Here is a 57,671-nt window from a genome sequence, read left to right as displayed (position 1 = left end):
TCTGGGACAGCCTTATAGGCGTCCTCGAGATCCTGTCGCAGGTTCACGACGCGTTCGCTGTGACGACCCCGCCCGAGCACGGAACGGTTTCCGTTCATCCCGACCAAGGCCTGGCGTTCGACTCGCTGTTCTCGAGCCGCGGAGCGCTCGACAACGTGAGTCCACGGGACGCCATCCGATGCGCCCACCAGTGGAGCACAAAGATCCGACCCGGCCGCTCCGATCCAATTCACTTGATCGGTCTGAAGGCCTTGTTGAAGGCCACGGCAATAGCCCTGAGCGAACAATCAAGACAACACGTGCGCACGACTGCCAACGACAAGCTGCTGTCCGAAGCGACGGACATCGCCGCTGCCTTCGTCAGCGGTATCATCGACGACGTCGTCTTCAGGCGTATGGAAGTTGTCGAACTCGACGAATCTGATTTCTGCGACTGGCTTGTTGCAAACGGTGCTGACAGGAGCACTGCGAACAGTTCTCCGTTGGTGAACGCGCTGTATGACTTGATGTTTCAATATTACGAGGGGAGGACCGAACGTCCCAGTTATGGCGCCGGAACAGCTGCACAAGTCATTCTCCGGATATTGGGGACCTATAAGGGCGAGGCGGTCTGGAAACCCAACGCGGGCCTTGGCGAGGTCTTTGTCGCGCCGCTTTACGAAGTGCTCAAGGCACGCGGCGTTCGCTTCGTGTTCTTTCACAAGCTGGAGGAGATCGAGCTGACGGAAGATCGCTCGGCAGTGGCGCGGCTGCGCTTTTCCCGTCAGGCCGATCTGCCGGAAGAAGGCTTCGAGCCAACATTCGCCTACGAGGGATTGACCTGCTGGCCGGAAACGCCCGCGATCCAGCGCGGGGTCGGCTCACCGGACAGCAACCTCGAATCTCGGTGGTGCGATGCGCGGGTCAAGCCCGATCTCGTGCTCAACCACGGCTCGGATTTTAGTGACGTGATTCTCGCAATCCCGCCCGGAGCATTCAGGCCTCTTGGCGGAGATCCGGGGCCCTGCGCGGAGCTTGTCCGCGCAAGTCCCAGATTCCGTGCGATGGCCGAAAATGTCGGCCTCGTTCCTAGCCTGTCCGCGCAAGTGTGGAGCAAAAAGTTACTTCCGGATCTTACGGGACCGATACCGGCGACGGCGATGGTCTCGGGACCGCCCGCCCTACAGATTTGGGCCGACATGTCACAGACCCTGGAATGCGAGCCCAAAGGACCAAATACGCCAAAATCTCTCTACTATTTCTGTAACGTATTCGGCTCACGTCCCTCCAGCGACACAGAAACCGCTGGTCACGCATCGAAAGCCGCTCGAGCTCTCGCGATCGATTGGTTCGAGAAATATACGCCTGCATTCTGGCCAAAAGCCACGAGCGCCAACGGACGCGATTTCGATTGGGATACGTTTGAGGACCCGCGCAACCAGAAGGGCCCCGACCGCCTCGATGCCCAGGTGGTCAAGGCGAATGTCGATCCCGTCGCCTGCTGTTCTGGCTCGGCCGCCTGTTCAACGGGATGGCGGCTCAAGACCGACGCATCCGGCTTCCGGCACCTGTATCTTGCGGGCGCCTGGATAGATACTGGATTCAACACCGAGTGCATCGAAGCGGCCGTCATGTCGGGCAAGCAAGCGTCCCGCGCCATCTGCGGTTCGCCAGCGATCGTCGAGGGCGAGCACTTCATGCGCCCGGGCAAATCCACCGGTTTCGGTGATTTTAATCTCGCGCGAAAGGCTCTAGCGCTTTTCGCGGTCGCGCGATCGTAGAGGCGGCGCCGATGCAGCGGGCTCACGGGAGATCAAAGATCGCGATACTCGGCGGCGGCATAGGTTCTCTTGCAGCTGCCTTCGATCTGACCGAGGTGGATCCGCACGGCAACCTCTATGACATCACGATCTATCAGGTGGGCTGGCGTCTGGGCGGCAAGGGCGCGGTCGGGTGGACATGCGAACGTTTCCCCACCCCGACGTTTGAAGATCAGCAGGTTCAGCTCGAGCACGGCCTTCACGTCTGGGCCGGCTTTTACGACAATGCGTTCGATCTGTTGCAGCGTTGTTACGCCGCCCACGATAGGCCCCCCTATCATTCATATCTCGACGCTTTCACGCCGGTGAATAGCTGCTGGGTGATGGACGACGAGACCGGCGCCTGGGAGAAGTGGGAGCTCGACGTCCCCCCGAACCGGCAGATTCCCGGCATCAGTCGCCTGCCGCCCTCGAGCCCGGTCCTCTGGAGCCGCCTGCTGAGCTTCGTCACCAAGGGTTCGCAAAACAATGCGCTGCGGGCTTATGTTGGGAATGTGCGCGGGCAAATTCAACTGGCGCAAAGTGCGCAGAACATCGAATTTGCACGGACGGCGAGACAGATCGCCGATGGGCTCTCCGACTACCCGATGGGCATTGGCCCTGGGCAACGCGCCCGGCTTCGCGAACTCGTCGACTTCGCGATGGATAATCTTCACGAAGAATATTTCGACAGCAAGCTGATCAACGCCGGACTCGGGCTGACCGACGACATGCGGCGCCTGGCGATCATGGTCAACATTGGGCTGGCGTTGCTACTTGGCATGCTGAGCTCCAAGGTGCTCGTGAAAGGCTTCGACAGTATCGACCGATGGGAATGGTCGCAGTGGATGTCGGGCTACGGCGCCTGGGACATGAGCCTCCAGTCGGGCCTGGTGCGAGGGTTCTACGATTACGTCTTCGGCTTTGACGGTGACCGGCGTCGCGCGGTGGCCGCCGGCACCTCGACCAGGGCGTTCCTGCATCTCCTCTGCGCTTACAAAGGTTCGCTCTTCTATAAGTTAAACGTGACGATGGGCGAGTTTCTTTTCGCGCCCCTCTACGAGGTTCTTGTGAAGAGGGGCGTCAAGTTTCAATTTTTCAGCCGTGTCGACAAGCTTCATCTGTCTCAGGACAAGAAGACCATCGAACAAATTGATATCGGTCTACAGGCACGCTTGAGCGATACGAGCGAGCCGTATTACCCCCTGATCACGACGCCCGACGGGAAAATGAAGACGTGGCCGGATCGTCCCGACTATGATCGATTGGACCATGGCGATCAGATTTATGCAAAGCTGCTGCAAGACAAGCAGGATCTGGAGTCTCCCTGGAACAGTTGGGGCATCGTCGACACTATCGCCCTGAGACGGGACAACGGCGACTTTGACAAAGTAATTCTTGGCATTGGTTTAGGCGCACTAAAATCTATTTGTTCCGAGCTTTGCGACGAGCCGACTTTGGCGTGGGGCGAAATGATCGCCAACGTCCGCACTTGCCCGACACTCGCGACCCAGCTTTGGGTCAACAAGCCGGCGACTTACTACGGCTGGCCGCCAAAAAATACGATTGTTACGTCTTTCGCGGAGCCGCTCAATACCTGGGGCGACAATTCGCAACTGATCGATCAGGAATCGTGGCCCTCTCACTCCAAACCCGCAAGCCTCGCCTATCTCGTCGGCAATCTACTACCCGACGACCAATTTCCGCCGCCGGGCAAACCGGACAATTTCCCGGTCATCCAGCTTCAACGTGCCAACGTGCAGGTTGATAAATGGCTGCAAGACGAGCTTCCTTTGCTGTGGCCAGGGTATCAACAGACGGATCTGGCGCGTCCACCTTATGTCCGGGCGAACGTGAACCCCTCCGATCGCTACGTGCAGTCGGTTCCTGGAAGCGTGGAGAGCCGGCTCCGTCCCGACGGCTCCGGCGTCAACAATCTTTATCTTGCAGGCGACTGGGTTCGCGTTGGACTCAACGCGGGGTGCATCGAACAAGCTGTTCTTGGGGGCCGCGCAGCGGCCCGAGCAATAACGGGAGTTGACATGAATAGTTCGTATGACGGCGATCGGAATTGGAACGACGACGCACCCTTGTCTCCAGCGCTAGCGGCACTGTTGAGCAATTTGCCGGATCTGACCCGACTTGCGCTGGGCGGCGTCGGAAGAGTCGAGGCCCGCTGTATCGTCGATTACGTGCAGGCGACATTCATTGACCAAATGTTGCCGCCGGGCCTGACGCTTAATCTGCCAAAGGAAAAACTTGAAAAAATAACGTTGCCGATCTGTCTCGCATTCTCCGAGCAACGAAACGTCAGACCCGGTTTTGTACCTTTTGGCGGCATCAACTACATGGAATTCGCAGTGATATTTCATAATATATATAGTTGCGATACGAACGATGACTATAATGGTCCATTCGTGTACATGCCGCGGATACTCTTGAATTCGTTTCCGCCGGCGGCGATCGGGGCGAAGGCATACGGGTTCAACAAGCGCGTGGCACGAATTAGTCGTGTAGGCGATTCTTTCAACATTCAGAACGACGAGGGCGTAATTTCCGCGCGCTTCGAAGAGGCGTCCTTGCTTGGCAAAATTGGCGATTTTCGCGAGCTCGCGATTGTTAGGCAGATATTAGACCAGCCAGTCATCAGCGAGACTTCGGAAGGCGGTTGGATAAGCTCTTACCTCGACTATCATCTGGATCAGGCGAGCTTCCAGTCTCTCAAGGGAAAATGCTCCATCAAGCAAGGTGGCTTAAGTAAGACAATAGACTTCGTTGGTGTTCCAGGCCCGGAGAATTCCGAAGTCGAGAAAGGGGAAATCGCAAATCGGCCGCTCGGGTTCCGCATGGTGACCAATTGGGATCTTACTCTCCCGATGCGTGTCGGCGAGCACGAGGGATTGCTTCCGACCCCCAAACGGATGCACGCCGCTGCGATCACAAACAGATTGATGGCCCGTCTGCGCGGTCTCCGCTAGCTTCCTGCTACGCGGCATTGCAGTGGTGCTGCCGGGGCTGGGCGGCCCTTAGTACATCCACACTGCATACAAGATCACCGCAATTAACAGGGCGACCCAGCCAAGTGAGAGGCGATAGAGCCAAGTGTCGCGTTCCATGGATCGCGAGCATGCACATTCAGGCGCACTTGCAACTTACATGCGTTAACGACCGATTTAGCAGGGGAAGAGAAACCGCCAAGACAAGCCCTACGGTGGCCAAGCCAAGAAGGATCACAACGCTTATAACTTCTTTCGCCCATAAGGATGCCCTCTCGCTTGCGAAGCTTATCGCAGGCCAATGCCGAAGCAACCGGAGACGCGCTCAAAAATACCCCCGCCATACGGCGGGGAGTGAGGGAGGAAAGATAGCGGCCTTGTGGGTTCTTTCTGTCGCTGCCGCGCATGACCTAAGTCAAGAGCAATGGATCACCCCAGATGCGCTAGCTATTCTTGTTATCGTTTCCGAGTGCTCCAATCATCGAACGGCTTGATGTTTCTTCGTGAAAATATTTCGTTTTTTCTTCCGTCAATAGCCGCAGAAGCATCTGTCGTTGCACGTCTGAAATTCGCGCATCGGCAAGTAATTTCCTGCATGCGATCAGATTTTCGTAGCGAATGGATGCTGCGAGCGATCCCATGACGTTTTCCCTGCTCGTCTTTTGGAGAAAGTAGACAGTAGCTCGGTTTCGACGGACGGCGAATTGTCCCAATGGACACTGTACTCTTAGGCCGCGCGCCTGTGCCTCGCGTCGCAATTGATCCAGATCAACGTTCCGATTTTTTTCAAGTCGAGCGCAACTGGCAGCGGAGCGCGGGTAGCGTCGAAGGCCTGCAACTCTATCTTAAGTACAACGCGCCGATTGTCCCTTGGGACAATTATCGGGCTATTGAAGTTGTGATTTGCTCGTGTCGTGCGCCGTCGATTTTCTGCCCACCCCCAAACCGTCGGCGGATCCCCTCGCACGTCCCCGGCGTTCCCCCACGCCGGGGGCACCCTGCGGTGATCGGATGGATGTCGAGAACGAGCGTGATCGAGGCTTGGAGGTAGGCCGCCGTTGGGCACAGCGTGCTTGCGCGCACGAACTTGCGAGTATCGCAACAGCGTCGTTTGACGATCTAAACAAAATTCTCCCGCCGGACGTATCGGATCATTTTGTCGGTGGCTTTCGTGAAGCTGTACTGCATGTCTGGCGTGGCGGGTAACCTGTTAACGGCTCTGCCATGAAGAACCTGCCACCATGGCCGACTTGCCCGCGATGCAGACGACCGTTGACGCCAATGAGCGATCCTCGACCGTTGTTTAGATGTACGTTCTGCGGCGAACCGCCTTCACACGTGGGTGGAATACTGCGACCGCTCCAAGAGGAACGCGAGAAGGACTAAGGCGCTAGCGGCTGGCGGAGAGAGTGGGATTCGAACCCACGGTACGGTTTCCCGCACACACGCTTTCCAAGCGTGCGCCTTAAGCCACTCGGCCATCTCTCCGAAGAGGCACTCTCTTGAAGGCGCGCGCGGACTTTTGCAAGTGACCCGAGCATCTGCCGGAGTCATTTTCACAACATACTGAAATTACTTGATAATTTTTGGCCGAGATAATTCCGCCGCCACCGTCCTGAACCCGGAAGCCCTGACATCCGACTCCTGTATGGTGCTGACTTAAGTGAAACGGGCGAGGACACCATGACGATGCGCCAGGCGACGATGATTCTCACCATCCTGGCCGCGGCCGGATATGCGACGAGCGCACAGGCCCAGCACTGCCACCGCGAGGGCGTGGATGTGACCTGTGACGACGGTCATCGCGGGGTGTGGTCGGGCGACGCGATCATCTGGGCCGACGGCACGCGGTCGCGCCTCGCATCAGCTCACCCGAGCGTTGTCATCGGCAACAAATCCTCGGTCACGGTCGGACCCGGCGTCTTTGTCGGTCAGGGCAAAGGCATGGTCCCGCTCGAGGACCCCAGCAAGGCGCGCTGCGTCACTCTGGACGACGTGACTTATTGCAACTGAACGAAGTCCTGCGAGCTTCGCAGGGCACCTAGATCTTCGGCGAGAAAAATCCCAGCGATCATCCGCTGACCGAACGGAGCGGCCATATGAACGGCGGCCTCGACACCGGCCGCGACGCAGCCTCCCGGTCGACCCGCGCCTTTTGCAACGCCTCGACGAAGCCGGTGAACCATTGCTGGATCGAACCGCCCTTAAGCTTCGCCATCATCGCCTCCCAGCGCATCCGCCGTTCGATCAAAGGCATCGACAGCGCCGTTGCGATCGTGCGCGCCATGCCGTCGATATCGTGCGGGTTGACCAGAAGCGCGGTGTCGAGCTCGTTGGCCGCGCCGGCAAACTTCGACAGCACCAGCACACCGGGATCGGCGGGGTTTTGGGCCGCGACATATTCCTTCGCCACCAGGTTCATGCCGTCGTGCAACGGCGTGACGACGCCGACCTGGGCCGTGCGATAAAGACCAGCCAGCACGGTCTGGCTAAAACCCTTGTTGAGATAGCGGATCGGCGTCCAGTCGACTTCGCCATGAAGGCCGTTGACCTCGCTGACCAGTCGGGCGAGCTCGTTTTGCAGATTGCCATAGGCTTCGATCCCGCCGCGCGAAGGCGTCGCGATCTGCAACAGCGACACCGTGCGTGCCAACGAGGGATGCAACGTCCACATCCTGTCGAACGCCTTGATGCGGTTGACGAGCCCTTTGGAATAGTCGAGCCGGTCGACGCCGATGGCGAGCTTCTCGCCGTTCAGGCTGCGGCGCAGCCGCGACACGTCGGGATGCGAAATGGCCTTGGTGGCCTGCCGGGTGAATTTCTCCACATCGATGCCAATCGGAAAAACGGCAATACGGGTCGTTCCGTGCTGCGACGTCACAACGCCATCGTTGACGCTAAGGCCAAGCGTCGACGCCAGATATCTCGCGAAATTTTCGCAATCGTCGTCGGTCTGGAAGCCGATCAGATCATAGGCCAGCATGGCTTCCACCAGCTCGCGGTGATGGGGAACGCCTTCGATCACATCGCGCGGGGCCCAGGGCGTATGCAGGAAGAAGCCGACCGGCTGATCGACGCCGAGGTCGCGCAGTTCCGCGCCGAGCGCGAGGAAATGATAGTCCTGAATCCAGAATACGGTGTCAGGTTTCCGGAACCGCAGCAGCGCTCGCGCCATGAAGGCGTTGACTTCCCGATAGGAAAGATAATCGCCTTGCGAGACCCGGATCAGATCGGCGCGTGAATGCAGCGCCGGCCACAACGCCGAATTGGCGAAGCCTTCATAGTATCCGCCGTAATGCGCCGCCGGCAGATCCAGCATCGCAAGTGCGCCTGCGCCAAGCGCCTCGATTTCGGCGAAAGGCTCTTTCTGCACACCATCGCGCACGCGGCCGCTGGAACCGACCCAGATCGCGCCCGATTTTTCGACAATTGGAAGCAACGCGGCGGCAAGGCCTCCGGTAATCGGTTCATTGGCGTTTCCGCGCGTAATGCGGTTTGAAACGACGACGAGGCTCACCGGGTTCCCCTCCTGATGGTTCGCTCGCGTATTAACAGCCGTTCATCAATATGGTTCCTGGTCAATTTTCCTATGAATTGAAACCGAATTCAGGCGATGCCACGTCGGGAATGCGTGCCTTCACGGCCAAGATTCGTTCAACCGCTACGAAACCGCGCGAACAAAAAATGACTCACGATCACGACACCGCCAAAGCTTTGTCATCAATGAGGCGCTTCAGCCACGCGCGAACATCGCGCGGCTCCTCGAAATAGCCGGCGACGCCAGTCGCGTGACGGCCCACTGAAAAGGCGAGGCCGCCCAGATCCGGCATGATCGCGAAGACGGATTCATCTGTCACATCGTCGCCGATGAAAATCGGGCGGCGGCCACGGAACGGCTCGTGCGTCATCAGTTCGCGCACGCCGGTCGCCTTGTCGAAACCCGCTTGCTTGATTTCGCAGACGCATTTGCCGGGCAGCACCTCGATCGGCGCATTCGGCAAATCCGCGCGGATCAGCGACACGGCTTCATAGATCGCTCTCTCGGCGTGCGGCGCCAGGCGGTAGTGCAGCGCGAGCGAATAGCCCTTGTCTTCCAGAAGAATGCCCGGACTCAACCGCGCGATGGCGGCGAGGCGGCGCTTCAATTCCGGATCCATCGGCGGCGCATGCGTGGCGACTGCCTCGCCATCGGTCGAAAGTCGCATTTCCGCGCCGTGTCCACCGACACCGGGGAAACGATCCGGCGCAAAGATCAGGTCGATGTCGTTGAGCGAGCGTCCGCTGACAAGGGCGAGCGCGCCCTTTGTGCGGTCGTGCAGCGCATGCAGCGTCGCGGCCAAACCCGGCGGCACCCACACTTCGCGCGGTGTCCGCGCCAGATCAAGCAGCGTGCCGTCGATGTCTAGCAGGAAGGCACAACCGTCGAGACACTTCACGAGCTTTTCCGTCATCAGATCGAGCGAGGCGCCTTCCACGGGCCACATCTCCTGCCGCTCAGGCAGCACGCGATCAGCCAAATCGTCGCTCATGCCAAGCCTTTATTTATGTCGCCTTTATTCATTTCGTCACTCCACAGATACCGTCACTCCACAGATGCGAGCGGTTGCGCGACCGATTCCAGCGAGCGCCGCTCAGCCGCGACCGCATAGCGCCAGCCGACGGCGGCGGCGACCAGCATCAGCGCAGCGCCAAGCAGATAACCGCTAAAGACGCTGCTACGCGAGCCGGTATCGATCAGCGCACCAAATAAAATGGGACCGGCGACACCGCCAATTCCGGTTCCGACCGCATAGAACACGGCGATCGCCAGCGCACGGACCTCCAGTGGAAAATTCTCGCTGACCGTAAGATATGCCGCGCTTGCCGCCGGAGAAGCGCAGAAGAAGATGACCATCCATGCAATCGTCTGCGTTGTTGCGCTCAATGCGCCGATCTGGAACAGATAGCCGGAAAGCGCCAGCAGGATACCGGAGACGCCGTAAGTGAACACGATCATCGGACGGCGTCCCAGCGTGTCGAACAACCGCCCGAGAACAAGCGGCCCCAGAAAATTGCCGGCCGCGAAAGGCAGGATATACCAGCCCACGTCGCCGGCCGGTATCCCATAGAAATCGGTCAGGACCAGCGCGAAGGTGAAGAAGATCGCGTTGTAGAAGAACGCCTGCGCGATCATCAGCACCAAACCGACCAGCGAGCGTTCGCGATAAACCTTGAACAGAGTGTGCGCGACTTCCCTAAGCGGCGTGTGATCGCGCATACGTATTCGCAACGTCGGCCATGTGTGCGGCGCATCCCGCCTCGTGACCGAGCGCTCGATGTCACGCATGATCGCATCGGCCTGATCGGGACGGCCGTGAATGATCAGCCATCGCGGGCTTTCCGGAATCCATATCCGCATCACGAACACGACAAGCCCGAGGCAGGCACCGGTGAGATAAGCGAGCCGCCAGCCCAGATCGACAGCGATCACGTTCGGATCGAGCAGCACGATTGCGCTCACCGCGCCAAGCGCAGCTCCAATCCAGAAGCTTCCGTTGATGACGAGGTCGGTCCAGCCGCGATAGCGCGCCGGCACCAGCTCCTGAATGGTGGAATTGATAGCGGTGTACTCGCCGCCGATGCCGGCTCCGGTCAGGAACCGAAACAGCGCATAGCTCGCAACGCTCCACGACAACGCGGTCGCAGCGGTCGCAGCGAGATAAAGCGCGAGCGTAATGAAGAACAGCTTCTTGCGGCCGATGCGATCGGTTAGCCAACCGAAACCGAACGCACCAAGCACGGCGCCGGCGAGGTAACAGCTATTTGCAAAACCGACCTCGAAGTTCGAGAAGCGCAGCACAGGGCTTTCCTTGAGCGCGCCGGACAGCGCGCCCGCCAGCGTGACTTCAAGCCCGTCGAGCACCCAGGTAATCCCGAGCGCCAGCACGACACGGGTGTGAAATCCGCTCCAGCGCAAAGCATCGAGCCGGAAAGGAATGCTCGTTTCGACGACGCGGGAATCGTCAGGTCGCACAGGTTCGGTCGCAGCGTTCAAATCGCTCTGCCGTCGCTGCAAACCCATGAGCTGACCAATCAGGAATTGGCGGGGAAAAAGGCCATCGGCCAGGCTATTAACGCCGATCCGGGAGCCGGAGTTCCCTCAGCTGAACGGAGGAACGCGGCGGCTTTGCGCCCGTTGGCGCAGAAAGGTTGGAGAATTTCGATATGGCGAACGCACGCAAATCGGCGAGGTCCCGCCGCGCCGGCCGCAGGACCAGGCCTGAACGGAAAGTCGGCCGAAAGAGCGCGGGCAAAAAATCATCATCAAGGCGGTGGTCGCAACGTGTCACAGAGAAAAGCGACGCGCTCGACCTCAAGCGCGGCGTCTTCAAGCAACGCGACCCAAAACGGATCGCCTCTTCGCTCAAGCGGTCGGCCGAACGCAGTTCGCGCCGCAAGGCCGGCGCCTATCGCTCCGCACTCTCGATGCTGACCTTCTACCTCAACCGCGCGGGAAAGACCTTGCCCAAAACGCAAAGGGCGCGCCTGAACCAGGCCAAGGTCGAACTGAAACGGCAATTCGGCAGAGAATAAGCGGCGGCGCGCGTCACGCCACAACCATCATCGTGCCGGAGCGCTTTAGGCGGCGCGGATATTGGCCATGAAGCGATCGAGCTCTTCGCGCAGCCGCGTGCTTTCGGAAGACAACGAACGCGCTGCTTCCAGAACGTTGGCCGACGCCGAGCCGGTTTCAGCCGCGCCGCGGTTGACCTCCGTGATGTTCACGGCAGCCTCGCTGGTTCCTTCGGCCACGTTCTGCACGCTGCGCGCAATTTCCTGCGTGGCAGAACTTTGCTCCTGGACGGCGGACGCAATCGTCGAGGCAATGTTCGATATCTGCCCGATCGTGCCGCCGATTTCCTTGATCGCGGCGACCGATTCCTGGGTGGCGCCCTGCATGCCGGCAATGTGGGTCGATATCTCGTCGGTCGCTTTCGCCGTCTGGCTCGCCAGCGACTTGACTTCGGACGCGACGACCGCAAAGCCGCGGCCGGCATCGCCGGCGCGTGCGGCCTCGATGGTGGCATTGAGTGCCAGAAGATTGGTCTGCTCGGCAATCGCCGTGATCAGCTTCACGACATCGCCGATTTCCTGCGCCGCGCGCGACAGTTTGCCAATGCGCCCGTCGGTTTGCTGGGCCTGAAGCACGGCGGATTCCGCAATCCGGTTGGACTCTACGGCCTGCCGTCCGATCTCTTCGACAGAGGCCGAGAGCTCCTCGGTCGCGGCCGCAACCGATTGCATGTTGCTGGAAGCCTGCTCCGATGCGCCGGCCGCCTGGCCAGAGAGGTTCTGAGTGGTCTCTGCCGTGCGCGTCAGCGTTCCGGCCGACGCTTCGAGTTGCTCGGCGGATGCCGAAACGTTGGCGACGATACTGCCGACGGTCGCCTCGAACTGGTCGGCAAAGCGGATCAACTCAGCGCGGCGTCCGGCGGCGGCGGCCTTGTTCTGGGCGTCGAGATCGGCAGCATCGCGCTCGGCCTTGGCGATTGCCTGCATCTTGAATTCTTCGACGGCGCCAGCCATCTCGCCGAGTTCATCCCTGCGGCCGAGGCCCGGCAGCACGACATCGAAATTGCCGCCGGCAAGCTCACGCATCGCCTTGCACATCGCCGTCATCGGTCGCGACATTCCCCTGCCGAGAAGCACGGCGAGGAATCCGCCGAGCACGAAGCCGCCGATCGCAAGGATCACGATCAGGCGCTGGATCTCGCTGATGGTCGCGCCGGATTCGGAGTCAAGCCGCTGCTGGTCGGCGAGCAGATCGGCCTTCATCGCGTTCGAAGCCTTCATGATCGCCTGGGTCGAATCGGCCATCTCGATCGAAAGCTCATCGAGCTCCTTGGCATTGTCGATCAGCTTGGTCAGCGACTTGCGATAGTCTTCAAGGTAACTCATGGCGTCCTTGACGGACTGCGCGATCCTCGCCTCATTGGCCGGGATTGCCTGCAACGCCGCCTCGACGAACTTCAGGCGCGCCAGCGCGCCCGTGGCGATCGACTGATCTGAATTGACGACGAAGGTGCCGACAAGCGCCGTCGCGGTCTGGAACAAAGCGGCGACCTTCTTGCTCGCCACGGTGACGGCGGCCAGCGTCGAGTCGTCCTCGACCCCGCTTGGCAGATCGTCGAGCTTGTAACGCAGCTGATTGCCGTTCCGCATCAGCTCGTTTTGGCTGATGAGCTCGCTTTCCTTCTTGATCTTCACCACATCGGCAAAGACCTTGGTGAAGGAGTGAAACTCCTGATGCAGCCGCGCGATCAGCTTGGTGCGCTCGTTATTGGAAGTGTCCACGCTCTTCATCGACTGGTCGATGGCAGCGCGCAGCGCGGCTTCCGCCGTGAACGCGGCCTTGGCGTCGTCTTCCTTGCCGGTCACCGCGTAATAGCGGGCCAGCGCCCGGTACGCGATCAATTCCCGGTCGATGTTCTGGGCCTGATCGGATTCAGACACGCTCGCCCGATAAGCGGCGACGCCGCCGGAGACGCGTTCGAACCCCAGATAGGCGATACCCATGCTGACGGCGGAAATGGCAAGGACAACGGCAAAGCCGAGGCTGATTTTGCCGCGGAACCGCAAAGTGGGAAGCTTTGGCCTGGGCAACCTTGACGATCCCAGCCTGACACGTTGCAAAAGCCCCACCGCCGCCCCCTGCATTCCATAGACATTCCGGCCGCGCCGTCGGAGCACGGGCGTCCGGATATCCCGCAAGCTAAAATAGAATGGATAAGAGGTCGTAAACCGGGGCCGTGCTCGCCCTGGCCAGTTCGATCAACATTGCGTGGAAGTTTCGGCCGAACCGGCTTCATCCTGGGCAACCACCAATTGTCTGCCGCCAGTTGACGGACATCGCGACATTGGCCGACTATTGCGCCACGACTTTGGTCTTAGCGCTCGCGGAAAAAACAAAGTGCCCAGCCCGCCGGATCATCAGACATCGACGAACGCCTCTTCGGGTCCGCTAAGCGGCTTCCGAATCGTCGAATTCGCCGGCATCGGACCCGGACCATTCGCCTGCATGATGTTGGCCGACATGGGCGCCGAGGTCGTCACGCTTGATCGCCCCGGAGCCAGGAAGAACCCGAAACTGGCGGCTGCGCGCGGGCGCAAGGTCGTGGAGATCGACCTCAAGAATAAAGACGCGCTCACCCACGCGCTTGATCTGCTGGCATGCGCCGACGCTCTGGTCGAGGGTTTTCGGCCGGGCGTGATGGAGCGCCTTGGACTTGGTCCCGATCTGGTGCTGGCTCGAAATCCGCGGCTGGTTTACGGCCGCATGACCGGATGGGGACAGGATGGGCCATTGGCCCAGGCCGCCGGCCACGACATCAACTACATCTCTTTGACCGGTGCGTTGGCGGCCATCGGCCCCACCGAACGTCCGGTCCCGCCACTCAACCTCGTCGGCGATTTCGGCGGCGGCGCCCTTTATCTTGTCGTCGGCGTGCTCGCCGCGCTGCTGGAAGCGCAGAGGTCGGGCAAGGGCCAGGTGGTGGATGCCGCGATGTGCGACGGCGCCGCCTCGCTGATGTCCATGTTCTACGACTTTGCGGCCATCGGCCGCTGGATTGAAGGACGGGAGAGCAACTTTCTCGACGGCGGGGCGCACTTCTATGGCGTCTACCAATGCGCCTGTGGCAACTTCATCTCGATCGGTTCGATCGAGCCGCAGTTTTATGCGCTGCTCCGTCAGCTTGCAGGCCTGTCGGATGATGCGGCTTTCGATGCCCAGATGGAGTGCGAGGCCTGGCCTTCGTTGAAGCAGAAGCTGGCCGAAGTATTCGCGACCAAGACCCGCGACGAGTGGTGCGCCATCATGGAAGGCACTGACGTCTGTTTCGCGCCGGTGCTCACGATTGCCGAAGCGCCGATGCACCCTCACATGGCGGCGCGAAAAACCTTCGTCAAACGCCACGGGGTGACGCAACCGGCGCCGGCGCCGCGATTCTCGCGAACGCCGTCGACGGTGCGGGAGCCGGAGAAGGCGGAGCTTGCGGAAATGCTGTCAGCATGGAAACGGCGCTAGCCGCTGTCAAGCCGCGCTGTCGACCTTCAACACGCCGCGGCGGATCTGATCTTCCTCGATCGATTCGAAAAGGGCCTTGAAGTTGCCTTCGCCGAAACCATCGTCTCCCTTGCGCTGGATGAACTCGAAAAAGATCGGGCCGATCGCATTCGCGGAGAAGATTTGCAGCAGAACCTTGGTTCGGCCGCCGTCAACCACGCCCTCGCCGTCGATCAGGATGCCGTTCCCTTTCAGCCGCGCGAGCTCTTCGCCATGACCGGGCAGTCGGATGTCGACCTTCTCGAAATACGTGTCCGGCGGCGACGGCATGAAAGGCAGTCCGGCGGCGCGTAAGGTCTCCACCGTACGGTAGATGTCGCGGCAGCCGCAGGCGATGTGCTGGATGCCCTCCCCCCGGTAGACTTTCAGATATTCCTCGATCTGCCCGGAGGCGCCGGCATCCTCGTTGATCGGAATCCTGATCTTGCCGTCCGGGCTCGTCAGCGCGCGCGAGAACAGGCCGGAGGCGCGGCCCTCGATGTCGAAGAAGCGGATCTGACGAAAGTTGAAGAGCTTCTCGTAGAAGCCGGCCCAGACATCCATGCGGCCACGATGCACATTGTGGGTGAGGTGATCGATATAATAGAGGCCGGCGCCGACGGGCCTCCGATCAGGCGCGCCGAGCCACTCATACTCGCCATCATAGGCAGAGCCCTTCGCCCCGTAGCGATCGACGAAATAAAGCAGGCTGCCGCCGATACCCTTGATGGCGGGAGCATCGAGCACTTTTTGCGCGGCGGATATGTCGGCGGGCTCGGCACCGAGCGAGAGCGCCCGATTATAGGCCTTTCTCGCATCCACCACCCGGAACGCCATCGAAGGCGCACAAGGCCCGTGCGCGGCGACAAAGTTCACGCCGTGACTGCCCTCCTGCTCGTTGACGACGTAATTGACGTCGCCCTGGCGATAGACAGTGATCTTCCTCGACCGATGGCGCGCGACCGCCTCAAAGCCCATCAGCTTGAACAGCGCGTGCAGCGCAGTTCCGTCGGGATGGGCATATTCGACGAACTCGAAGCCGTCGGTGCCCATGGGATTATCGGTGCTGATCGTCGCCGGCGGCGCGTCGTGCGGAAACGGACCCATGGGAATTTTCCTTATTTCGGTCGATTGGATATTCGCTCCTCTGTCACGCAATTTCTGTGCAAATTGACCGAAACTTCGCTAGAATATGCACAACTTACGCAAAAGCGACGAGCTTCATGCATGATTTCGCTTGATACTTTCGACTTCAAAATCCTGCGGGCGTTGCAGAACGACGGCCGGCTCAGCAACCAGAACCTTGCCGAGATCGCGGGATTGTCGGCCTCGCAGTGCTCGCGCCGCCGCATGCGGCTTGAGGAAGAGAAGGTGATTTCGAGCTATCGCGCCGAGCTTGCCTCAGAGGCGCTCGGCTTTGGCGTCATCGCCTTCATCCAGATCACGCTTGCCACCCATTCGCCCGACAACGCCAAGAAATTCCGGGCGCTGGTTAGCCGCATCGATGACATCCAGGAGGCCTATGCGCTCACAGGTGACGCCGACTACATGATCAAGGCCGTGCTGCGCGATCTCAGGAGCCTGTCTCAGATGGTCAACGAAATCTTGATGCCACATCCGAGCGTCGCCCATGTGCGCTCCTCGATCGTGCTCGACCGGCTCAAGGAGAGCGGCAAGCTGCCATTGCGGGGTTGACTAGTGAAGCGACCCTGACGTTCCTTTCAGTTTCGCAGCGACCTCGTAAAAGGAACGTCAGGGGCAAAGCTTCACTAGAAGCACATCTTGGCTAGTGTCCCTTTGGTTCTGACATTCGTAAACGAACCCGCCGCGACATGATACGAATGTCAGAACCGGGACACTAGAAGCGTTGGCGTGATTCGAGGGAAATTCGTCATTCGCAATTTCAGTGCGATTTGCGATGATCGCCCTCTCGGGGAGACAAGACGATGGCGCTGCAGCTTCGGCCGAACTGCGAATACTGCGACAAGGATCTGCCGCCGCAATCAACGGATGCGCGCATCTGCAGCTACGAGTGCACCTTCTGCGCGGACTGTGCCGAGAACAAGCTCGCCAATGTCTGCCCGAACTGCGGCGGAGGATTTGCCCCGAGGCCAATTCGTCCCGCACGGGAATGGCGGCCGGGCGTCTGCGCGACAAAGCAATTGCCGTCTGACAAACGCGTGCATCTCAAATATGCGCTCGACGATATTGCCGCGCATTGCCGAGCGCTACGGGATATTCCGCCGGAGCAGCGGTAGGTCAAGGTACTCTTCGATCCTCGTGGTGAGGAGCGCGGCGCGCCCGAGCAGGCCGAGCGGTAGCGAGGGCGTTAGCGGACGACGCACAGGCTAACGCGCGTCTGCCGGACGATGCTTCGCATCGCCGCGAGAACCATGAGGCCTTGGTGTGGCCTCGCCCTTCGAGACGCTTGCTTCGCAAGCTCCTCAGGGTGAGGGCGTCAAGGGGTTACGCTGCGGCGCGAACCCTCATTTCGCCGGAACGATCGTGCCCTCGACCTCGCCGAAGCCGACGCGGTAACCATCGCCCTGGCACCAGCCGCGCATGACCAGCGAATCGCCGTCCTCGAGAAACGTCCGGGTAATGCCGCTTCCAATCTCCGCCGGCTCGGTGCCGTTCCAGGAAATCTCGAGCAGGCTGCCGCGCTGATTTTTCTCAGGCCCCGAAATCGTGCCGGACCCCAAGAGATCGCCGATATTCATCGCGCAGCCGGAAGACGCGTGGTGCAGCAATTGCTGCAGCGACGACCAATACATGTATTTGAAATTGGTGCGGCAGATGCGCGCCGGCGTGTTCATGGACGCTGCTCGCAAGCCGACTTCGAGTTCGATGTCGTAGTTGTTGGCTTTCGCCTGCTGCAAATAAGGCAGCGGCGCCGGATCCTGCTTCGGCCCATGACGCCGGAATGGCTCCAGCGCCGCCGACGTCACCACCCACGGGCTTATCGAGGTCGCAAACGCCTTGCCCTGAAATGGCCCGAGCGGAACGTATTCCCATTGCTGGATGTCGCGGGCGCTCCAGTCGTTGAGTAGCACGAAGCCGAAGATCATCTCTTCGGCCTGCGCTTCCGTCAGCGTCTCCCCCATCGGCGACGCCTGTCCGATCACCGCGCCCATTTCGAGTTCGAAATCGAGCCGCCTGCTGGCGCCAAAGCTCGGAAGTTCGGCGTTTGGCGGCTTGAGCTGCCCGCGCGGCCGCTGCACCCTGGTGCCCGAGACGACGACGGTCGAGGCGCGGCCGTTATAACCGATCGGCATGTGCAGCCAGTTCGGCTGCAACGCATTGTCCTTGCCGCGGAACATGATGCCGACATTGCTGGCGTGCTCCTTGGAGGCGTAAAAATCGGTGTAGCCGGAAACAGCGAACGGCAGATGCAGCTTCGCGTCCTTCATCGGAACGAACGCCAATTTTCGCAGCTGAGCATTGTCGCGCAACTCCGGATGATCATGTCGCAATAGCTCGCTGATTCGTGCGCGTGTTTGGGCCCAGACCTTCGGCCCAAGGGACATGAAGTGATTGAGCGATCGACCAGCAAAAACTCCCGGACCGACGTCGAAATTCAGCAGACCGTCCTGTTCGAGCTCCCAGAGGTCGAGCGCGTAATCGCCGATCGCGACGCCGACGCGCGGCGTCGGGAGAGCCGCGGTCGAGAACACGCCGTAAGGCAGGTTCTGGATCGGAAAATCCGAGTCAGCCTCGACCGGAATGAAAGAACGGAGTGCGGGATCGTTCGGGTGAGACAAGACATTCCTCCAATCGTCATGCCCAGGCCTCGACCCGGGCGTCCATCAATTTGAGCGATGGATCGCCGGGTCAAGCCCGGCGATGACAGTAGCATGTTGGGCTATTGCTTACCGCTTGCCGGGATCGAACCGCTTCTCCAGTCCCTTCCAGCAATCTGCATAGTCGCTTTGCAACGTCGCTGATTTCGCCGCATGCGCCGTGACACGCTGCGGAAACCGTGTCTCGAACATGAAGGCCATGGTGCCCGCGAGCTTGACCGGTTTCAATTCGCTGTTGCTGGCGTGATCGAACGCCTCGCGATCGGGGCCGTGCGGCAGCATCATGTTGTGCAGGCTGATGCCGCCCGGCGTGAAGCCCTGCGGCTTCGCGTCATAGACGCCGTAAACGAGCCCCATGAACTCCGACATGATGTTCATGTGATACCACGGCGGACGGAAGGTGTTTTCGGCGACAGCCCAGCGCTCGGGGAAAATCACGAAGTCGATGTTGGCGGTGCCGGCTGTTTCCGACGGCGACGTCAGCACGGTGAAGATCGACGGATCGGGATGATCGAAGCTGATCGCGCCGACCGGCGAGAACGCCCGCAGATCGTATTTGTAAGGCGCATAGTTGCCGTGCCACGCCACCACGTCGATCGGCGAATGCGGCAATTTGGTCACGTAGAGCGAGCCGCCCCATTTCACGAACAATTCCGTCGGCGTGTCCTTGTCCTCGTACGCGGCAACCGGGGTAAGGAAGTCGCGCGCATTGGCGAGGCAATTGGCGCCGATCGGTCCGCGCTCCGGCATCGTGAAGGCGCCGCCGTAATTTTCGCAGATGTAACCGCGCGCAGGGCCGCCCGTGAGTTCGACGCGGAATTTGACGCCGCGCGGAATGATGGCGATCTCGCCGGGCTCGACGTCGATCCGTCCAAATTCGGTGACGAAGCGCAAATTCCCTTGCTGCGGCACCAACAGCATCTCGCCATCGGCATTATAGAAGGCCTGATCGACCATCGACTTGGTGATGAGAAAGACATGCGCGGCCATGCCGGCTTGCGTGCCGGCGTCGCCTGCGGTCGTCATCGTCTGCACGCCCTGCAGGAAGGTCATCTCGGCCTTCGGGATCGGCGCGGGGTCCCAGCGCAACTGCCCAATCGGCATGTCATGCTCGTGACAGGGCGCGGTTCGCCACAGTCCAATGTCCACTTTTTCGAAATGGCCGGAGTGCTTGACCGAGGGACGAATGCGATAGAGCCAGGAGCGTTCGTTGCTGCCGCGCGGCGCGGTGAAGGGCGAGCCGGACAACTGTTCGGCATAGAGCCCGTAAGCGCAGCGCTGCGGCGAATTGCGCCCGATCGGCAGTGCGCCGGGCAACGCCTCGGTTTCAAAGCTGTTGCCGAAACCGGACATATAGCCCGGCGTGATGTTTGCTGAGCTGCGGTTGATCGCATCAGGAGACGTATTGATATTCATCATCATCCTCCTTGCAAGGAAGCCCACATTTCCCGGTCGCGCTTGTCGGTCCAGATCACGGGGTCATCGATCCCTGACGCTTCGTCGAAAGCGCGCGAGACATTGAAGGGCAGGCAGTGCTCGTAAATCGCAAAGCTGGAAAACTTCGGATCCATGACTTCGCGCGTGGCGGCCATCGAGTCCTTCAGACTACGTCCCTTAGCGACGGCCGATTCCGCCGCGCCATAGAGCGTGGTGACGAAATCGCGCGTCATCGCGATGGCCTCGCGCGTCGTGGACAGGCCCTTCAGCGCATCGCCACGACCCGGCGCGATTGCCTTGGGATTGAAGGCGCGGATTTCGTTCAGCGTCGCCGGCCACTCGCGCAAATGCGCATCGCCGCAGTAGCAGGCTGAGTGATATTCGATCAGGTCGCCGGAAAACATCACTTCGGCATCCGGCACCCAGGCAACGATATCGCCTGACGTGTGCCCCGCACCGAGCTGCATCAGGCGTATCTCGCGCTTTCCCAGATAGATCGACATCTCGCCTTCGAAGGTGAGCGTCGGCCAGGTCAGGCCGGGAATGCTTTGCGCATCCTGGAACAGCCGCGGAAAGCGGCCGTATTCGGAGTCCCAGTCCTGTTGGCCGCGTTCGGCGACCAGCCGGTAGGTTTCCTGCGAGGCGATCACAGCCTGCGCCTTGTAAGCGGATGCGCCCAGCACGCGCACCGCGTGATAATGCGACAGCACGACGTATTTGATCGGCTTGTCCGTAACAGTGCGCACGCGCTCGATCACCTTGCCCGCCATCGCCGGCGTCGCCTGCGCGTCGAACACGAGGCAACCGTCGTCGCCGACAATGACCGCTGAATTCGGATCGCCTTCGGCCGTAAAGGCATAGAGGTCGGTGCCGATCTCGGAGAAGGTGATCTTCTTGTCGGAAAGATCAGTGGTGGACGCAAAACCTTTGGCCATTTTTCCCGGTCCTGTTTCTTTATTGCTGCTGTTGTTGTTGCTGGCTCGCTTCCAGCATCCGCCGCTTCGCCAGCTCGATGGCCTCGCGCAGGACGTCGAGATCGCCGATGTGGTTGGCGAGAATGAGAACCAGTGCCGCATCAAGATCGGCACTCGCCTCGTCGCTCAATCCGCGATGCGCCTCGATGATGGCGCGAAAGGCATCGTCCGGCCGTTCGAAATTGGATCTGGTCAACAACGCCATGGGCACCTCAATTGTTGCCTGTTGCGCGCGCAAGCGCCGCATCGACGGCGGCCCGCGTCGGATGGCGGAAGCGCGCGGCGACGTAGCCATCCGGCCGCAGCAGATAGGCGGTTCCCGGTCTGGCATCGTAGCGCGCGGCGAGCAGTCCCGCGGCATCGGCAAATCCGTGCGCGTCGATCGTGATCAGCGCAACGTCGGCCGGGCGCTCGACCGCCTCGCCATTTGCGAAGGCGAGCAGCGTAAAGCCTCGGCCGGCTTTCACGAAAGCGTCGGTGAGATAGCCGACCTCGCCGCCGGGAACGGTCACCGGCGCATCAAGCATGGAGGCGCCAGGGCGCGGGCCGCCGCGCCAATCCTCGCCGTCTTCGCTGGACAACGAGGTTTGGTAGGTCGATGGCACGGAGAGCCTGCCACCGTTGACCATGCGTTTGCCGAATTCGGTTTCCTTGGCCAGCGCCAACACGGCTTTGCGCAGCCGCGCCTCGTAACGCGAATTCGGCGCCATGAAATCGGTCGAGCGGGTTGACTCGCGGATATTTTCATCCGCCGCCTGGCTGCGTTCAACGTGATAGCTCTCGAGCAAGGTTTCGGGAGAAGCCTTGCGCAGCACGCGGTCGAGTTTCCAGCCGAGATTTTCGGCATCTTCCAGGCCCGAATTGGCGCCACGCGCGCCGAACGGTGAAACCTGATGCGCGGCATCGCCGGCAAAGACGACGCGGCCGTGCAGGAAGCGCGCCATGCGCCGGCACTGGAACTTGTAAAGCGAAATCCATTCGAAATCGAACTGGTCGTGGCCGAGCATGCGCGCAATGCGCGGCCGCACATTTTCCGGATGCTTCTCGGCGACGGGATCGGCGTTGCGATCGAGCTGCAGGTCGATGCGCCAGACATCGTCCGGCTGCTTGTGCAGCAGTGCCGACCGTCCGGCATGAAATGGCGGATCGAACCAGAACCAGCGCTCGGTCGGAAATTCCGCCGTCATCCTGACGTCAGCGATCAGGAACTGGTCCTCGAAGACCTGGCCTGCGAACTCCGCGCCCACCATTTGCCGTAAGCTGGAGCGCGCGCCATCGCAGGCGACGACATAGCTCGCACCGATGCGGTAGACCCCGTCGGGCGTCTCAATCGAAAGGATGACGTGGTCATTGCGCTGCTCCAGACCGACCACCTTGTTGCGCCAGCGCAAGGAAATCGTCGGCAACTCGTCGACGCGGTCGACCAGATAGGCCTCGGCATAAAACTGCTGGAGATTGATGAAGGCCGGCCGCTTGTGTCCTTGTTCCGGCAACAGGTCGAACTGATAGAGCAGCGAGGCGCCGTGGAAAATCTTCCCGACCTGCCAGACCACGCCCTTGTCGACCATGCGCTGACCGACGCCGAGCCGGTCCCAGAATTCCAGCGAACGTTTTGAGAAGCAGATTGCGCGCGAGCCCTCGCCGATGCGATCGGCATCGTCGAGCAGCACCACCGGCTGTCCGCGCTGGGCGAGATCGATCGCAAGCGACAGCCCCACTGGTCCCGCGCCGACCACCACGACCGGATGCATGGCCGTGTCCGCGCCAACGCGATCCTGATCGGCGTGGCGATGGTAGCCGAACCGGGTCCTGGTGTCGGGAGTTCCCTGTGACATTTGCGTTTAAACGCTCTGGCCAGAACGGGCCGATCTTGTTAAATTAGTTTCACCTGCAACTATCCTAAACTCGCCGCGGCGCCGGCGCAACCCGGACGGAAGGGATTTTGGCGAAGGCCCCTCTCGATTTGTTCCGCTTCGTGCCGTTCCGACTCAACCGCCTCGCGGCCGAGGTCAGCGCCGCTTTGTCGATCGAATATCGCGAGCGCTATGGCCTCGACATTCCGGAATGGCGCGTGCTGGCGACGCTCGGTTTCCGCGAAGGTGCATGCACCGCGCAATATATTTCGTATTGTACCCGGACGCATAAATCGACGATCAGCCGCGCGGTGACGGCGCTGATGCGGCGCAAGATCATCGAGCGCGTCGCCAACGAAAACGACCGCCGCGAATTTGCCCTTCAGCTGACGCCGAAAGGCCACGCACTCTACGAGGAACTGATTCCGCGGCTGCTGGAGAAGGAACAGGACATTCTTGCCTGCCTGTCGGCCGGCGAGCGCAAGGATTTCGCCGCCGCCTTGGGGAAGATCGAGCAAAGCCTCGGGCTCGCGCAGACGATCAAGGACGCCGGAAAAGCCGGCGGCTATTGATCGCCCCGATTATTTGACCGCGGTCACGACAATTTCGACAATATGCGGCGGCTCCAGCTCGACGCCGATGCAGGCCCGCATCGGCGGATTGGCCCGGTCCACCCATTCGTCCCAGGCGCGGTTCATCTCGCTCTTCCGCGACATGTCCGTGATGTAAACGATCGCCGACAGGATCTTGGCTTTATCCGTTCCGCAGAGCGCGAGGCTCTCGTCGATCCGCGCCAGCGCCTTGCTGCTTTGCTCGTACATCGATGGCGTGACCGGGTCGGGCGCAACCGCGACCGTAAGCACGAGCTCGTCGTGAATCACCGCGCGGCTGCGTGTCGGCGTAAGTCCGGGAAACCGATTGATCATGACAGCCGCCTCTACTTTGCGAAGGAACGCGATGGCGGCTGGTGCAGCGCGAATGCGTCGACCTTGTCGCTGGCGCGCGGATAGAGTTCGGCGACCAGCGGATCATGCCCCGGAATGATGCGATCGGGATGTCCAGCCAGGCGCTCGGCGGTTTCCCACGCCGCACACATGTCGCCGACATTATAGACGATCGGAAATGGACTACGGCGATGCAGATTGCCGTAGAAATGCGCCGCATCCGACGCCAGTACGACCGGGCCTCGCGCGGTCGCAACCCGCACCACCTGCAAGCCGTCGGAATGACCACCGACATGATGTACCGTGACGCCGGAAGCGACTTCGCCCTCTCCCGCATGAAAAGTCACGCGTTCGCCGTAGACGTGCTTGACCATCAGCGTCACATGCTCGATCGAAAACGGATGGCGCAAATGGCCAAAACACATGCAGCGGCCGGTGGCGTAGCTCATCTCGCGATCCTGCAGGTGAAAGCGCGCGTTCGGGAACAGATCGAGATTGCCGGCATGGTCGTAATGCAAGTGGGTGACGATGACGTCATTGATCGTTTCGGGCCGAACGCCAAAGCGCGTCAGTGCTTCTGCCGGATTGAGCGTGAGCTTGCGGCTTCGGACCGCCGCCTCTTCCGCATTGAAACCGGTATCGACGAGGATGTTGCGCCCCGCCCCCTGGATCAGCCAGACGAAATAGTCGAGATCGGACGCCGCGGTCTCGTGCGGATCGGGGGTGATGTAATTCATGTTGGGGGTGCGCGGCGACATCGTGGCGTAGCGGAGCGCATGGACTTCGTAGGTCGTTTCCATCGGTTCGGCTTCTTTTCTGTTTGACCCGCCGCAAGCAAGCCACCGCGGTGCCAAAAGGTCAAACCCCGAAATGTTCATGCCGTGTCGATCAAAAATGCCGCCCGCCATTGTGTCGCGGCAATGACATCGGCGGGCTTTATTTCCGCGACACGGTGAGGTTGAGCGATCGGCGCACGGGCCGGCGGCGACGGCTTCAAATAAATTTAGCTGCGCGGCAATTTGGCCGCTGTGCAGGCGGTTGACCCCCGTTCGCGAGCACGGTTTGATAATGCGATTTTCGTGAGCTAAAGTTGGCGGGCGCGCGAACCTGGGGATCGCCGCTTACTCCTTGAACCGATACAGAATTTGGCTGGACCAAAGCAGAATGAGTATCCGCCTTTCATTGCTGGCGCTTTTGGTGTGTTCGCTCGCCCCCCTTTTTCCTTCGGGTGCAGTTGCCGCCGACCGGTTTGCCCTCGTCATCGGCAACGCCAAATACCCTGATGCCGATGCCCCCCTGAAGGAACCGATCAATGATGCGCGGAGCATCGCCGACGAGCTCAAGCGTGACGGTTTCACCGTCGAGACCGGCGAGAATCTGAGCGGCGACGGCATGCGGAAGGCGTTCGAGCGGCTCTACAGCCACATCAAGCCGGGCAGCGTGGCGCTGGTTTTCTTCTCGGGTTACGGCATCCAGTCCAACCGCCAAAGCTTCATGATCCCGGTCGATGCCCAGATATGGACGGAGGCCGATGTCCGCCGCGATGGGCTCAGCCTCGAGACGGCGCTCGGTGAGATCAACAACCGCGGCGCCGGCGTCAAGATCGCGCTGATCGATGCCTCCCGGCGCAATCCATACGAGCGGCGGTTCCGCAGCTTCTCCGCCGGTCTTGCGCCGGTGATCGCCCCGAACGGCTCGCTGGTGATGTATTCGGCGGCCCTGAGCTCGGTGATGTCCGACAATGGCGGCGATCACAGCCTGTTCGTTCAGGAGCTGCTCAAGGAAATCCGGGTTCCCGACCTGATGGCGGAAGAGACACTCAACCGCACCCGTGTCGGCGTGACCCGGGCCTCACGCAGCGAGCAGGTGCCGTGGATTTCCTCGTCGCTGGCGGAAGACTTCTCCTTCATTCCGGGCGCCTCCGGCGCGCGGCCGGCAAACCCGCCGCCGCAACAACAGGCGACCGCCGAGACCCCGCTCCCGCCGGCACCGCGCGTCGACCCACCCGCACCGGCCAAAACGGACGTGGCAAAGACTGAAACGCCGAAAGCCGAACCGCCAAAGGTGGAGACGCCTTTACCGCAAAAGACCGACACCCCGGCGGCTCTGCCGCCGCCTGAGAAGCCGGCCGTTGCGGTGTTGCCGAGCAACGAGCCACCGGCCTCGCCGCCACCGCCCTCGCTCGCCGACGACCCGACCATCAAGGATCTGACGGCCAAGCTCCAGGACAATCCCGACGACGCCGGCGCGCTCTACCGGCGTGGCCAGGTTTATGCCAGCAAAGGCGCCTATGACCTCGCGATCAAGGATTTCGGCAACACGATCCGCCTCAACCCCAGGGATGTCGAAGCCTATAACAACCGGTGCTGGGTTCGCGCGGTCACCGGCGACTTGCAGCCCGCCTTGCGGGATTGCAACGAGGCGCTTCGGCTGCGTCCGAACTTCGTCGACGCCCTCGACAGCCGCGGGCTCGTCAACCTCAAGAGCGGATTGAACAAGAACGCGGTCGCCGATTTCGACGCCGCGCTGCGTATCAATCCGCGGCTGACCTCTTCATTATATGGACGCGGCCTGGCGCGGCAGCGCAGCGGTGCCGCGTCGGAGGGCGAAGTTGATATCAACAACGCGAAGGCCATGGACCCGAATATTGTCAAGGAATTTGCAAGCTACGGCATTCGGTAGAAACATCCGTAATTTCCATTAAAGCTCCGGCAGGCGGAGCATCTCGACTGAATCTCGTCCGAATGCGTCCTTAAAGGAGGACTGGCCATGTCATGGAATTCCGCAAGGCGTGTCGTCATCGCGATCGTTTCGCTGTTCGCAATTGGCACCGCACTCCCGTTTCATGCCGCCAAAGCGCAGGATATATCCGAGGATCAAATCCTCAAGGCGCTGACGCCGGAGAAGAAGCCCCTCACCCGCAGCCTGTCGATGGGGCCACCGGCGCAGGCGAATACGGCCTCCGATGCCGAAAGCAAATTCGTGCAATCGCTGCGCAACCGGCCGTCGCGTTCACTGTCGACCGGCGAACGCGAGCAGCTTGCCGCGATGGTCAAGGACAAGCCGAAGATCGATCTGGAGATCAACTTCGACTACAATTCCGACCGGATCAGCGCAAAGTCGCTTCCCTCGGTGCAGGCGCTCGGCCGCGCGCTCGCCAATCCCGAACTCAAGGGATCGACGTTCATCGTTGCCGGCCATACCGACGCTGTCGGCGGCGACGCCTACAATCAGGACCTGTCGGAACGCCGCGCCGATTCGATCAAGCGTTACCTGGTCGAGAAGGCCGGCATTGCCGGCGCCGACCTCATCACCGTCGGCTACGGCAAGACCAAACTGAAGGATCCCGATCATCCGACGGCGGAAGTGAATCGCCGCGTGCAGGTCGTCAACGCTGAAAACAAGACGACCGCCTCGAAGTGATTGGACGGCTGACGAAGGAGCGCCGAGCCCGGCAATGAACGTTTCCCAGTATCTCAAGCCTGCGCTGGCGGTTGCATTTTTCATTCTCCTCGGGGCCGGCTGGTACGCCTTCGAGCATCGCTCGCGTGCTGAGGAGAAGGAAACGACCGCCAAGGCGCTGGTCGTCGTCACAAAATCCATCAACGCCTGCTTTTCCGATCTGGTGCGGGTGACCGGATTTGTGGTGCCGCGCCGCGAAGCCGTGGCGGGAGTCGACCAGGAGGGATCAAAGGTCACTGAAGTGCTGGTCCGCGACGGTGAGACCGTTGCCGATAATCAGGAGCTGGCGCGGCTGACCCCGCCGCCGGGAGCGAATGCTGCGCGTGGCCCGGTCTCTTTGCGCGCACCGGCCGCAGGCCTCGTCACCCAGGTCAACACCATTGCCGGCGCCCCCGCCTCGCCGCAGGCCGGACCGATGTTCCGTATCGCCGTCAACAGCGAAATCGATCTCGACGCCGAAGTGCCCGCGGTTCACATGATGAAGTTGAGCCCAGGCGCCAATGCACGGATCAGCCGGGAGAACGGCCCCGACATCATCGGACGCGTGCGGCAGGTGCTACCGCAGATCGATCGCAACACCCAGCTCGGCCATGTCCGGATCACGCTCCCCGGCAATTCCGACCTCAAGATCGGCATGTTCGCCCAGGCCAGCATCGACGCCAAGCGGAGCTGCGGGGTGGCGATCCCGCGCACCGCAATCGACCACCTCACCGTTCAGGTGGTCAAAGGCAATACGGTGGAGACGCGGAAAGTCCGCGTAGGCCTCGTATCCGACACCTCAACGGAAATCCTGGAAGGCCTCGACGTCGGCGAAGTCGTCGTCGCCGACGCCGGCTCTTCACTTCATGACGGCGACCAGATCAAGACGGTGTTCGCCGAGGACCTCGATCGGACGCAGGTACGCTGATGGCTCTCAATATCTCGGCATGGTCGATCCGCCACCCGCTTCCATCCGTCGTCTTTTCGATCATCCTCTTGGTATTGGGCTGGATCAGTTTCACCAAGCTTGCAGTCACGCGGCTGCCGAGCGCCGATATTCCGGTGATTTCGGTTGCGGTCTCGCAGTTTGGCGCAGCGCCTGCCGAACTTGAAGCGCAGGTCACCAAAACCATCGAAGACGGCGTGTCGGGCGTCGAGGGCGTCAGGCACATCTCGTCGTCGATCACCGACGGCCTGTCAGTAACCACGATCCAGTTTGCGCTCGAAACCAACACCGACCGCGCCCTCAACGATGTCAAGGACGCCGTCACACGCGTGCGCGCCAACCTGCCGCAAAATGTCAACGAGCCTCTGATCCAGCGCGTCGACGTCATCGGCTTGCCGATCGTCACTTATGCGGCGATTTCGCCCGGCAAGACGCCCGAGCAACTGTCCTATTTCGTCGACGACGTGGTGAAACGCGCGCTGCAAGGCGTGCGCAACGTCGCGCAAGTCGAGCGCATCGGCGGCGTCGAGCGCGAAATTCTCGTCTCGCTCGATCCAGATCGCCTGCAGGCCGCAGGGCTTACCGCCGTCGACGTCTCGCGTCGCCTGCGCGGCACCAATGTCGATCTCGCCGGCGGGCGGGCGGAAATCGGCAAGAACGATCAGGCCATTCGTACACTTGCCGGCGCCAAGACACTCAACGAGCTCGCCGGAACCATGATCAGCCTGCCGACCGGCGGCGAAGTCCGGCTCGACGATCTCGGCACCGTGACCGACACCATCGCCGACCGAAGGACGTTCGCGCGCTTCAACGGCGAGCCTGTGGTGGCGCTCGGCATCAAGCGTTCGAAGGGCGCGAGCGATGTGGTGGTCGCGGCCGCGGTGCAGAAGCGCATCGACGCGCTGAAGATCGCCCACCCCGAAGTCGACCTCAAGCTGATCGACACCTCGGTCGAATACACCAAGGGTAATTACGAGGCGGCGATCTCGACCCTGTTCGAGGGCGCCATCCTCGCCGTCATCATCGTGCTGCTATTCCTGCGCGACATCCGCGCCACCATCATCGCCGCGATCTCATTGCCGCTGTCGATCTTCCCGGCGTTCTGGGCCATGGATCTTCTCGGCTTCTCGCTCAACCTCGTCAGCTTCCTCGCCATCACGCTATCGACCGGTATTCTCGTCGACGACGCGATCGTCGAGATCGAGAACATCGTCCGTCACATGCGGATGGGCAAGTCGCCTTATCGCGCGGCGCTGGAAGCCGCCGACGAAATCGGCCTCGCCGTGATCGCGATCTCGCTCACGATCATCGCGATCTTTGCACCCGCCAGCTTCATGTCGGGTATCGCCGGGCAGTTCTTCAAGCAGTTCGGCATCACGGTGTCGGTGCAGGTGTTCTTCTCGCTGCTTGCCGCGCGCTTTGTCACGCCGGTGCTGGCCGCCTATTTCCTGAAAGACCATCCGCACGACGATCCGCCGCCCGGCCGCGTGCTGCAGACCTATACGAGGCTCGTGACCTGGTCGGTGAAGCACTACTTCGTCACGGTCTTGATCGGCTTTGGCATCTTCGCCGCATCGATCTGGAGCATCACGCTATTGCCGCAGGGCTTCCTGCCGGCGCAGGACACCGCGCGCTCGCTGCTTGCGATGGAGCTGCCGCCGGGCTCGCAGCTTGCCTACACCGAAAAAGTCACCGAGCAGATCGTGGCGCGCCTGCGCAAGCGACCCGAGGTGCGAAGCGTGTTCGTCGATGGCGGCCGGGTCCCACCCGGCACTTTCGAGGTGCGCCGCGCGGCGCTGATCATCAACTACACGCCGAAAACCGAGCGCAAGATCACCCAGCGCGAGCTCGAGCTTTCGATCAGCAAGGAACTCGAAAACGTTCCCGATATCCGGTTCTGGTTCCTCGACGAAAACGGCTTGCGCGCGATCTCGCTCGTCGTCACCGGCGCCGATAGCAATATCGTCAGCAACGTTGCGAGCGAACTCGCCAACCAGATGAAGCGAATTCCGCTGATCGCCAACGTGATCTCCGAAACCTCGCTCGACCGGCCGGAGCTTCGCATTCAGCCGCGCGCCGACCTCGCAGCGCGTCTCGGCGTTTCCACCGAGAGCTTGTCGGAGACCATCCGCGTCGCGACCATCGGCGACGTTGGGCCTGCGCTCGCCAAGTTCGACGCCGGTGACCGCCAGGTGCCGATCCGGGTGCAGCTCGAGGACAATGCCCGCGGCGATTTGCAGACGCTCGAGCAGCTGCGCGTTCCGCTCGGCGGCGGACGCGGCGGCGTGCCGTTGTCTGTCGTCGCCGACATCAAGCTCGACCAGGGGCCGACCAGCATCAACCGCTATGACCGCGAGCGGCAGGCAACGGTTGCCGCCGATCTCGTCGGCACCGCCGCGCTTGGCGATGCCACGAGGAAGATCTATGAGCTGCCGGTGATGAAGAGCCTGCCCAAGGGAGTGAGGGTCAGCCCCTCCGGCGACGCTGAAAGCCTCAACGAATTGTCGGCCGGCTTTGCCACCGCCATCACCGCGGGGCTGATGATGGTCTACGCGGTGTTGGTGCTGCTGTTCGGCACGTTCCTGCAACCGATCACGATCCTGTTCTCACTGCCGCTTTCGATCGGCGGCGCGATCGCGGCCCTGCTCGTGACCGGAAAGCAGCTGACGACACCGGTCTGGATCGGCATCCTGATGCTGATGGGCATCGTCACCAAGAACGCCATCATGCTGGTGGAATTCGCGGTGGAATCCATGCGCGACGGCAAGCCGCGCGAATTTGCCATCATCGATGCCGGCATCAAGCGCGCCCGCCCCATCGTGATGACCACGATCGCGATGGCTGCCGGCATGATGCCTTCGGCGCTGGCGTTCGGCGCCGGCGGCGAGTTCCGTTCGCCGATGGCGCTTGCCGTGATCGGCGGCCTGATCTTTTCAACCATCCTGTCGCTGGTGTTCGTGCCGGCGATGTTCATGGTGATGGACGACGTCGGCACGCTGATCTGGCGCTTCACCAAGAACCTGGTTGCCTCCGGCGATCATGGCGCCGACGAAACCGGAGAACACAAGCCGCCACCGGCCGCCCTGCATTCGCCGGCCGCGGAGTGAAACCGATCAAAAAGCCGCCAATCGGCACTACTGGTCGCGCGCCAGCGCGGTGAGCTTTTTCATGTTGTTCAAGAGAATGCGCCCGCGCTGCAAATCGAGAATCCCGTCCTTGCGCCAGAGCTGCAATTGACGGTTGACGCTCTCGCGCGCCGCGCCGACGAAGACGCCGAGCTGCTCCTGCGAAATATGCACTTCGGATCCGAAATCGGAGGCGAGTGCACAAAGCCGCCGGGCGAGACGGACCGGCAACGGTTGCAACACCGATTCCTCCATCCGCTCGCTCATCCAGCGGATGCGCTGGCACAAGAGCATGATCAGCTTGACCGCGACCTTCGGCTCGCGTTCGAGGAAACCTAAAAAATCCTCCCGCCGCAGCACAAAAAGTTCGGTCGGCTCGCCAGCCGCGGCATCGGCGGTGCGGCTCTCACCGTCGAGCACCGCGACTTCGCCGAACAGATCGCCGGGCCCCAAAAAATTCAGGGTCAGCCGGCTGCCATCGGAGGCGCCGGTCTCGATCCGGATCTGACCGCGGCGGACCCCGAACAGGGCATCGCCGGCGTCGCCTTTCTGGAACAGCGTCTCGCCCGCATCGAGATGCTGCGTATGGCAGAGCGCGGCGAGCCGCTGCAATTCCTCGGCGCCGATATCCGAAAACATCGGATTCATCTTCAAAATAACCGCAAATTCGGTCTGTTTGCTCATCGCAATGCTTTCGAATAACCGCCCACGATCGGCAGGCGGGTTCAATCAGCCGGAACTGTGTCATAAGTCACATATCTTTGCAGCACCCGATGGTTACTTTTGCTGGCTTTGGGCGTCTTTCCCTTTCCGGGATAGGCTTTGCGGAAACGACCGGGACGAAGCCAAACCGGCTGAGGGCGATCCGCCGATCTGGAAGACCGACATGAAAGCCTTGAAAATCACTGGCGGGGTTATCGCAGCGTTGATCATTGTAGCGGCGGCGCTTCTCGTGATCGGGATGCCCGTGGGCTTCCTGACTTCGGCCATTGAGAAGCGGGTCGAGCGCGAAACCGGCTATCACCTGGTGGTCAAAGGTTCGACCAGCATCGGACTGTGGCCGTCGTTCAACGTCACAATGAGCGACGTGACGCTGGAGGCACCGAACGACCGCGACCCCGGCCAACACTTTTCCGCCGGCAGCGTCCAGGCCGACATGCGGCTTTCGAGCCTTTGGTCCGGCAAGCCTGAGATCACCGAGCTTGTAGTCAACCGACCAACGGTCAGCCTCCCACTGCGGCGTGAGCGGCGGCCCGTGGCCAAGGCAAATTCCGCCGCGCCTGATGCAACGCCCGCTTCTAGCCTGCCCTCCATCAACCGCATCACCGTCACCGACGGCACTGTCACGTTTTTCAACACCCACGACCACGTGGAAAATCACCTCGAAGCCATCAACGCCCACGCGACCATCGGCGCTGACCGTCACGTCAGCCTTGATGGCAGCGCGCGCGCCGGCGGCCATCCGCTGACCTTCAACGTCAAGGCCGCGATGCCCGACCCATCGCAGCAACGGCAGACCATTCCCGCGGAAATCTCGCTCGATGCGCCCAGCCTGTTGCAGGCGAAACTCACGAGCAAGGCCGATATCCGGCTGAACGGCAGCCTCGTGATGCTCAACGGTCTCTCCGGTGCGATCGGCGACGGCGCCTTTGACGGCTGGGCCTCGGTCGATTTCGCCACCAAGCCGCTGGTCAAACTCGATCTCGACTTCCGCCGGCTCGATGTCGCGACCGCGGCCCCACAGGCAAACCCGCAAAGCACGACCGCCGCGGCCTGGAGCCGTGATCCCATCGATCTCGCCGGGCTCAACTATGTCGATGCGCAGGTCCGCCTCTCGGCCACCGAGCTCAATCTCGGAAGTAGCCATTTTGCCCCCGTGGCACTCGACGCATCGCTCGCAAGCGGCCAGCTTAAAGGCTCTTTCACGAAAGTCGGCGCGTATGGCGGCGAAGCCAACGGCACCGTCAACATCGACGTTTCGCTCGATACGCCGGTCTACGCGCTTCACAGCGAGCTTGCCGGCGTACGCGCGCTGCCGCTCCTGAGCAGCGCCGCCGGCTTCGACAAGCTTGACGGCAAGCTGCAAGCGAAGATCGACGTGCGCTCCAACGGCCAAAGCCAGCAAGCGATCATGTCGAATCTCTCCGGCAACGTCGTTGCGACTTTTCAGGACGGCGCGATCCGCGGCCTCAACGTCGCGCAGATGATCCGCTCGCTGACATCGAGCACGTTGTCCGGCTGGCAGGAGAGCCAGGAACAATCGACCGATCTGACCCAGCTTTCCGCTTCGTTCCAGATCGACAAGGGACAGGCGAAGACGGCCGATCTCAATCTGGTTGGACCTCTGGTCAAGATGACGGGCGCAGGCACCGTCGATCTCGGCGCACAGACACTGGCCTTGCGGGTCGAACCGAAACTGGTGATGACCACCGAAGGCCAGGGGCGCGCGAACGACCCGGTTGGGTTCGGCATTCCCGTCGTCATCGACGGGCCGTGGGCGAGCCCTCGCATCTATCCTGACGTCGCCGGCATCCTCGACAATCCGGATGCGGCCTATGCCAAGCTCAAGCAGATCGGCGCGGGCCTGTTCGCGCCGGGCGAGCCGGGCAGCGGCGGTCAGGCTGGCGGCAATGGCCAGGCCGATTCGCTTGGCGCGACCATCGGCAACCTGTTGCAGGGTCTGGGCGTCGGCCAAGGCGGAAACAATGGCCGGAACAACCAAACCTCCCCGTCGCCGAACGGGTCTAACCAAAGCGGTCCTGCCCAGCCGGACCAAAGCGGTGGCCCGATCAACAACATGCTGAAGCAGTTCCTCGGCCGCTAGGCGATTAACCAAGCGCATTCCTGTGCCTTGGCCCGGCGTGGCGGCTAACCATGCCGCCCGGCGCTGGCTCGGCCTGCCCTCGAAACGTGCTAGAGAAGGGCGGCTGAAACCAGCCCTCCTCTCTTGGGTGATCTCTTGGGTGAGGCGGGCACGAGGGTCTGGATGATCGGGGCAAAGGGCAAGAGCTGGCTCTCGGGAGGCCTGTTCGCCAAATACGTTGCGGCGCTGGTCGGCCTCGTCGTGTTCGTGCTCGCTGTCAACGGCGCGACCGAAGCCTGGATCAACTACCGCGCGACCCGCGCCGCGCACATCGATGTGATGGGCGAGCGGGCGGAAGCGACCGCGGGCCGGATCGAGCAATCGATCGCCGAACTGGAACGGCAGATCAGCTGGGTGACGCGGGCGAGCGTCGTGAAGCTCGAGGATCACCGCGCCGACTACGCCCAGCTGCTCAACCAGGTGCCGGCGATCCATCAACTGACTTTGCTTGACGGCTATGGCCGCGAAAAACTGCGGCTGTCGCGCACGTCGATCGCGATCGGCTCCGGCGCCGACTTCTCCCGCGACGTCCGCTTTACCGAGACACGCGGCAACAGCGTCGCCTACGCGCCGGCGACGTTCCGCGATTCCAGTCCCGTCATGTCGATCTCGGTGTCGCATTCCGGCTTCAACGCCGACATCACCGTCGCCGATATCGACCTGCGTTTCCTGTCCGATTTTCTCGGCGAAGGCCAGATCGGACGATCGAGTACGGCCTATGTGGTCGACACCCATGGCGAGGTGCTGGCGCGCTCCAGCCGCGGACCCGAGATCGGCAAATCGCTGATCAACCTGCCGCAGGTCGAAGCCGCCTTGAAAACGGAGGGGATCACCTCCGACACGGGCGCGGATGTCGAGGGAAATTCCGTGCTGTCGACGTCGCGGGCGCTGCCCAGGCTCGGCTGGCGCGTCTTCTTCGAACAGCCGACCGCGCAGGCGCTGGCGCCGATCCGCGACCAGCTGGCGCGCGGCGCGCTCTTGATTGCGCTGGGTCTCATTGTCGCCAGCCTCGCGGGCACGGTGCTGGCGCGCCGCATGCTGATTCCGATCACGGCGCTGCGGCGTGGCGCGCGGCGGCTCGGCGAGGGCGATTTCGATCATCGCATCGAGGTGAAGACCGGCGACGAGCTGGAAGAACTCGCGGGCCAGTTCAACAACATGGCCGGCCGGTTGCAGGAGACCTATGCCGGTCTCGAGACCAAAGTGCAGGAGCGCACCCGCGATCTCGCGCAATCGATGAACGAACTGTCGGCCGCGCATTCCACGGTGCAACAGCAGGCCGCAAAACTCGAGGCGCAGACCGAGCAGCTGAAGGACTGGAACAAGTCGCTGGAGGATCGCGTGCAGACACAGCTCGCCGAGATCGAGCGCATCCGCAAGCTCGAACGTTTCCTTGCGCCGCAGGTGGCGCAACTGATCGCCTCTTCCGATGGCAACAATTCGCTGCTCGACAGCCATCGCCGCGAAGTGACTGTCGTGTTCTGCGACCTGCGCGGCTTTACCGCGTTCACGGAAGCGACCGAGCCCGAAGAAGCCATGAACGTGCTGCGTGAGTATCACGACGCACTCGGCGAACTGACCTTCAAATATGAAGGCACGCTCGATCACTACGCCGGCGACGGCGTCATGGTGCTGTTCAATGCGCCGATCCAGTTTGCCGACCACACCAGGCGCGCGGTGCAGATGGCGGTGGAGATGCGCGATGCCATCGGCGCGCTGACGGTGCGCTGGCGCAACCGCGGACACAACCTCGGATTTGGCGTCGGCATCGCGCACGGCTACGCGACGATCGGCATGGTCGGCTTCGAGCACCGGCTGGAATACAGCGCGATCGGCAGCGTCACCAACCTCGCCTCGCGGCTGTGCGACGAGGCCAAGGCGGGCCAGATCGTGGTGAGCCGCCGCGTCTTCGGCATCGTCGAGCCGTTCGTCGAGGGACGACCGATCGACGACCTGCAGCTCAAGGGTTTCAATCATCCGGTTCTTGCAGCGGAGATCCTGCGCTGGCGGGATGAGGCGGAGGTTGCGGAGGCGGAAGCGCCTGCCGAGCCGACTGCGAGACAGGCGAAGCAGTAGAAATTGTCCGTCATTCCGGGGCGATGCGAAGCATCGAACTAAGGTGCGCAATTGCGCACCTGAGAATCTCGAGATTCCGGGTCTGGTCCTTCGGACCATCCCGGAATGACCGGGTTAGCAAGACCGGCTTCACTGATTCAATTTTCAAACAGCCACTCACGCACACGCCCGCATTCCCGCGGCGCAAACCACGCCCGGAGTATGCGCAGAATCTCCGCCCTCAATCACAAAGAAGGCGTGGGGAATGCCGGGTGCTCATCGCACCCGCAGCCTCGCGTGGAAAACAAAAACACGCGAGTTAGTCACCACAGGTCCGCCGAGATCACCCGGCATTCCCGCACGCGAATGGTTTTAACGGTTTCCTTCGTGCTCTCCCTGGTGATCGGGCTTTCTTGTCACCATCCTCAGGTCGCGATGCGCGAGCATCGTCACCGAGTTGACATCAGCGTCGAGATGCCAGGACCACACGACTTCGCCGTCCGCAAAGGCTGCGCCCGTCTTGCGCCGCCAAAGCGTCCACCGCATCCCGACCCAACGTAACGTGACGATCGCGAAACGCCCCTCATGTGGGCCGGGACGGGGCGAGCTTCTAAAGATGATTTGCCCGTCGGGGTGAGCGAAATATTTTTCGCGGAGGGGGTGGACAGGAGCGCGAAGCAGCACGAGTCTTTCGAAGAAAGTTGTCGACCACACGGATTACGCAACGACCATTGGACAGTTACATGCAAAGCGAGTGGGCCAAACCGCGCGAATATTCGTTTACGAATGCAGCTGGAAAAGTGTTTTACGAGATTGCCTACTCACGCCAAGACGTGAACACGTTCGCTAAGATGCACAAGGCGACCCGCTATCAGCCGACGAACTACCCAGATGAAACTATCTTAGATTACTCCAAAAAATCGCCCTTCGTCGATTGAAGTAATACCGACTACTCTTGTTTAAGAAAATGAGGCGCGCCAAGTATCGGGACGCAGGTGGAGCACTTTATCCAGCGGAGGAACTACTTGAAAGATACGCGGCTTCTGAACGAACGAGTGCACTCGGTACAAGCGCCATGATTCCGCAGACGCGGCAGCCCTTTGACGTTCATTTTCAGAGAGAAAGAAAGGCGTTCTCGCTGCTCCATTCGTCGTTTTGACTTCTATAAGTCGCTCTCGACCGTCTGGTTCGAAGGATAGGATATCGTACCCCGCACCGTCGCCGTCCTCCGCCGAGACCCATCTCACCCTTTTCAAAAGATCCGGCCGCTGGAATTTCTCAAGTCGCTTCTTTTCTACCGCCAATACAAATTCTTCGCCCGCTCGTCCTAACGACCGGTTGCGCAGATCACGCTCTGCAGCATCGAACTTCCTAACAAGCCGCTCAAGTTGCCAAGGCCTATCGGACGGTGGCTGCAATCCCGGCGCGTCCACAAACGTACCAACGTCATCAGAAACCGCGAGTACTTTTGGGGGAAGTTGTTCATAAGCACTCTCGTCATTCGAAAAAACATATCGGTCGATCGCGTCAAAAATCGACGCCTGATAATTTCTCTTCGGCTTGTAGCCGATGATCCACGGCAGTCCCATCTCTTCCAAGACAGCCGATATATTCTGATGTTTGAACTCAACCGATCGATGCGTCCGCCCGATCTGTTTCATCAGAACGGCGCTGTGGTGAGATTTGACATACGGTTGCTGAGAGAGTTCTGCCCTTAGCATAGAAAAGTAGTCGGCAACGATGGCATCTAGCTCATCATCATTCCAAGGTCTGCCAATCTTCTCTTCGTCAACCATGCCCACAAAATGCGTTGAAGCCTTTACTATCTATCCGAGTCCTTCCAACGCCGCGATATCTTATACCTACATTTCAAAGTTGGCTTGGCCTCCCCCGCCCCCTCTGCTATCCGTGGTCTCTGAAACTTACGGGACCGCCGATGAGTAGCGCCGCCTCACGAACCCGCTTCCTCCTCTCTACCGCCCTCCTTTACTTCGCTATCGCCGCAGCCTCCCCCACCCTCGCCGCGGACAATCCGGCCGCGAAGGACGCCCCGCAAGGCGCGACGGTCACGGTGCTGAAGGCGACGAAATACTGCTTTCCCAATGTGGTCGAGGCGTTCGGCGTCCTGATCCCGCGCGAAGAGACGGCGGTGCGCCCCGACCGGCCCGGCCTAAGGGTCACGGAAATCATGGCGGAGCCCGGCGACACCGTCACCGCGGGGCAAAACCTGGCGCGGCTCGCCATGCCCGAAGGTGGCACCCTCATGGTCACGGCCCCGGTCGCGGGCCTGGTGCTGAGCTCGACCGCGACCATCGGCGCGCTGGCCTCGCCGCGCGGCGAGACGCTGTTCTCCATCATCGCGCGCAACGAATTCGACCTGGTCGCGATGGTGCCGACCGAGAACCTGTCCAAGGTCGCCGTCAACCAGCCGGCGCGCGTCAAGATCGTCGGCGGCGGCGAGGTCGACGGCAAGGTGCGCCGCGTCGCCGCGACCGTCGAGCCCAACACCCAGCTTGGCCAGGTGTTCATCGGCATCACCACCAATCGCAAGCTGTTCGTCAATTCAAGTGGCCGCGCGATGATCACGACAGGAAAAAGCTGCGGCGTTTCGGTGCCGCTGACGGCCGTGCTCTATGGCACCGCCGGCACGGTGGTGCAGGTGGTGCGGCGGGCGCGGATCGAGACCAAGCGCGTGGAAACGGGCCTGATGTCCGGCGGGCAGATCGAAATCCGCGAAGGCCTCGCCGAGGGCGACATCGTGGTGGCCCGCGCCGGGGCGCTGCTGCGCGAAGGCGATCCGGTGCGACCGGTGACCGAGGCGGCTGCGGAAGGGAAGTAGGAGGAACCTCGTCATTCCGGACGACGCGAAGCGGCGATCCGGAATCTCGAGATTCTCAGGTGCGCAAGTGCGCACCATAGTTCGCACCTAGCGGTGCGCCCCGGAATGACGAAGGATGGGTCGGCGATTCAACCGGGAAGCCGCAGCATAGGCGACGAGCGCAAGTGCGCTCGCGCCGGGGTCCCGGCGTTCGCCGGGACGACAGCATCAGTAATTACCGCGTCTTGTGAGACGCGTTGGCGTCCTGCCCCGCATTGAGGCTGACCTCTTCGAGCAGCGTCGAAGAGACCGACGGCACCTGGGCGCCGTCGGAGGCGCGCGAGATCGCAATGCGGGTCTGATTGAACATGGCTTCCGCAGCCCGCGCCTGATCGGGGTTCTTCGTTTCGATATGGCTGAGCAGTTCCGTCACCAGCACCGAATTCGCGCCGGTGGAATCATCAGCGACCGCGCCGGGCGAGGCCGAGGTGAGCAGCAGCGCATTGTCAGGCAGGGTGATCGGGGCGAGGCCATGCGAGAAGGTGCGGAAGCGGCGCTCGTAAGGATTGCGGCGCGAGGCGTCGAGCACGACGATCTTGGCGGAGGCGCCAAAATCCTTGGCCGCATCGAGCACGGACTCGACGCTGACGCCTGAGCGGCGGACGTCGGCTTCCTTCCAGATCGTGGCATCGACCGGGATCATGAAACTCTCGCGGCCGACCTGGATGCCGTAGCCGCCGAAGAACAGCATCACCACCGAATCGGCGCGAACCTTCGACTTCAGCCGGGCGACGGCGCGGGTCATGTCGTCATGGGTGGCGTCTTCGATGGCATCGACGTCAAAACCCTCATGACGGAGCGCCGCGGTGAGGGCGCGGGCATCGTTGATCGGTTGGGCGAGCGGGGTGTTGGCGTCGGGATAATGACCGTTGCCGATGACGAGCGCGATCCGGGACGGTACCTTGGCGGCACTATCGGCCTGCTCGGCGGCGACCGCCTTGGCGGCATCCGCCGTGCGCTTGTTCAGCGCGGCATGGGCCCCGATGGCCAGCGACACCGTACCGATCAGCGCCGCCGCAATGGCGAGCGAACGGCGGGACCTGCCGGGTCGGAAAAACTGGCCAAAAACATTCATCAGGCGTCTCACTCCGCAATCACACTCGATCTTTTGATTGAGCTTTCGAAAAACCGGATTCCACTTTTTGGGATTAGGCCCGGTCGCGCGCAATTTGGTCGCGCCAGATGCTCTTTTGGTTTCTCGGAATGGGCCGCGTTTGATGTCCAAATATGATCAATTTGCGGCACCGCAACAAACAAACCCTTAACCCGTTAGGTAACCTGGCCGCAACCTTATTTGTCCCTTAACGGGAACCCCTCGCTCCAGTTCCGTGACGCTTGTCACACAAAAAACCTCTTTTTTGCGCCACTTTATGCGGCGCGCATTTCCTTGAAATTGCTGCATCTTTCGTGCCAATGCTCGGGGGAACTAGGAAATTGGAGGAGGAACGGCGCGAAATGACCCGTTTTCGCCGGGGCCCCAGAACACGCGCGGTTCCGCGTGGAAAGAAAATGTGATGGCGTTTCATGAGATGGCCGCGGCCGCCTGCCGCGCGCTGACGGCGAAAAAGGACGGCCCCTCGCTCTACGATATCTGCGATCCCCTGCTCGCCAATGGCGCGGGGAATGGCGCAAGCGGCGAGGCGCATCTCGCCAAATTCTACCGCACCGCGCTTGGCAATCCGGCCTTGCGGCCGCTGCTCCGCCGGAGCGGGCTCACCGAGCTGAACGACCCCTCCCGGCTCGACGCGTTGCGCCAAGCCTTGATCCGGGCCCGCGACGACGAGACGCCGGACTGGGCCGCGATCGGGGCGCCGGTCGCTCGCCTGCTCGATACGGTCGAACTGCACCACCCCCGGCCAAAACCCCTCGCCGTAGCGGATGCCGCGCCGCCAAGCCTTGCCGACATCGCGCGCGTCATCCGCGCCTGCGGCGCGCATCTGCTGCGCTCGTACCAAAAGAACGGCTTCATTCCGGGCTACGCGGCCTTCAACCTGATCGGCGATCCCGACATGCGCGGCCGCGAATTCATGGCGGCGCTCACGGGGCTCGATGCGCGCGGCTACAAGAACTCGACGCTGCTGTTCAATCTCGCGCGCGTCTTCATCGCGCGCTCCCCCGCGCGCGATCTGATCAATCCACCCTGGAAAGGCATCGCCGAGCCGATGTGGCAGCCGATGCAGATCCGTCATCGCTCGGCCTATTACGATGCGTTTTACATCGAGGCGCTCTTGAGCTTCGTCGAGAGCGGGCTTGCCTCCGCGGAGGAGAATGCTTCGGCACGGCGTGCGATCTCTGACATGGCCGAGTACTGCCTCGGACCAAGCCGCGAACAGGTCCGCGGGGTCGACGGGCGCGCCTTCGATGTCGTCACCGCGATTGCGCCCGCGCCGCATCCGCGCTTTTCGCGCTTCTTCGCCGGGATCAAGCAGACGCTCGGCTTCGGCCTCTACGTGCCGGATTGCGACACCACGGCGTGCTCATTCTCAGCGGCGCTGCAAGCCGGGTCGAACGATCCGATGCTGGACCAGCCGCTTCCGGACTTTTACAGCGGATATCAGGTCAAGGCCGGCGCCAACGCGCCCAAGGTCACGGTCGCGATCAACGATCACATCGACTATGACGGCGCCATCGTTACCTGGATCGACAACATCAACGGCGATCGCCCCTACGGCAACGATCTCGATCCCACGCTCAATCTCGACGTCCTCGAAGTCAGCTTTCGCAATTTTGCGCGCTGGAAGATCGCATCGACGCCGGCCCGCCTCGAGCTCCTGCACGGCATCGTCAGGTTCCAGCGCAATCTTGCCGCAAGCGGCGCGTTCGCCGAGCCGCGCTCGCACATCTACTATCTGCCGGAGCTTTACTGCGCCTATTTCGGCCGTTGCTACGCGGCCTTCATGGCGCTGCCATCAGATGCGCGGCAGGCGATCGATCCCGACGGCGCGTTCGATTTTATTCGAACGCGCGTGCTCGCTTATGTGCAGGACGATCTGATCGCAAACGAGATGAACCCGTTCGACGCCGCGCTGGCGCTGATCGCACTCGGGCACCTGAAAGCAGAGACCTCGGCCTTCGCGCCGGCGCTCGCTTGCATTGTCAGTCATCTCGGTGAAGGCGGCCGGCACGGACCGTTCAAGGCCTATGAGTGGAACAAGATGAAGACCCCGACCCGCATTCTCGTCGGCGGCCCGGAAGTCACGTCGGCCTTTGTGCTGATGGGCCTGTCACTCGCGCACAAAGCGCTTACCCACAAGAGCAGCTAGCGCCGGGAACCCGTGCACGCGAGAACCCACTGGCGTTCCAGCCAGATCCGCATCACAATCGGCCGCAGTCATAATTTCCTATTTTTGAACGGGCCTTTTCACATGCGTCTGAAATTCCTGTTCGCGATGATTGCGCTTTTGCTGCCCGCGTTCGCGCAGGCCGCCGACATCAGCGGCGCGGCGAAGGTCCGCGAGGGCGATACCGTCGTGATCGGAGCCAATCGAGTTCGTCTTGGCGGCATCGATGCGCCCTCGGTCGACCAGCTTTGCCTCAACAACAAAGGCGAGCGCTGGACCTGCGGCGTCGCGGCGCGCGACGAACTGATCAAGCACACAGAGAACAAGACGTGGACCTGTCATCCAGGCACAGCCGCCGACCGTCGCGGCCGGATCGTGGCGCGATGCGACGTCGACGGCGAGGACATCCAGAAATGGATGGTGCGGAGCGGCTGGGCGCTGTCTTACGCGCGGTTCTCTCACGACTATGACGAGGACGAGAAAGCGGCGCGCGAGGCCAAGGCCGGCATGTGGCAGGGCGCGTTCATCGCGCCCTGGGATTGGCGGGTCCGCAACAAGAAGACGCCCATCCTCGGCGCCACCAAGCCGCCGGAAAGCGCGCATGCCATCCTGCTGGCGTCGGCCTCAGGGCCAGTCGCGCCGTCACCCGAATGCACCATCAAGGGCAACGTCAATCATGCCGGCGAGTGCATCTATCACAAGCCGACCAGCCGCTGGTACGCCCGGATCGAGATGAAGATCGCCAAAGGCACGCGCTGGTTCTGTTCGGTCGAGGAGGCCGAGGCCGCCGGCTGCCGCGAGACGAGGCGATAGTCTTACTGCATTAAGGTCCTCATGGTGAGGAGGCGCAGCACCCGAGCAGATCGAGCGCTTGCGAGGTCGTCGCGAACGGTGCCAAAGTAAAATGCGCCGTCACTGGACGGCGCTTGGCGTCGCCAGGAGAACCATGAGGCCACCAGCGTGGCCTACATCCTTCGAGACGCGCGCAAGCGCGCTCCTCAGGATGAGGGGTTAGCGCGGATGAAGCGTGATTTCTGATTTACTGTTCGGAACGGAAACGCCGTGGCGGTTTTCTTTGTCATCATCCCGTCCGATCATCCGCATGCGCGGCTCGAGAACAGCCTGCTCGGCGCGCTGACGGTCGTCTTGGCCTACACCGTGCTGGCCTATCTGGCGCTGCCGGCGTTGTGGCGTCATTACGAGCATCAGCGCGGTCTTGCCGATTTGCCGATGGTGACGCGCACCGCGCAAGACATTCCCGGCGATCCCATCAATGTCGGATTGATCGGCGACCAGCGCGACGTGCTCTGCGCCATGCGGGCCGCCGGCTGGTATCCGGCCGATCCGGTGACGGCGCGGACAGCCGTCGAGATCGCCGGCAGCGTGCTGCTCGACCGCCCCTATCCTCATGCGCCGGTCAGCCCGCTATACTATCTCGGCAGGCGCGAGGATCTCGCCTTCGAGAAGCCGGACGGCAAGAGCGCCGATCGCCGCCATCATGTGCGGTTCTGGAAGGTGCTGGACGAGGGCGAGGAGAAGCGCCCGGTCTGGCTTGGCGCCGCCACCTTCGATCGCGGCGTCGGCGTCAGCCACTACACCGGCGCTATCACCCACCACATCGCAGCCGACATCGATGCCGAGCGAAGCTTGCTCGCCTCCGATCTCGAGATTGCGGAGATGGTGGATGCCAGATATCAGGTGACCGGTGTCGGCGTGACGCTCACCGGGCGCAACGGCGGCGGCGATTCCTATTTCACCGACGGCGAGGTGTGGATCTTGCGGCTGGTCGTGGCGTGCCAAAAGAGAACAACGCCTGCGGACATCATTCCGAGCCCGCCTGCGACCGAACTGAAGGACCAGATCTGGCATGCGGTCGCCAATGCGCTGGCGAAATAAGGGTTGGTGCATGACAGCCTCGCTCTAATATTACCCGCTCCCTGCTTGAATTTCCGGCCATTCCCCGGCATCCCTTGGTCCTGAAATCGAACAGAGGAATCACGAAAATGGCCGTTGCCGCGGGCCGGGAATTCCTGGCGATCCCCGGACCCACCACCATGCCGGACGAGGTGCTGCAGGCGATGCATCGTCCGGCACTCGACATCTATTCCGAGGAGATGGTGGATCTGACCCAGGGTCTGCTGCGCGACCTCTCCAGCCTGTTCGCCACCAAAGGCAAATCCTACATCTACATCGCCAACGGCCATGGCGCCTGGGAGGCGGTGCTCTCTAACGTGCTGTCGCGCGGCGACAAGATTCTGGTGCTGGAGAGCGGACGATTTGCGATCAACTGGGGCAACGCCGCGGAAGCCATGGGCGCCGAAGTCGAAGTGCTCAAGGGCGACTGGCGCCGCGCCATTCGCGTCGCCGAGGTCGAAGCGCGCCTGCGGCAGGACAAGGAGCACAAGATCAAGGCGATCCTGGCCGTCCAGATCGACACCGCCTCCGGCGCAGTCAACGACATCGAAGCCATCGGCAAGGCGATCAAGGCGAGCGGCCACCCCGCGCTGTATCTGGTCGATACCGTCGCCTCACTCGGCTGCATGCCGTTCGAGATGGACGCCTGGGGCATCGATGTCGCGATGTCCGGTTCGCAGAAGGGCCTGATGACGCCGCCCGGTCTGGGGTTTTGCGCCGTCAACGACCGCGCGCAGCAGGCGCACAAGAAGGCGAACATGCGCACGCCCTATTGGGACTGGACCGAGCGCGACATGGCGGAGAATTACCGGGTCTATGGCGGCACCGCCCCGATTCATCTGTTGTTCGCGCTCCGCAAAGCCATCGACATGATCAACGCGGAAGGCCTTGAAAATGCCTTCCTGCGTCATCGATTGCTTGCCGAAGCCGTGCGGCGCGCCGTGTCGGCGTGGTCCGAGGGACAGGTCGTCAACTTCAACATCGCAGAGGCAGCCGAGCGCTCGAACACCGTCACAACGGTGCTGGTGGGCGACGGCTATCGCGCGGCCGATCTTCAGCGCTACTGCAAGGAGAAATGCGGCGTGGTGCTGGGCACCGGGATCGGCGAATTGGCCGGCCAGGCGTTCCGCATCGCCCATATGGGCCATGTCAACGCGCCGATGATTCTTGGCACCCTCGGCGTGATCGAGGTCGGACTTCAGGCGCTCGGCATTCCTCACGGCAAAGGCGGCGTCGAGGCGGCGATCGGCTATCTCGGCGACAACGTTCCGGCCTGACGCAAATCTGACCTGTTGAAGGCTTTCCGGCCGCCCCGCATTCGTGCATAAGCTTATCTGTCGATAAATAAGCGGCGCCTGTTCCGGTCGTGGCGGAACGCGCGAACCAGCGAACGGGGAGTGAAGCGGTTGGCTTCGGTTGAATTGCGCGACCTCACCAAGCGGTTTGGTCCGGTGACGGTCGTTGATAACGTCGCGCTCAAGATCGATCACGGGCAACTGGTCTGCCTTCTTGGCCCGTCCGGCTGCGGCAAGACGACGACGCTGCGGCTGATCGCGGGATTTCTGGAACCGACATCCGGCGAAATCCGCGTCGGCGACCGTCTGGTGTCGTCGGCCGCGCGCACCTTGCCGCCTGAACAACGCAAGATGTCGATGATCTTCCAGAGCTACGCGCTGTGGCCGCACATGACGGTCGCCGAAAACATCACTTATGGCCTGCGCTTGCGGAAGCTGGATCGCGACACCATCGCCAGGAAGCTGAAGCTGATCCTGCAAACCACCAAGCTCGAAATCCTGGCCGAGCGCTATCCCGGTGAATTGTCCGGCGGCCAGCAGCAACGCGTTGCGCTGGCACGCGCGCTCGTTGTCGAGCCGGAAACCTTGCTGCTCGACGAACCGCTTTCGAACCTCGATGCCAATTTGCGCGAGGAGATGCGCTTCGAAATTCGCCGCCTGCACGATGAATACCGCTACACGACCGTTTACGTCACCCATGACCAGTCCGAGGCGATGACGACGGCCGATCTCATTGCGGTGATGAACGGCGGCAAGATCGATCAGCTCGGCACGCCGGAAGACATCTACGACCGGCCGCAATCGGAATTCGTCGCGCGCTTCATCGGCTCCAGCAATGTGATCAAGGGTGTCGCACGCGACGAGAACCACATCGCGTTTTCCGGCGCGACCTTGCGCGTGGTGGGCGCAAAGCTCACAGCCGATCAGGACGCGGCCGTCGCCATCCGCCAGCATGACATCGAGCTGTCGACCAGCGCCCCTAGCTCGAGCGAGAACACATTGAAGGCGACCGTGACGCGGCAGGTGTTTCTTGGCGCCAACCGCGACTATGTGCTTGAGACGTCCGACGGCACGAGCTTGCGCGCAGTCACCTCGCCGCAGTCAGCTTTTTCTCCCGGCACGCAGGTGTGGCTGACCTTGCCGCCCGAGCGCTGCCGCGCGCTGAGCCGATAGACGAGGACGAGAATGGCGCGACGAAACCTGTCGAGGCGCGATGCGATCAAGGGATCGGCTGCGCTCGGTTTCTCGCTTTTTGCCGCGCCTGTAAGAGCGGCGGCCCCCGAACCCGTCGCCATCACGCCGCAACTGATCGAGGCGGCCAAGCGCGAAGGCAAGGTCGTGCTCTATTCCGCGATGGATCTGCCGGTCGGCGAAAAACTCGGCAATGCCTTTCAGGCGCAATTTCCCGGCGTCGAGGTGCAGATCGAGCGCTCCGGCTCGGAGCGGCTGTTCCAGCGGATCGCGCAGGAATTCTCTTCCAGCATCCACGCCGCCGACGTGATCACCACGGCCGATGCCTCCCATGTGATCTCATGGAAGCGCAACGGCTGGCTCGCGCCTTTCGTCCCCGACGACGTCGCGAAATATTTTCCGGATCAATATCGCGACGGCGATGGCATGTCGGCGACTTCGCGCATCTGGCTCTCGTCGATTGCCTGCAACAGCAACCTGGTCAAAGCTTCCGAGGCGCCCACGAGCTTCGCCGACCTGCTTGATATCAGGTGGGCCGGCAAGATGGTGAAGGGACACCCGGCCTATAGCGGCACCATCATGACGGCGACATTCCAGATCGTTCGCGAGCTCGGCTGGGACTATCTGGAAAGACTCGCGAAGCAACGCGTGATGCAGGTGCAGTCATCGACCGATCCGCCGAAGAAGCTTGCGCTCGGCGAACGCGCCATCATGGCGGATGGCAACGACTATAATGTCGTGCTGCTGAAGGAGGCCGGCCAGCCGGTCGAGCCGATCTATCCAGCCGAGGGCACGCCGACCATTTCAGGCGCCACGGCGATCTTTGCCTCAGCGCCGCATCCGAATGCTGCGCGACTGTTCCAGGCCTGGCTGCACACGCGGCAGACCCAGCAATTCTTCACGGACTATACCGCGCAATATTCCGCGCATACGCAGGTGACGCCGAAGGCTGGCCGCCGCAAGATTTCGGATATCAAATTGATGAAGGAAGATGCGGCCGGTGTCGAGAAGATGACGGATGAAATCAAGATGCGCTATGCGCGGCTGTTTAGGGTGTAGATATCCCCTCACGGTGAGGAGGCGCATTCACGCCGTCTCGAACCATGAGGCCATTATGTGCGGCCATCCTTCGAGACGCGGCTTCGCCGCTCCTCAGGATGAGGAAGAATAGAGTGACGGACAGGATGACCATCGCGAGCGACATCTCCACCCCCAGAGCCAGGATCGATTGGACCAAGCCGGTGCTGTGGCTGTTCGCGGCCGTCATGATCGTTTTGATCGTGTTGCCGATGTCGTGGCTCTTGATCTACAGCGTCACCGACAAGGCGCATCACGTGACGTTGCAGAACTTCGTCACGCTGTTCACCGATCCCGATTTCCTCGATCCGCTGGTCACGACCGCGATCATTGCGACCAGTTCGGCCGTCATCTGCTGTCTGATCGCAGCGCCGATGGGATGGCTGGTGTCACGCACCGACATGCCGGGCCGGCAATTCATTCGCGCGCTCGTCACCGCGTCGTTCGTGACACCGCCGTTCCTCGGCGCCGTTGCCTGGGAGTTGCTCGCCGCGCCGAATAGCGGCTTGCTCAATCAGCTGTTTCGCTTTGTGACCGGCGCGGAAAGCGACGAGCATCTGTTCGACATCTATTCGCTGCCGGGCATTATCTTCGTCATCTCCTGCTACACTTTCCCGTTTGTGTTCGTGCTGGTCGCGAATGCGCTCGACAATATGCCGGGCGAACTGGAAGACGCCTCCGCCATCCTCGGCGGCCGTGCCTGGACCACGGCGCGGCGCATTACGATCCCGCTGGCGTTGCCTGCCATTGTCGCGGGCGCACTGATCGCATTTTTGCAGGCCATGACGCTGTTCGGCTCGCCTGCGATTCTGGCGCTGCCGGCCGGCTTCCACACCATGACCACCAAGATCTGGAGCCTGTTCCAGTATCCGCCCAAGCTCGAACTCGCGGCGGCTGCCGCGGTGCCGCTGCTGGTCCTGACCATTCTCTTGTTGCAGGGACAAAAGTTCCTGCTCGGACGGCGCGGCTTCTCGGTGCTCGGCGGCAAGTATGGCGCGCCGCGCCGCGTCGAGATGAAGACATGGCGCTGGGCCGCGCTCGCCTTCTGTCTTTTGATGCTGCTCAACCCGGTGTTCCTGCCCTATTTCGCGTTGTTCAACGCAGCGTTCTCGCCAAACGCGACGACGCTGGTGACGCCCTCGACCTTCACGCTGCACAACATCGTGTTTGTATTCACCGAGCTGTCGTCGACCCAGCTTGCGTTGAAGAACACCGTGATCCTCGGCACGGCGACGGCGACGATCGGCACGCTGCTCGCGCTCGTGATCGCATATGTCACGACGCGAAAGGTGATCGCAAGCCATCGCGTGCTGGGATTTCTCGCCACCGCGCCGGTTGCGGTGCCCGGCATCGTGCTCGGCGTCGGCCTCTTCCTGAGCTACACGCGCCCGCCGTTCGTGCTCTACGGCACGCTCTGGATCCTCTTGATCGCGTTTCTGACCATCAACCTGCCGTCCGCCTACCAGCAATTGCAGGCGGCATTCGCCACCGTCCATCCCGAGCTCGAGGAAGCAAGCCGCATTCTCGGCGCGAGCCGGCTGCAGGCGCTGCGCCAGATCACCGCGCCGCTGCTGCGCACCGGCGTCATCGCAACCTGGTGCTTTATCTTCATCGGCGTGATGCGTGAACTATCGGCCGCGATCGTTTTGTTCACTTCGCAAACCAAGGTGATCAGCGTTTTGATCTTCGATCTCAACGAAAGTGGCGACCTCGGCGCGATCTCCGTGCTCGGCATCGCGATGCTGCTCATCACCTTCGCGGTGGTACTCGCCGTCAACCGGATTCCGATGTTCGGCGGCAATGCCGGCGCGCGGCTGCGGACTTAAGGTAGCGGCTTGCGGGTGTTGTCGGCCAATTGAGCCGCGAAAGCCCTGACGGAGGCAGGCCGCGTTTCACTGCGAGCGAGATAGGCCGCGAGGTTGGGGTATTCGCCGAGCATCCCCGATGATTTCAGCCTGAGCAGCACCGACGCCATCATCAGATCGCCCGCACTGAAAGCGCCATCGAGCCAGTCGGCGTCGCCCAGCCGGATGGAAAGTTGCTTAAGCCGGTTGCGAACGCGATCTTCGACCAGGGGCAAGCGCTGATCGTGCCAGGGCCTGTCGCTTTCCAGGAGCTTGGCGGTTGCAAGTTCAAGGATCGGCGGCTCCATGGTGTTGACCGCGGCGAACATCCAGGTAATCGCGCGCGCCCGGGCATTGGCGTCATCCGGCAGAAGGCCCGCATGACGCTCCGCGATATGGAAGATGATCGCCCCTGTCTCGAACAGCACGAGATCGCCTTCCTCATAAGTCGGAATCTGGCCGAACGGATGACGAGCCAGATGCGCGGGCTCCTTCATCGCACGAAACGAGACAGGGCGAACCACGTAGGGTTGGCCGACTTCCTCAAGCGCCCAGCGAACGCGCGTATCACGCGCCAGTCCCCTGCCGCCATCGGGTGACCGTTCAAAGGCGGTAATGGTGATGGTCATCGCGAGGCTCCTCCTTGGCCGAAATCATCGGTCAATGCGTCCTGACCCTCGCTCACCAGCCGATACGCCTCAACCTGCGCCTTGAGCTGGTCGAGGTATTCGGTCGGCCTGGCGCGATCGACGCGATATTTTCCTTGCGCGAGCCACTGCAGAACCTTCAGGTCGATGTCGGGCGAGTGATGGATCACGTCGGAATAGTTGTTGAGATCGTGGGTGACTTCCTTGATCGCGCGAAAATCGAACAGCCGAACGTTTGGAAAATCCATCAAGCGCCGGCAGAGATAGGCTGAGAATTCATCAACGCTGGTCAGCGTCTCCGGCGAGGTCTCGCGCAAGGCCAGCCATTGCAGAATCGAATAAGGCGGCAAATAGATATCGAAGGTCACATCGGGATGGGATTTGATCAGCCCGATCGCGTCGCGCTCGAACACGCGGACCTTCATGTCGTAGTCGGTGTCGTCGAGCAGATATTTTCTGCGAGCGGGATCGGTGATGTAGCGGTAGGCGGCCATCGCCCGTGCGGCGTTGTAACGTGCGCCGACATCTTCGCCTGCCTGCAGCGTATTGATGTCGTCGACATCGGAAATCGGGAACTTGAGCAGCGTTTCGCTCGTCAGCGACTTGAGGATCGGCTTGAAGGCCGGGATCGATTGCGCTGCAATCCACACCGACACTCGCGCCATCTCGCCACTGAAGAGATAAGAGGCAATGCCCTTCGGGCCTCCTCGATAAAGGTCGGCCGGCAGATACGTATTGGCATCGATGTCAGGCGTATCGTGAAACACCCAGTCGTCGACTTCCCAGATCACGCGCCTGGGCTTACGGGCCATGGCTGCGTCGAGCACGAAAACCTGTTCGCGTGAGCTTGAACCCGTCATCGACAGCTTGAGCGATTTGACGCCGAGGATGCGGTCGATGTCGCTCTGGCGAAAATGGATCGCAAGCGACGTTCCCATGAAAAGCGTGTCGAACGTCTGGCTCCTGATCAGGCCGGCATTCTGCAAGCGGCTGTCCGGCGAATAGACGGCCGTAAACTGCCGCGAGGCGCGGAAAATCTGCAAAGGATCGACCGTAAAATTGAGCGCCGCCGCCGCCAGCATGATCAGCACGCTGGCCACGAAAAAGCGAAGGAGGTCTTTGAGCGGACTGTTCATCAGAACCGGAAATAGATGAATTCGCTGTGTTGCTGGATCCCGAGCACGCCGAACGCGAACGCCGCCGCGCCGCCGTAAAGCAGAAGCGGCCGCACTTGCCATGGACCGATATTTTCGCCGACCAACCTGTTCTTGTGGTCGTAACCTGTGATCTCCTGCGTATTCGGTGCGAACCAGGCGATCGCGGCATAAACCGCTATCAACAGGCCTTGGACCATCTCGGTTCGGCCGAACACGATCTGGCCGGGATCGGCCATCCGCGACAACAGCGACAGCGCCGAGGCGAGGCTATCGGCGCGGAAGAACACCCAGGCGACGACCACCGCGAGGAATGTCAGGAGAAATGCGGCGACGCCGGCGGGGCGCTGCAAGCGCGCCGGGATCGGCGGGCCATAATTGATCCAGGCGTGATTGATGCAGAGGTACAGGCCATGCAGCGCGCCCCAGATCACGAACGTCCACGCAGCGCCGTGCCAGAGACCGCCGAGCAGCATCGTGATCATCAGGTTGGTGTAGCGAAGAAGCGAGCCGTGCCGGTTGCCGCCGAGCGGGATGTAGAGATAGTCGCGCAGGAATTGCGACAGCGTCATGTGCCAGCGGCGCCAGAAGTCGATGATGCTTGTCGCCTTGTAGGGCGAGTTGAAATTCAAGGGGAGAAAAATGCCAAACATCAACGAGATTCCGATCGCCATATCGGAATAACCGGAGAAGTCGAAGTAGAGCTGAAAGGTATAGGCGAGCGCGCCGATCCAGGCCTGATCGAACGACGGCGATGCCTGATGGAAGGCGAGCGCGACGAGCGGCTGAATGCCGTCAGCGAGTCCTGTCTTTTTGAACAAGCCGATTCCGAAAATGATCAGGCCATAGAGGATCAGCCGCGGATTCGGCCTTTTTGAATCGTTCGATTCAAACTGCGGAATCATGTCGCGGTGATGCAGGATCGGGCCTGCGATCAGATGCGGGAAATACGTCACGAACAGTGCGTAATGCGGCAGCGCATAATGAGCGACCTTGCCCCGGTAGGCATCGACCAGGAAGGCGATCTGGGTAAAGGTGTAAAATGAGATGCCGACTGGCAGCAGGATGTTGACCGCGAAGGAGGTCGAAAACAGCGTGTCGATATTCGAAAGCACGAAGCCCGCATATTTGAAGACGCCGAGCGTCAAAAGGTCACCCGCGACGCCCGCCACAAGCACGGCAAACCGCCGACCCTCGCGCAAGTTACGCGAGATCAAGAGCCAGCCAATGACATAGTTGAACGCGATCGACGCCAGCAATAGCGCCACGAACGGCCAGTTGCTGAAGGAATAGAAAACCAGCGAGGCAAGCGCGAGCCATATCACCGGCGCCGTTGGACCGAGACGATTGGCCGCAAAATAGCCGAGCAGGACGGCCGGCAAAAAGACGAAAATGAAGGGGTAGGAGTTAAAAAGCATCAGAACGCAAGCCTAACCATACAAGCCGGCTGTCAACAAGCCGCGCAGAAACCGTCATTCCGGGGCGCGGCGAAGCAAGCGAACTATGGTGCGCAATTGCGCACCTGAGAATCCATTTGACAGCGGTTTGCGCGGCCTAATGGATTCCGGGCCTGCGCCTTCCGCGCAAAATAGCTCGCTATTTTGTCGCGTCGGCGCATCCCGGAATGACGACCCCACAATAGTCGACGCAACCGACGCATCTGGCAATCCACCTGAGCTAACCCGATATGATCCGTGACCTGTGCAGCACCTGAAGTGAGAACCCGAATGGACCAAAAGAGCTCCCTGACGCCGCCGATTGCGCCGCGCCGCCCGCATTCCTTCACCACCCACGGTGTCACGGTCGTCGACGATTATGCGTGGCTAAAGGATGAGAAATGGCAGGAGGTGCTGCGTGATCCGTCCATTCTGGACCCCGATATCCGCAAATATCTCGAAGCGGAGAACGCCTACACCGAGAGCCTGCTTGGCCACACGACCTCCTTGCAGAAACAGCTCGTGAAGGAGATGCGCGGGCGCATCAAGGAGGACGATTCCAGCGTCCCCTCGCCCGATGGCCCCTATGCCTACATGCGCAAGTTCCGCGAGGGCGGACAGCATGAGCTGTTTGGCCGCACCCCGCGCGACGGCGGCGAGGCCGAGATCATTCTCGATGGCGACGAGCTCGCGGCCGCCCACGACTATTTCAAGTTCGGTGGCGCGCGGCATTCGCCCGATCATCGGCTTCAGGCCTGGAGCGCCGACACCAAGGGTTCCGAATATTTTTCGATCCGGGTTCGCGACTGGACGAGCAAGAAGGATCTGGACGACGTCGTCGAAGAAAGCGAGGGCTCGGTGGTATGGAGCGCGGACTCAAGCGCGTTCTTCTACGTGAAGCTCGACGATAATCACCGTCCCATGCAGGTCTGGCGTCATCGGCTCGGCACCAGCCAATCCGACGATCTTCTGGTCTATGAAGAGAAAGACGCCGGCTGGTTCACCAACATCCACGAAAGCGCGAGCAGCCGGTACTGCGTGATTGCCGGCGGCGACCACGAAACCTCGGAACAGCGGCTGGTCGATCTTTCAGACCCGAAGGCAACACCGCGGCTGGTCGCCGCGCGCCAGCAAGGCGTGCAATACTCGGTCAACGACCGCGGCGATCAACTGTTCATTCTCACCAATGCCGACGGCGCCATCGACTTCAAGATCATGACCGCGCCGCTCAATGCGCCCGAGCGCACCAACTGGCGCGACCTGATCCCCTATCGCGAAGGCATCTATGTGCTCGACGTCGAGTTGTTCGCGGGCCACATGGTGCGGCTGGAACGCGCCAATGCGCTGCCCGCGATTGTCATCCGCGATCTCGACAGCGGCGGCGAACACGCGATTGCCTTTGACGAGGCCGCCTACTCGCTCGACACCATGGGCTCCTACGAGTTCGAGACGACAAACCTGCGTTTCTCCTATTCTTCGATGACGACGCCGTCGGAAGTCTACGACTACGACATGGCGAAGCGGACGCGGACCTTGCGCAAGCGCCAGGAGATTCCCTCGGGTCACAACCCGGCCGACTATGTGACGACCCGCATCATGGCGAAGTCGCATGATGGCGCCGAAGTACCGGTCTCGATCCTGCATCGCCGCGATCTGAAGCGCGACGGCTCGGCGCCGTTGTTGCTCTATGGCTACGGCTCCTACGGCATGGCAATGCCGGCGTCGTTTTCGGCCAACCGGCTGTCACTGGTCGATCGCGGCTTTGTCTACGCGATCGCGCATATCCGCGGCGGCGCCGACAAGGGCTGGGGCTGGTACCTCGACGGCAAGCGCGCCAGGAAGACGAACACGTTCGATGATTTCGCCGCCAGCGCCCACGCGCTGATTGCGGAGAAGTACACGTCAGCCAAGCGCATCGTCGGCCATGGCGGTTCCGCCGGCGGCATGCTGATGGGCGCGGTCGCCAACCGCGCCGGCGAGTTGTTCGCGGGCATCGTCGCCGAGGTGCCCTTTGTCGACGTGCTCAACACCATGCTCGATCACTCGCTGCCGCTGACGCCGCCGGAATGGCCGGAATGGGGCAACCCGACCGAGAGCGCGACCGATTTCAAGACCATCCTGTCCTATTCGCCCTACGACAACGTCGCGGCGAAGAGCTACCCGGCGATCCTGGCGATGGGCGGGCTCACCGATCCGCGCGTCACATACTGGGAGCCGGCGAAGTGGATCGCGCGGCTGCGCGCAACCATGACCGGCGGCGGTCCTGTTCTCCTGCGCACCAACATGGGCGCCGGTCACGGCGGCGCATCGGGGCGCTTCAACCGGCTCGACGAAGTCGCGATTGCCTATGCCTTTGCGCTGTGGGCGGTGGGGAAGGCGGAGGCGGACGTGTAATCGGTCTCGTTTCCCGGACGCAGCGCATCACGAAGTGAAGCGACGCTGATCCGGGATCCACGGCATCATGGCCCCCCGGATCTGCAGCGCATCGTTTCACGCTGCGCTGCGTCCGGGGAACGGAGAGAAGCGAGCTACCTTCCCTTCTCCTTCCGCCATGCGGCGAAATCGGCTGACGTCTGCTCGTCGGTCGCGGGATAAAGCCCGAGGATCGATTTGCCCTTCTGCACCTGTTCGGTGACGAAATCCTCGAACGCGGTCATCTCGACCGCCTCGTTCGCAATTTCATCCGCAAGATGCGCGGGGATCACGATCACGCCGTCACTGTCGCCAAGGATGACGTCGCCGGGAAACACCGGCGCATCGCCGCAGCCGATCGGCACGTTGATCTCGATCGCCTGATGCAGCGTGAGGTTCGTCGGCGCGCTGGGACGATGGTGGTAAGCGGGAAAGCCGAGTTTGGCGATTTCAGCCGAATCGCGGAAGCCGCCGTCGGTGATGACGCCGGCAACGCCACGCTTCATCAGCCGCGTCACGAGAATGGCGCCGGCCGACGCCGCGCGCGCATCTTTCCGGCTGTCCATCACCAGCACCGCGCCCGGCGGACAGTCTTCCACCGCCTTGCGCTGCGGGTGGCTGCGATCACGAAACACCTCGATCTTGTTGAGATCCTCGCGCGCCGGCATGTAGCGCAGCGTGAAGGCTTCGCCGACCAGCACCGGCTGATCGCTGCCTAACGGATGCACATCCTGAATCATCTGGATGCGAAAGCCACGCTTGAACAGCGCGGTCGCCACCGTCGCGGTGGAGACGGTCTTCAGCTTGTTGCGAGTGGCGTCGGAGAGTTTGGACATGGTGCTACCTTAGAAAATCGAAGGCTCGCCGACCGGCTTGCCGAACGCGGTTTCAAGAAAGTCGAAGTCGCAGCCTTCGTTGGCCTGCTTGATGTGCTTCGTGAACATCCAGCCATAGCCGCGCTCGAACCGCGTCTCCGGTTGCTTCCATTCGGCGCGGCGCTTGTTCAATTCGGTCTCGGATACATCGAGATTGATGGTGCGCGCGGCGACGTCGAGCGTGATCTTGTCGCCGGTCTTCACCAGCGCCAAGGGCCCGCCGATATAGGATTCCGGCGAGACGTGGAGAATGCAGGCGCCATAGCTGGTGCCGCTCATGCGCGCATCCGACAGCCGCACCATGTCGCGCACGCCCTGCTTCACCAGTTTGGTCGGGATCGGCAGCATGCCCCATTCCGGCATGCCGGGTCCGCCTTGCGGCCCGGCATTGCGCAGGATCAGCACATGATCGGCGCTGACCTCGAGCGCGGGATCGTCGATCGCCTTTTTCATGGACGGGTAATCGTCGAACACCAGCGCCGGCCCGGTGTGCCTGAGGAAGCGCGGATCGCACGCGGAAGGCTTTATGACACAGCCGTCGGGCGCGAGATTGCCCTTGAGCACCGCAAGCGCGCCTTCCCTGTAGATCGGATTCTCCACCGTGCGGATCACGTCGTCATTATAGACCTCGGCGCGCGCGATGTTGTCACCGAGCGTCCGGCCCGTGACCGTGAGGCAATCGAGATGCAGATGCTGCCTGATCCGGCTCATCAGGCCGGGCAGGCCGCCGGCGTAGAAAAAATCCTCCATCAGATAGGTGTCGCCGGAGGGCCGCACATTGGCGATGACCGGCACCTTGCGGCTCGCCGTCTCGAAATCGTCGAGGGTGATGTCCTGCCCGGCACGGCGCGCTTGCGCGATCAGATGGATGATCGCATTGGTCGAGCAGCCCATCGCCATCGCGACCGTGATTGCGTTCTCGAACGCTTTGCGCGTCTGGATCTGCTTCGGCGTCAGATCCTCCCACACCATCTCGACAATGCGGCGGCCGCATTCGCTCGCCATGCGGATGTGGCCGGCATCGGCGGCGGGAATCGAGGACGCGCCCGGCAAGGTCATGCCGATCGATTCGGCGATCGCGGTCATGGTGGAGGCCGTGCCCATGGTCATGCAGGTGCCGTAGCTGCGCGCGATGCCGGCCTCGACATCGACCCAGTCCTTGTCGGGAATCTTTCCGGCGCGGCGCTCGTCCCAGTATTTCCAGGCGTCCGAGCCGGAGCCCAGCACCTTGCCTTTCCAGTTACCGCGCAGCATCGGACCCGCGGGGAGGTAGATCGCCGGGTAACCGGCGCTGGTGGCGCCGAGCAACAACCCCGGGGTGGTCTTGTCGCAGCCGCCCATCAGCACCACCCCATCAACGGGGTGGCCACG

44 protein-coding genes and 1 tRNA gene (1 of these 45 running past the window's edge) are annotated in these 57,671 nt (G+C 61.7%); 23 read left to right on the top strand and 22 right to left on the bottom strand.

What is annotated here, in order from left to right; genetic code table 11:
- Window positions 1–1,760, top strand: partial view of an NAD(P)-binding protein gene (locus VFB05_RS01085; RefSeq protein WP_325007861.1) — the 3' portion only. It extends 409 nt beyond the left edge of the window; only the last 1,760 of its 2,169 coding nucleotides appear in the window; its start codon lies off the left edge, out of view; the stop codon is at window positions 1,758–1,760.
- Between the two features lie 11 nt (window positions 1,761–1,771).
- Window positions 1,772–4,756, top strand: a complete 2,985-nt coding sequence (locus VFB05_RS01080) for an FAD-dependent oxidoreductase (RefSeq protein WP_325007840.1) — start codon at window positions 1,772–1,774, stop codon at window positions 4,754–4,756.
- A gap of 461 nt (window positions 4,757–5,217) precedes the next feature.
- Here the strand turns inward: VFB05_RS01080 and VFB05_RS01075 are convergent, their stop codons facing one another.
- Both VFB05_RS01075 and VFB05_RS01070 read right to left on the bottom strand, forming a co-directional pair.
- Window positions 5,218–5,415 (bottom strand): hypothetical protein, encoded by a 198-nt coding sequence (locus VFB05_RS01075; RefSeq protein ID WP_325007838.1) that lies wholly within the window; start codon window positions 5,413–5,415, stop codon window positions 5,218–5,220.
- Window positions 5,416–6,172: 757 nt separating this feature from the next.
- Window positions 6,173–6,262 (bottom strand) — tRNA-Ser (locus tag VFB05_RS01070).
- Between the two features lie 195 nt (window positions 6,263–6,457).
- Here VFB05_RS01070 and VFB05_RS01065 point away from each other — a divergent pair.
- Window positions 6,458–6,787: a hypothetical protein gene (locus VFB05_RS01065; RefSeq protein WP_325007836.1), complete on the top strand. Its 330-nt coding sequence runs from the start codon at window positions 6,458–6,460 to the stop codon at window positions 6,785–6,787.
- A 58-nt stretch (window positions 6,788–6,845) separates the two neighbouring features.
- Here VFB05_RS01065 and VFB05_RS01060 read toward each other — a convergent pair whose 3' ends face one another.
- The 3 genes from VFB05_RS01060 to VFB05_RS01050 form a co-directional block, all read right to left on the bottom strand.
- Window positions 6,846–8,291 (bottom strand): trehalose-6-phosphate synthase, encoded by a 1,446-nt coding sequence (locus VFB05_RS01060; protein WP_325007834.1) that lies wholly within the window; start codon window positions 8,289–8,291, stop codon window positions 6,846–6,848.
- Window positions 8,292–8,469: 178 nt separating this feature from the next.
- Window positions 8,470–9,225, bottom strand: coding sequence for a trehalose-phosphatase (otsB, locus tag VFB05_RS01055; protein WP_414643125.1), 756 nt, complete (start codon window positions 9,223–9,225; stop codon window positions 8,470–8,472).
- A gap of 131 nt (window positions 9,226–9,356) precedes the next feature.
- Window positions 9,357–10,835, bottom strand: coding sequence for an MFS transporter (locus VFB05_RS01050; protein ID WP_325007830.1), 1,479 nt, complete (start codon window positions 10,833–10,835; stop codon window positions 9,357–9,359).
- A gap of 143 nt (window positions 10,836–10,978) precedes the next feature.
- Here VFB05_RS01050 and VFB05_RS01045 point away from each other — a divergent pair, with 143 nt between their 5' ends.
- Entirely contained in the window at window positions 10,979–11,347 is a 369-nt protein-coding gene (locus VFB05_RS01045) for a DUF3175 domain-containing protein (RefSeq protein WP_325007828.1), read from the top strand.
- 45 nt (window positions 11,348–11,392) lie between these two features.
- Here VFB05_RS01045 and VFB05_RS01040 read toward each other — a convergent pair whose 3' ends face one another.
- On the bottom strand, window positions 11,393–13,471 hold the full coding sequence (locus VFB05_RS01040; RefSeq protein ID WP_414643124.1) for a methyl-accepting chemotaxis protein: 2,079 nt from the start codon (window positions 13,469–13,471) through the stop codon (window positions 11,393–11,395).
- Between the two features lie 253 nt (window positions 13,472–13,724).
- Between VFB05_RS01040 and VFB05_RS01035 the strand changes: the two genes are divergently transcribed.
- On the top strand, window positions 13,725–14,840 hold the full coding sequence (locus VFB05_RS01035; RefSeq protein WP_325007824.1) for a CaiB/BaiF CoA-transferase family protein: 1,116 nt from the start codon (window positions 13,725–13,727) through the stop codon (window positions 14,838–14,840).
- A gap of 6 nt (window positions 14,841–14,846) precedes the next feature.
- Here VFB05_RS01035 and hppD read toward each other — a convergent pair whose 3' ends face one another.
- Entirely contained in the window at window positions 14,847–15,965 is a 1,119-nt protein-coding gene (hppD, locus tag VFB05_RS01030) for a 4-hydroxyphenylpyruvate dioxygenase (protein WP_325007822.1), read from the bottom strand.
- Between the two features lie 120 nt (window positions 15,966–16,085).
- Here hppD and VFB05_RS01025 point away from each other — a divergent pair, with 120 nt between their 5' ends.
- Window positions 16,086–16,553: an Lrp/AsnC family transcriptional regulator gene (locus VFB05_RS01025; RefSeq protein WP_325007819.1), complete on the top strand. Its 468-nt coding sequence runs from the start codon at window positions 16,086–16,088 to the stop codon at window positions 16,551–16,553.
- Between the two features lie 251 nt (window positions 16,554–16,804).
- Complete coding sequence (locus VFB05_RS01020) at window positions 16,805–17,116, top strand: DUF1272 domain-containing protein (protein WP_325007817.1); 312 nt, start codon at window positions 16,805–16,807, stop codon at window positions 17,114–17,116.
- Between the two features lie 228 nt (window positions 17,117–17,344).
- Here the strand turns inward: VFB05_RS01020 and fahA are convergent, their stop codons facing one another.
- From fahA to VFB05_RS00995, 5 genes are all read right to left on the bottom strand, one after another.
- A complete protein-coding gene (gene fahA, locus VFB05_RS01015; RefSeq protein ID WP_325007815.1) occupies window positions 17,345–18,619 on the bottom strand; it encodes a fumarylacetoacetase in 1,275 nt (424 codons plus the stop codon).
- 108 nt (window positions 18,620–18,727) lie between these two features.
- On the bottom strand, window positions 18,728–20,074 hold the full coding sequence (gene hmgA / locus VFB05_RS01010) for a homogentisate 1,2-dioxygenase (protein ID WP_325007813.1): 1,347 nt from the start codon (window positions 20,072–20,074) through the stop codon (window positions 18,728–18,730).
- A 2-nt stretch (window positions 20,075–20,076) separates the two neighbouring features.
- Entirely contained in the window at window positions 20,077–21,030 is a 954-nt protein-coding gene (locus VFB05_RS01005) for an MBL fold metallo-hydrolase (RefSeq protein ID WP_325007811.1), read from the bottom strand.
- A 19-nt stretch (window positions 21,031–21,049) separates the two neighbouring features.
- Window positions 21,050–21,274, bottom strand: a complete 225-nt coding sequence (locus VFB05_RS01000) for a DUF2783 domain-containing protein (RefSeq protein ID WP_325007809.1) — start codon at window positions 21,272–21,274, stop codon at window positions 21,050–21,052.
- Window positions 21,275–21,281: 7 nt separating this feature from the next.
- On the bottom strand, window positions 21,282–22,904 hold the full coding sequence (locus VFB05_RS00995; RefSeq protein WP_325007807.1) for an FAD-dependent oxidoreductase: 1,623 nt from the start codon (window positions 22,902–22,904) through the stop codon (window positions 21,282–21,284).
- Between the two features lie 107 nt (window positions 22,905–23,011).
- On the opposite strand from VFB05_RS00995, the gene VFB05_RS00990 reads away from it, so the two are divergent.
- Window positions 23,012–23,494 carry a MarR family transcriptional regulator gene (locus VFB05_RS00990; RefSeq protein WP_325007805.1) on the top strand — a complete coding sequence of 161 codons (483 nt, stop codon included), beginning with the start codon at window positions 23,012–23,014 and terminating at the stop codon, window positions 23,492–23,494.
- Between the two features lie 9 nt (window positions 23,495–23,503).
- Here VFB05_RS00990 and VFB05_RS00985 read toward each other — a convergent pair whose 3' ends face one another.
- Both VFB05_RS00985 and VFB05_RS00980 read right to left on the bottom strand, forming a co-directional pair.
- Window positions 23,504–23,848: a RidA family protein gene (locus VFB05_RS00985; protein ID WP_325007803.1), complete on the bottom strand. Its 345-nt coding sequence runs from the start codon at window positions 23,846–23,848 to the stop codon at window positions 23,504–23,506.
- Between the two features lie 11 nt (window positions 23,849–23,859).
- Entirely contained in the window at window positions 23,860–24,666 is an 807-nt protein-coding gene (locus VFB05_RS00980) for an N-acyl homoserine lactonase family protein (protein ID WP_325007801.1), read from the bottom strand.
- A 364-nt stretch (window positions 24,667–25,030) separates the two neighbouring features.
- Here VFB05_RS00980 and VFB05_RS00975 point away from each other — a divergent pair, with 364 nt between their 5' ends.
- The 4 genes from VFB05_RS00975 to VFB05_RS00960 all read left to right on the top strand — a co-directional run bounded on the left by VFB05_RS00975 (window position 25,031) and on the right by VFB05_RS00960 (window position 31,360).
- Window positions 25,031–26,548 carry a caspase family protein gene (locus tag VFB05_RS00975; protein ID WP_325007799.1) on the top strand — a complete coding sequence of 506 codons (1,518 nt, stop codon included), beginning with the start codon at window positions 25,031–25,033 and terminating at the stop codon, window positions 26,546–26,548.
- A gap of 87 nt (window positions 26,549–26,635) precedes the next feature.
- On the top strand, window positions 26,636–27,289 hold the full coding sequence (locus VFB05_RS00970) for an OmpA family protein (RefSeq protein WP_325007797.1): 654 nt from the start codon (window positions 26,636–26,638) through the stop codon (window positions 27,287–27,289).
- A 34-nt stretch (window positions 27,290–27,323) separates the two neighbouring features.
- On the top strand, window positions 27,324–28,235 hold the full coding sequence (locus tag VFB05_RS00965) for an efflux RND transporter periplasmic adaptor subunit (RefSeq protein ID WP_325007795.1): 912 nt from the start codon (window positions 27,324–27,326) through the stop codon (window positions 28,233–28,235).
- On the top strand, window positions 28,235–31,360 hold the full coding sequence (locus VFB05_RS00960; RefSeq protein ID WP_325007793.1) for an efflux RND transporter permease subunit: 3,126 nt from the start codon (window positions 28,235–28,237) through the stop codon (window positions 31,358–31,360). Before VFB05_RS00965 ends, VFB05_RS00960 begins: the two co-directional genes overlap by 1 nt.
- A 27-nt stretch (window positions 31,361–31,387) precedes the next feature.
- Here the strand turns inward: VFB05_RS00960 and VFB05_RS00955 are convergent, their stop codons facing one another.
- The gene (locus tag VFB05_RS00955) at window positions 31,388–32,062 is read right to left on the bottom strand and encodes a Crp/Fnr family transcriptional regulator (protein WP_325007791.1); all 675 of its coding nucleotides are present in this window, start codon (window positions 32,060–32,062) and stop codon (window positions 31,388–31,390) included.
- 202 nt (window positions 32,063–32,264) lie between these two features.
- Between VFB05_RS00955 and VFB05_RS00950 the strand changes: the two genes are divergently transcribed.
- Together VFB05_RS00950 and VFB05_RS00945 are read left to right on the top strand one after the other, a co-directional pair.
- A complete protein-coding gene (locus VFB05_RS00950; protein WP_325007789.1) occupies window positions 32,265–34,202 on the top strand; it encodes an AsmA family protein in 1,938 nt (645 codons plus the stop codon).
- Window positions 34,203–34,364: 162 nt separating this feature from the next.
- Window positions 34,365–36,317: an adenylate/guanylate cyclase domain-containing protein gene (locus VFB05_RS00945; protein ID WP_325007787.1), complete on the top strand. Its 1,953-nt coding sequence runs from the start codon at window positions 34,365–34,367 to the stop codon at window positions 36,315–36,317.
- A 938-nt stretch (window positions 36,318–37,255) separates the two neighbouring features.
- Here VFB05_RS00945 and VFB05_RS00940 read toward each other — a convergent pair.
- On the bottom strand, window positions 37,256–38,092 hold the full coding sequence (locus VFB05_RS00940) for a DUF3883 domain-containing protein (protein WP_325007785.1): 837 nt from the start codon (window positions 38,090–38,092) through the stop codon (window positions 37,256–37,258).
- Between the two features lie 140 nt (window positions 38,093–38,232).
- Between VFB05_RS00940 and VFB05_RS00935 the strand changes: the two genes are divergently transcribed.
- Window positions 38,233–39,135, top strand: coding sequence for an efflux RND transporter periplasmic adaptor subunit (locus VFB05_RS00935; RefSeq protein WP_325007783.1), 903 nt, complete (start codon window positions 38,233–38,235; stop codon window positions 39,133–39,135).
- A gap of 214 nt (window positions 39,136–39,349) precedes the next feature.
- On the opposite strand, the gene VFB05_RS00930 is transcribed toward VFB05_RS00935, so the two are convergent.
- Complete coding sequence (locus VFB05_RS00930; protein ID WP_325007781.1) at window positions 39,350–40,249, bottom strand: caspase family protein; 900 nt, start codon at window positions 40,247–40,249, stop codon at window positions 39,350–39,352.
- 439 nt (window positions 40,250–40,688) lie between these two features.
- On the opposite strand from VFB05_RS00930, the gene VFB05_RS00925 reads away from it, so the two are divergent.
- From VFB05_RS00925 to VFB05_RS00895, 7 genes are all read left to right on the top strand, one after another.
- A complete protein-coding gene (locus VFB05_RS00925; protein WP_325007779.1) occupies window positions 40,689–42,437 on the top strand; it encodes a hypothetical protein in 1,749 nt (582 codons plus the stop codon).
- Between the two features lie 102 nt (window positions 42,438–42,539).
- On the top strand, window positions 42,540–43,268 hold the full coding sequence (locus tag VFB05_RS00920; protein ID WP_325007777.1) for a thermonuclease family protein: 729 nt from the start codon (window positions 42,540–42,542) through the stop codon (window positions 43,266–43,268).
- 309 nt (window positions 43,269–43,577) lie between these two features.
- Window positions 43,578–44,351, top strand: a complete 774-nt coding sequence (locus tag VFB05_RS00915; protein WP_325007859.1) for an LssY C-terminal domain-containing protein — start codon at window positions 43,578–43,580, stop codon at window positions 44,349–44,351.
- A 107-nt stretch (window positions 44,352–44,458) separates the two neighbouring features.
- On the top strand, window positions 44,459–45,646 hold the full coding sequence (locus VFB05_RS00910; protein WP_325007775.1) for a pyridoxal-phosphate-dependent aminotransferase family protein: 1,188 nt from the start codon (window positions 44,459–44,461) through the stop codon (window positions 45,644–45,646).
- A 129-nt stretch (window positions 45,647–45,775) separates the two neighbouring features.
- The gene (locus VFB05_RS00905; RefSeq protein WP_325007773.1) at window positions 45,776–46,837 is read left to right on the top strand and encodes an ABC transporter ATP-binding protein; all 1,062 of its coding nucleotides are present in this window, start codon (window positions 45,776–45,778) and stop codon (window positions 46,835–46,837) included.
- Window positions 46,838–46,849: 12 nt separating this feature from the next.
- The gene (locus tag VFB05_RS00900) at window positions 46,850–47,914 is read left to right on the top strand and encodes an ABC transporter substrate-binding protein (protein ID WP_325007770.1); all 1,065 of its coding nucleotides are present in this window, start codon (window positions 46,850–46,852) and stop codon (window positions 47,912–47,914) included.
- Window positions 47,915–48,027: 113 nt separating this feature from the next.
- Window positions 48,028–49,758, top strand: a complete 1,731-nt coding sequence (locus VFB05_RS00895) for an iron ABC transporter permease (protein ID WP_325007768.1) — start codon at window positions 48,028–48,030, stop codon at window positions 49,756–49,758.
- On the opposite strand, the gene VFB05_RS00890 is transcribed toward VFB05_RS00895, so the two are convergent.
- Genes VFB05_RS00890 through VFB05_RS00880 form a run of 3 tightly spaced genes read right to left on the bottom strand, consistent with a single transcriptional unit; the run spans window position 49,755 to window position 52,995 of the window.
- Entirely contained in the window at window positions 49,755–50,405 is a 651-nt protein-coding gene (locus VFB05_RS00890; protein ID WP_325007766.1) for a glutathione S-transferase family protein, read from the bottom strand. The genes VFB05_RS00895 and VFB05_RS00890 overlap by 4 nt on opposite strands.
- Window positions 50,402–51,559 (bottom strand): hypothetical protein, encoded by a 1,158-nt coding sequence (locus VFB05_RS00885; protein ID WP_325007764.1) that lies wholly within the window; start codon window positions 51,557–51,559, stop codon window positions 50,402–50,404. Before VFB05_RS00885 ends, VFB05_RS00890 begins: the two co-directional genes overlap by 4 nt.
- Window positions 51,559–52,995, bottom strand: a complete 1,437-nt coding sequence (locus VFB05_RS00880) for an MBOAT family protein (RefSeq protein WP_325007762.1) — start codon at window positions 52,993–52,995, stop codon at window positions 51,559–51,561. Before VFB05_RS00880 ends, VFB05_RS00885 begins: the two co-directional genes overlap by 1 nt.
- 309 nt (window positions 52,996–53,304) lie before the next feature.
- Between VFB05_RS00880 and VFB05_RS00875 the strand changes: the two genes are divergently transcribed.
- Window positions 53,305–55,407 carry a S9 family peptidase gene (locus VFB05_RS00875; RefSeq protein WP_325007760.1) on the top strand — a complete coding sequence of 701 codons (2,103 nt, stop codon included), beginning with the start codon at window positions 53,305–53,307 and terminating at the stop codon, window positions 55,405–55,407.
- Window positions 55,408–55,541: 134 nt separating this feature from the next.
- On the opposite strand, the gene VFB05_RS00870 is transcribed toward VFB05_RS00875, so the two are convergent.
- Together VFB05_RS00870 and VFB05_RS00865 are read right to left on the bottom strand one after the other, a co-directional pair.
- Window positions 55,542–56,261 carry a ribonuclease activity regulator RraA gene (locus tag VFB05_RS00870; RefSeq protein ID WP_325007759.1) on the bottom strand — a complete coding sequence of 240 codons (720 nt, stop codon included), beginning with the start codon at window positions 56,259–56,261 and terminating at the stop codon, window positions 55,542–55,544.
- Between the two features lie 9 nt (window positions 56,262–56,270).
- The coding region (locus VFB05_RS00865) for a dihydroxy-acid dehydratase (RefSeq protein ID WP_325007757.1) at window positions 56,271–57,671 on the bottom strand (1,401 nt) is incomplete at its 5' end.

Origin of the sequence: Bradyrhizobium sp., assembly GCF_035652035.1 — a bacterium.
Taxonomy (GTDB): domain Bacteria; phylum Pseudomonadota; class Alphaproteobacteria; order Rhizobiales; family Xanthobacteraceae; genus Bradyrhizobium.
The sequence above is the reverse complement of the archived record's forward strand: the minus strand, read 5'-3'. Positions and strand labels throughout refer to the sequence as shown.

What these genes read in the sequence shown, in the direction of transcription:
- VFB05_RS00960 (WP_325007793.1), top strand. Translation starts at nt 28,235, where the DNA reads ATGGCTCTCAATATCTCGGCATGGTCGATCCGCCACCCGCTTCCATCC.
- VFB05_RS00900 (WP_325007770.1), top strand. Translation starts at nt 46,850, where the DNA reads ATGGCGCGACGAAACCTGTCGAGGCGCGATGCGATCAAGGGATCGGCT.
- VFB05_RS00880 (WP_325007762.1), bottom strand. Translation starts at nt 52,995, where the DNA reads ATGCTTTTTAACTCCTACCCCTTCATTTTCGTCTTTTTGCCGGCCGTC.
- VFB05_RS00995 (WP_325007807.1), bottom strand. Translation starts at nt 22,904, where the DNA reads ATGTCACAGGGAACTCCCGACACCAGGACCCGGTTCGGCTACCATCGC.
- VFB05_RS00925 (WP_325007779.1), top strand. Translation starts at nt 40,689, where the DNA reads ATGGCGTTTCATGAGATGGCCGCGGCCGCCTGCCGCGCGCTGACGGCG.
- VFB05_RS01025 (WP_325007819.1), top strand. Translation starts at nt 16,086, where the DNA reads ATGATTTCGCTTGATACTTTCGACTTCAAAATCCTGCGGGCGTTGCAG.
- VFB05_RS00985 (WP_325007803.1), bottom strand. Translation starts at nt 23,848, where the DNA reads ATGATCAATCGGTTTCCCGGACTTACGCCGACACGCAGCCGCGCGGTG.
- VFB05_RS00945 (WP_325007787.1), top strand. Translation starts at nt 34,365, where the DNA reads ATGATCGGGGCAAAGGGCAAGAGCTGGCTCTCGGGAGGCCTGTTCGCC.
- VFB05_RS01080 (WP_325007840.1), top strand. Translation starts at nt 1,772, where the DNA reads ATGCAGCGGGCTCACGGGAGATCAAAGATCGCGATACTCGGCGGCGGC.
- VFB05_RS00935 (WP_325007783.1), top strand. Translation starts at nt 38,233, where the DNA reads ATGAGTAGCGCCGCCTCACGAACCCGCTTCCTCCTCTCTACCGCCCTC.
- VFB05_RS00965 (WP_325007795.1), top strand. Translation starts at nt 27,324, where the DNA reads ATGAACGTTTCCCAGTATCTCAAGCCTGCGCTGGCGGTTGCATTTTTC.
- VFB05_RS01045 (WP_325007828.1), top strand. Translation starts at nt 10,979, where the DNA reads ATGGCGAACGCACGCAAATCGGCGAGGTCCCGCCGCGCCGGCCGCAGG.
- VFB05_RS01075 (WP_325007838.1), bottom strand. Translation starts at nt 5,415, where the DNA reads ATGGGATCGCTCGCAGCATCCATTCGCTACGAAAATCTGATCGCATGC.
- VFB05_RS00930 (WP_325007781.1), bottom strand. Translation starts at nt 40,249, where the DNA reads ATGAATGTTTTTGGCCAGTTTTTCCGACCCGGCAGGTCCCGCCGTTCG.
- hmgA (WP_325007813.1), bottom strand. Translation starts at nt 20,074, where the DNA reads ATGAATATCAATACGTCTCCTGATGCGATCAACCGCAGCTCAGCAAAC.
- VFB05_RS01050 (WP_325007830.1), bottom strand. Translation starts at nt 10,835, where the DNA reads ATGGGTTTGCAGCGACGGCAGAGCGATTTGAACGCTGCGACCGAACCT.
- VFB05_RS00950 (WP_325007789.1), top strand. Translation starts at nt 32,265, where the DNA reads ATGAAAGCCTTGAAAATCACTGGCGGGGTTATCGCAGCGTTGATCATT.
- VFB05_RS00885 (WP_325007764.1), bottom strand. Translation starts at nt 51,559, where the DNA reads ATGAACAGTCCGCTCAAAGACCTCCTTCGCTTTTTCGTGGCCAGCGTG.
- VFB05_RS01065 (WP_325007836.1), top strand. Translation starts at nt 6,458, where the DNA reads ATGACGATGCGCCAGGCGACGATGATTCTCACCATCCTGGCCGCGGCC.
- VFB05_RS00975 (WP_325007799.1), top strand. Translation starts at nt 25,031, where the DNA reads ATGAGTATCCGCCTTTCATTGCTGGCGCTTTTGGTGTGTTCGCTCGCC.
- VFB05_RS00890 (WP_325007766.1), bottom strand. Translation starts at nt 50,405, where the DNA reads ATGACCATCACCATTACCGCCTTTGAACGGTCACCCGATGGCGGCAGG.
- VFB05_RS01040 (WP_414643124.1), bottom strand. Translation starts at nt 13,471, where the DNA reads ATGCAGGGGGCGGCGGTGGGGCTTTTGCAACGTGTCAGGCTGGGATCG.
- VFB05_RS00875 (WP_325007760.1), top strand. Translation starts at nt 53,305, where the DNA reads ATGGACCAAAAGAGCTCCCTGACGCCGCCGATTGCGCCGCGCCGCCCG.
- VFB05_RS01020 (WP_325007817.1), top strand. Translation starts at nt 16,805, where the DNA reads ATGGCGCTGCAGCTTCGGCCGAACTGCGAATACTGCGACAAGGATCTG.
- VFB05_RS01005 (WP_325007811.1), bottom strand. Translation starts at nt 21,030, where the DNA reads ATGGCCAAAGGTTTTGCGTCCACCACTGATCTTTCCGACAAGAAGATC.
- VFB05_RS00970 (WP_325007797.1), top strand. Translation starts at nt 26,636, where the DNA reads ATGTCATGGAATTCCGCAAGGCGTGTCGTCATCGCGATCGTTTCGCTG.
- VFB05_RS00980 (WP_325007801.1), bottom strand. Translation starts at nt 24,666, where the DNA reads ATGGAAACGACCTACGAAGTCCATGCGCTCCGCTACGCCACGATGTCG.
- otsB (WP_414643125.1), bottom strand. Translation starts at nt 9,225, where the DNA reads ATGACGGAAAAGCTCGTGAAGTGTCTCGACGGTTGTGCCTTCCTGCTA.
- VFB05_RS00940 (WP_325007785.1), bottom strand. Translation starts at nt 38,092, where the DNA reads ATGGTTGACGAAGAGAAGATTGGCAGACCTTGGAATGATGATGAGCTA.
- VFB05_RS00955 (WP_325007791.1), bottom strand. Translation starts at nt 32,062, where the DNA reads ATGAGCAAACAGACCGAATTTGCGGTTATTTTGAAGATGAATCCGATG.
- VFB05_RS01000 (WP_325007809.1), bottom strand. Translation starts at nt 21,274, where the DNA reads ATGGCGTTGTTGACCAGATCCAATTTCGAACGGCCGGACGATGCCTTT.
- hppD (WP_325007822.1), bottom strand. Translation starts at nt 15,965, where the DNA reads ATGGGTCCGTTTCCGCACGACGCGCCGCCGGCGACGATCAGCACCGAT.
- VFB05_RS00870 (WP_325007759.1), bottom strand. Translation starts at nt 56,261, where the DNA reads ATGTCCAAACTCTCCGACGCCACTCGCAACAAGCTGAAGACCGTCTCC.
- VFB05_RS00910 (WP_325007775.1), top strand. Translation starts at nt 44,459, where the DNA reads ATGGCCGTTGCCGCGGGCCGGGAATTCCTGGCGATCCCCGGACCCACC.
- VFB05_RS00920 (WP_325007777.1), top strand. Translation starts at nt 42,540, where the DNA reads ATGCGTCTGAAATTCCTGTTCGCGATGATTGCGCTTTTGCTGCCCGCG.